49 protein-coding genes and 1 riboswitch (1 of these 50 cut by a window edge) are annotated in these 57,142 nt (G+C 73.2%); of the genes, 23 read left to right on the plus strand and 26 right to left on the minus strand.

What is annotated here, in order from left to right; translation table 11 throughout:
- The first annotated feature begins 582 nt into the window (after positions 1 to 582).
- The 6 genes from V1634_RS09420 (at position 583) to V1634_RS09445 (ending at position 6,084) form a co-directional block, all read left to right on the plus strand.
- On the plus strand, positions 583 to 1,671 hold the full coding sequence (locus tag V1634_RS09420; RefSeq protein WP_331207373.1) for an S-(hydroxymethyl)mycothiol dehydrogenase: 1,089 nt from the start codon (positions 583 to 585) through the stop codon (positions 1,669 to 1,671).
- A complete protein-coding gene (locus tag V1634_RS09425) occupies positions 1,671 to 2,300 on the plus strand; it encodes an MBL fold metallo-hydrolase (RefSeq protein WP_331207374.1) in 630 nt (209 codons plus the stop codon). The genes V1634_RS09420 and V1634_RS09425 overlap by 1 nt, the downstream gene beginning before the upstream one ends.
- A gap of 233 nt (positions 2,301 to 2,533) precedes the next feature.
- Positions 2,534 to 3,454 carry an ABC transporter ATP-binding protein gene (locus tag V1634_RS09430; protein ID WP_331207375.1) on the plus strand — a complete coding sequence of 307 codons (921 nt, stop codon included), beginning with the start codon at positions 2,534 to 2,536 and terminating at the stop codon, positions 3,452 to 3,454.
- A complete protein-coding gene (locus tag V1634_RS09435) occupies positions 3,451 to 4,257 on the plus strand; it encodes an ABC transporter permease (RefSeq protein WP_331207376.1) in 807 nt (268 codons plus the stop codon). Before V1634_RS09430 ends, V1634_RS09435 begins: the two co-directional genes overlap by 4 nt.
- Before the next feature lie 61 nt (positions 4,258 to 4,318).
- Positions 4,319 to 5,455, plus strand: coding sequence for a sensor histidine kinase (locus tag V1634_RS09440; protein WP_331207377.1), 1,137 nt, complete (start codon positions 4,319 to 4,321; stop codon positions 5,453 to 5,455).
- Positions 5,452 to 6,084: a response regulator transcription factor gene (locus V1634_RS09445; RefSeq protein WP_331207378.1), complete on the plus strand. Its 633-nt coding sequence runs from the start codon at positions 5,452 to 5,454 to the stop codon at positions 6,082 to 6,084. The genes V1634_RS09440 and V1634_RS09445 overlap by 4 nt, the downstream gene beginning before the upstream one ends.
- A 38-nt stretch (positions 6,085 to 6,122) precedes the next feature.
- Here V1634_RS09445 and V1634_RS09450 read toward each other — a convergent pair whose 3' ends face one another.
- The 3 genes from V1634_RS09450 to V1634_RS09460 all read right to left on the minus strand — a co-directional run bounded on the left by V1634_RS09450 (position 6,123) and on the right by V1634_RS09460 (position 8,385).
- Positions 6,123 to 7,409, minus strand: coding sequence for an ArsB/NhaD family transporter (locus V1634_RS09450; RefSeq protein WP_331207379.1), 1,287 nt, complete (start codon positions 7,407 to 7,409; stop codon positions 6,123 to 6,125).
- A 91-nt stretch (positions 7,410 to 7,500) separates the two neighbouring features.
- Positions 7,501 to 7,959: a CBS domain-containing protein gene (locus tag V1634_RS09455; RefSeq protein WP_331207380.1), complete on the minus strand. Its 459-nt coding sequence runs from the start codon at positions 7,957 to 7,959 to the stop codon at positions 7,501 to 7,503.
- Between the two features lie 153 nt (positions 7,960 to 8,112).
- Positions 8,113 to 8,385: a hypothetical protein gene (locus V1634_RS09460; RefSeq protein WP_331207381.1), complete on the minus strand. Its 273-nt coding sequence runs from the start codon at positions 8,383 to 8,385 to the stop codon at positions 8,113 to 8,115.
- A gap of 286 nt (positions 8,386 to 8,671) precedes the next feature.
- Here V1634_RS09460 and V1634_RS09465 point away from each other — a divergent pair, with 286 nt between their 5' ends.
- Together V1634_RS09465 and V1634_RS09470 are read left to right on the plus strand one after the other, a co-directional pair.
- Entirely contained in the window at positions 8,672 to 9,724 is a 1,053-nt protein-coding gene (locus tag V1634_RS09465; protein WP_331207382.1) for a sensor histidine kinase, read from the plus strand.
- 2 nt (positions 9,725 to 9,726) lie between these two features.
- Positions 9,727 to 10,383, plus strand: coding sequence for a response regulator transcription factor (locus V1634_RS09470; RefSeq protein ID WP_331207383.1), 657 nt, complete (start codon positions 9,727 to 9,729; stop codon positions 10,381 to 10,383).
- A 9-nt stretch (positions 10,384 to 10,392) separates the two neighbouring features.
- Here the strand turns inward: V1634_RS09470 and V1634_RS09475 are convergent, their stop codons facing one another.
- Positions 10,393 to 12,138, minus strand: coding sequence for a copper resistance CopC/CopD family protein (locus V1634_RS09475; RefSeq protein ID WP_331207384.1), 1,746 nt, complete (start codon positions 12,136 to 12,138; stop codon positions 10,393 to 10,395).
- A 213-nt stretch (positions 12,139 to 12,351) separates the two neighbouring features.
- On the opposite strand from V1634_RS09475, the gene V1634_RS09480 reads away from it, so the two are divergent.
- Positions 12,352 to 14,391, plus strand: coding sequence for a prolyl oligopeptidase family serine peptidase (locus V1634_RS09480; protein ID WP_331207385.1), 2,040 nt, complete (start codon positions 12,352 to 12,354; stop codon positions 14,389 to 14,391).
- 189 nt (positions 14,392 to 14,580) lie between these two features.
- Here V1634_RS09480 and V1634_RS09485 read toward each other — a convergent pair whose 3' ends face one another.
- A complete protein-coding gene (locus V1634_RS09485; RefSeq protein WP_331207386.1) occupies positions 14,581 to 15,081 on the minus strand; it encodes a MarR family winged helix-turn-helix transcriptional regulator in 501 nt (166 codons plus the stop codon).
- A gap of 143 nt (positions 15,082 to 15,224) precedes the next feature.
- Here V1634_RS09485 and V1634_RS09490 point away from each other — a divergent pair, with 143 nt between their 5' ends.
- Positions 15,225 to 16,310, plus strand: a complete 1,086-nt coding sequence (locus V1634_RS09490; RefSeq protein ID WP_331207387.1) for an epoxide hydrolase family protein — start codon at positions 15,225 to 15,227, stop codon at positions 16,308 to 16,310.
- 124 nt (positions 16,311 to 16,434) lie between these two features.
- Here V1634_RS09490 and V1634_RS09495 read toward each other — a convergent pair whose 3' ends face one another.
- The 5 genes from V1634_RS09495 to V1634_RS09515 form a co-directional block, all read right to left on the minus strand.
- The gene (locus tag V1634_RS09495; protein ID WP_331207388.1) at positions 16,435 to 17,409 is read right to left on the minus strand and encodes a TIGR04222 domain-containing membrane protein; all 975 of its coding nucleotides are present in this window, start codon (positions 17,407 to 17,409) and stop codon (positions 16,435 to 16,437) included.
- Between the two features lie 72 nt (positions 17,410 to 17,481).
- Entirely contained in the window at positions 17,482 to 19,587 is a 2,106-nt protein-coding gene (locus V1634_RS09500; RefSeq protein ID WP_331207389.1) for a hypothetical protein, read from the minus strand.
- Between the two features lie 95 nt (positions 19,588 to 19,682).
- Entirely contained in the window at positions 19,683 to 20,015 is a 333-nt protein-coding gene (locus tag V1634_RS09505) for a PadR family transcriptional regulator (RefSeq protein ID WP_331207390.1), read from the minus strand.
- 87 nt (positions 20,016 to 20,102) lie between these two features.
- Positions 20,103 to 20,741 carry a LysE family translocator gene (locus V1634_RS09510; protein WP_331207391.1) on the minus strand — a complete coding sequence of 213 codons (639 nt, stop codon included), beginning with the start codon at positions 20,739 to 20,741 and terminating at the stop codon, positions 20,103 to 20,105.
- A 2-nt stretch (positions 20,742 to 20,743) separates the two neighbouring features.
- Complete coding sequence (locus tag V1634_RS09515) at positions 20,744 to 21,490, minus strand: metallophosphoesterase (RefSeq protein ID WP_331207392.1); 747 nt, start codon at positions 21,488 to 21,490, stop codon at positions 20,744 to 20,746.
- 94 nt (positions 21,491 to 21,584) lie between these two features.
- On the opposite strand from V1634_RS09515, the gene V1634_RS09520 reads away from it, so the two are divergent.
- Both V1634_RS09520 and V1634_RS09525 read left to right on the plus strand, forming a co-directional pair.
- Positions 21,585 to 22,196, plus strand: a complete 612-nt coding sequence (locus V1634_RS09520; protein ID WP_331207393.1) for a CGNR zinc finger domain-containing protein — start codon at positions 21,585 to 21,587, stop codon at positions 22,194 to 22,196.
- Between the two features lie 215 nt (positions 22,197 to 22,411).
- Positions 22,412 to 22,759, plus strand: a complete 348-nt coding sequence (locus tag V1634_RS09525; RefSeq protein ID WP_331207394.1) for a hypothetical protein — start codon at positions 22,412 to 22,414, stop codon at positions 22,757 to 22,759.
- A gap of 3 nt (positions 22,760 to 22,762) precedes the next feature.
- On the opposite strand, the gene V1634_RS09530 is transcribed toward V1634_RS09525, so the two are convergent.
- Positions 22,763 to 23,791, minus strand: a complete 1,029-nt coding sequence (locus V1634_RS09530; protein ID WP_331207395.1) for a BTAD domain-containing putative transcriptional regulator — start codon at positions 23,789 to 23,791, stop codon at positions 22,763 to 22,765.
- A 246-nt stretch (positions 23,792 to 24,037) separates the two neighbouring features.
- Here V1634_RS09530 and V1634_RS09535 point away from each other — a divergent pair, with 246 nt between their 5' ends.
- From V1634_RS09535 to V1634_RS09545, 3 genes are all read left to right on the plus strand, one after another.
- Positions 24,038 to 24,757: a DUF998 domain-containing protein gene (locus tag V1634_RS09535; RefSeq protein WP_331207396.1), complete on the plus strand. Its 720-nt coding sequence runs from the start codon at positions 24,038 to 24,040 to the stop codon at positions 24,755 to 24,757.
- Between the two features lie 223 nt (positions 24,758 to 24,980).
- Complete coding sequence (locus tag V1634_RS09540; protein ID WP_331207397.1) at positions 24,981 to 25,745, plus strand: G5 domain-containing protein; 765 nt, start codon at positions 24,981 to 24,983, stop codon at positions 25,743 to 25,745.
- A gap of 203 nt (positions 25,746 to 25,948) precedes the next feature.
- Positions 25,949 to 26,455 (plus strand): GNAT family N-acetyltransferase, encoded by a 507-nt coding sequence (locus tag V1634_RS09545; protein WP_331207398.1) that lies wholly within the window; start codon positions 25,949 to 25,951, stop codon positions 26,453 to 26,455.
- Positions 26,456 to 26,497: 42 nt separating this feature from the next.
- On the opposite strand, the gene V1634_RS09550 is transcribed toward V1634_RS09545, so the two are convergent.
- Complete coding sequence (locus V1634_RS09550) at positions 26,498 to 27,304, minus strand: hypothetical protein (protein WP_331207399.1); 807 nt, start codon at positions 27,302 to 27,304, stop codon at positions 26,498 to 26,500.
- Positions 27,305 to 27,423: 119 nt separating this feature from the next.
- Entirely contained in the window at positions 27,424 to 28,419 is a 996-nt protein-coding gene (locus V1634_RS09555) for a L,D-transpeptidase (RefSeq protein ID WP_331207400.1), read from the minus strand.
- 114 nt (positions 28,420 to 28,533) lie between these two features.
- On the opposite strand from V1634_RS09555, the gene V1634_RS09560 reads away from it, so the two are divergent.
- Positions 28,534 to 28,962, plus strand: a complete 429-nt coding sequence (locus V1634_RS09560; protein WP_331207401.1) for a VOC family protein — start codon at positions 28,534 to 28,536, stop codon at positions 28,960 to 28,962.
- 12 nt (positions 28,963 to 28,974) lie between these two features.
- Here V1634_RS09560 and V1634_RS09565 read toward each other — a convergent pair whose 3' ends face one another.
- Positions 28,975 to 30,102 (minus strand): DNA polymerase III subunit beta family protein, encoded by a 1,128-nt coding sequence (locus V1634_RS09565; RefSeq protein WP_331207611.1) that lies wholly within the window; start codon positions 30,100 to 30,102, stop codon positions 28,975 to 28,977.
- A 165-nt stretch (positions 30,103 to 30,267) separates the two neighbouring features.
- Here V1634_RS09565 and V1634_RS09570 point away from each other — a divergent pair, with 165 nt between their 5' ends.
- The 3 genes from V1634_RS09570 to V1634_RS09580 all read left to right on the plus strand — a co-directional run bounded on the left by V1634_RS09570 (position 30,268) and on the right by V1634_RS09580 (position 35,730).
- Positions 30,268 to 31,086: a S1 family peptidase gene (locus V1634_RS09570; RefSeq protein ID WP_331207402.1), complete on the plus strand. Its 819-nt coding sequence runs from the start codon at positions 30,268 to 30,270 to the stop codon at positions 31,084 to 31,086.
- Between the two features lie 709 nt (positions 31,087 to 31,795).
- The gene (locus V1634_RS09575) at positions 31,796 to 32,209 is read left to right on the plus strand and encodes a peptidase inhibitor family I36 protein (RefSeq protein WP_331207403.1); all 414 of its coding nucleotides are present in this window, start codon (positions 31,796 to 31,798) and stop codon (positions 32,207 to 32,209) included.
- Between the two features lie 515 nt (positions 32,210 to 32,724).
- Positions 32,725 to 35,730: a LuxR C-terminal-related transcriptional regulator gene (locus tag V1634_RS09580; protein WP_331207404.1), complete on the plus strand. Its 3,006-nt coding sequence runs from the start codon at positions 32,725 to 32,727 to the stop codon at positions 35,728 to 35,730.
- Between the two features lie 13 nt (positions 35,731 to 35,743).
- Here V1634_RS09580 and V1634_RS09585 read toward each other — a convergent pair whose 3' ends face one another.
- The gene (locus V1634_RS09585; RefSeq protein WP_331207405.1) at positions 35,744 to 36,421 is read right to left on the minus strand and encodes a BON domain-containing protein; all 678 of its coding nucleotides are present in this window, start codon (positions 36,419 to 36,421) and stop codon (positions 35,744 to 35,746) included.
- 239 nt (positions 36,422 to 36,660) lie between these two features.
- Between V1634_RS09585 and V1634_RS09590 the strand changes: the two genes are divergently transcribed.
- Positions 36,661 to 38,817, plus strand: coding sequence for a hypothetical protein (locus V1634_RS09590; protein ID WP_331207406.1), 2,157 nt, complete (start codon positions 36,661 to 36,663; stop codon positions 38,815 to 38,817).
- Positions 38,818 to 39,106: 289 nt separating this feature from the next.
- Positions 39,107 to 41,848, plus strand: coding sequence for a cellulose binding domain-containing protein (locus tag V1634_RS09595; RefSeq protein ID WP_331207407.1), 2,742 nt, complete (start codon positions 39,107 to 39,109; stop codon positions 41,846 to 41,848).
- A 94-nt stretch (positions 41,849 to 41,942) separates the two neighbouring features.
- Here V1634_RS09595 and V1634_RS09600 read toward each other — a convergent pair whose 3' ends face one another.
- Both V1634_RS09600 and V1634_RS09605 read right to left on the minus strand, forming a co-directional pair.
- Entirely contained in the window at positions 41,943 to 42,380 is a 438-nt protein-coding gene (locus V1634_RS09600) for a hypothetical protein (RefSeq protein WP_331207408.1), read from the minus strand.
- Positions 42,381 to 42,510: 130 nt separating this feature from the next.
- Positions 42,511 to 42,654, minus strand: coding sequence for a hypothetical protein (locus V1634_RS09605; protein ID WP_331207409.1), 144 nt, complete (start codon positions 42,652 to 42,654; stop codon positions 42,511 to 42,513).
- Positions 42,655 to 43,090: 436 nt separating this feature from the next.
- Between V1634_RS09605 and V1634_RS09610 the strand changes: the two genes are divergently transcribed.
- A complete protein-coding gene (locus V1634_RS09610) occupies positions 43,091 to 43,462 on the plus strand; it encodes an STAS domain-containing protein (protein WP_331207410.1) in 372 nt (123 codons plus the stop codon).
- Positions 43,463 to 43,515: 53 nt separating this feature from the next.
- On the opposite strand, the gene surE is transcribed toward V1634_RS09610, so the two are convergent.
- From surE to V1634_RS09635, 5 genes are all read right to left on the minus strand, one after another.
- A complete protein-coding gene (surE, locus tag V1634_RS09615) occupies positions 43,516 to 44,343 on the minus strand; it encodes a 5'/3'-nucleotidase SurE (RefSeq protein WP_331207411.1) in 828 nt (275 codons plus the stop codon).
- Positions 44,344 to 44,365: 22 nt separating this feature from the next.
- Positions 44,366 to 45,343 carry a 1-phosphofructokinase family hexose kinase gene (locus V1634_RS09620; protein ID WP_331207412.1) on the minus strand — a complete coding sequence of 326 codons (978 nt, stop codon included), beginning with the start codon at positions 45,341 to 45,343 and terminating at the stop codon, positions 44,366 to 44,368.
- A gap of 28 nt (positions 45,344 to 45,371) precedes the next feature.
- Positions 45,372 to 45,875, minus strand: coding sequence for a hypothetical protein (locus V1634_RS09625; protein ID WP_331207413.1), 504 nt, complete (start codon positions 45,873 to 45,875; stop codon positions 45,372 to 45,374).
- Between the two features lie 117 nt (positions 45,876 to 45,992).
- On the minus strand, positions 45,993 to 47,819 hold the full coding sequence (locus tag V1634_RS09630; RefSeq protein ID WP_331207414.1) for a carbohydrate-binding module family 20 domain-containing protein: 1,827 nt from the start codon (positions 47,817 to 47,819) through the stop codon (positions 45,993 to 45,995).
- A 238-nt stretch (positions 47,820 to 48,057) separates the two neighbouring features.
- The gene (locus V1634_RS09635; RefSeq protein WP_331207415.1) at positions 48,058 to 48,390 is read right to left on the minus strand and encodes a YnfA family protein; all 333 of its coding nucleotides are present in this window, start codon (positions 48,388 to 48,390) and stop codon (positions 48,058 to 48,060) included.
- Between the two features lie 211 nt (positions 48,391 to 48,601).
- On the opposite strand from V1634_RS09635, the gene V1634_RS09640 reads away from it, so the two are divergent.
- A complete protein-coding gene (locus tag V1634_RS09640; RefSeq protein WP_331207416.1) occupies positions 48,602 to 49,846 on the plus strand; it encodes a cellulose-binding domain-containing protein in 1,245 nt (414 codons plus the stop codon).
- 74 nt (positions 49,847 to 49,920) lie between these two features.
- On the opposite strand, the gene V1634_RS09645 is transcribed toward V1634_RS09640, so the two are convergent.
- The 4 genes from V1634_RS09645 to V1634_RS09660 all read right to left on the minus strand — a co-directional run.
- Complete coding sequence (locus tag V1634_RS09645; RefSeq protein ID WP_331207417.1) at positions 49,921 to 50,925, minus strand: coiled-coil domain-containing protein; 1,005 nt, start codon at positions 50,923 to 50,925, stop codon at positions 49,921 to 49,923.
- Positions 50,926 to 51,030: 105 nt separating this feature from the next.
- Positions 51,031 to 51,158, minus strand: a riboswitch (cyclic di-AMP (ydaO/yuaA leader).
- A 247-nt stretch (positions 51,159 to 51,405) separates the two neighbouring features.
- A complete protein-coding gene (locus tag V1634_RS09650) occupies positions 51,406 to 52,320 on the minus strand; it encodes a cation diffusion facilitator family transporter (RefSeq protein WP_331207418.1) in 915 nt (304 codons plus the stop codon).
- 83 nt (positions 52,321 to 52,403) lie between these two features.
- Complete coding sequence (locus tag V1634_RS09655) at positions 52,404 to 54,944, minus strand: ABC transporter permease (RefSeq protein WP_331207419.1); 2,541 nt, start codon at positions 54,942 to 54,944, stop codon at positions 52,404 to 52,406.
- A 172-nt stretch (positions 54,945 to 55,116) separates the two neighbouring features.
- A protein-coding gene (locus V1634_RS09660; RefSeq protein WP_331207420.1) for a HelD family protein crosses the window boundary here: on the minus strand, positions 55,117 to 57,142 show its 3' portion. It continues 101 nt past the right edge of the window; the window shows 2,026 of its 2,127 coding nt (coding positions 102–2,127); the start codon falls outside the window, past its right edge; the stop codon is at positions 55,117 to 55,119.

Consider the following 57,142-nt stretch of genomic DNA (forward strand, 5'->3'; position numbering starts at 1 on the left):
GCGGCGTGTCGAAAGGAAAGAAACCCGAAGAAACTCGGGGAAAGACACCTCACCGGCACGGGCGGGCGGCCTGTCATGCTCGGACCGCTCCCGCTACCGGGGTGCCAGGGGGATGTAACCGCGGCCGGCGCCCCGTCATTCCCGGGGGGCCAGCCACCCACCCGCAGACCCGGGGGGACCGCTGCTGCGGACGTACGCCAGGTATAACCACCACCCCCGACCCGGTGTTCCGCGATCCGCCCCCACCGCCCACCCGATCATGACCAAAAACCGGACACCCGGTCGGAGACAGGACGTCCGGGCCGGGTGTTCTCCGCCCTGCCCCTCCCCACCAGCGGTCCATGCCGCGAATCGGCCCGGCCGCGACGAATGTTGCCGAATGTCCGCCGTCCCGATCGGTGCGAACGCCGCCCCGGGCTGCCAGACTTCCTGGTGCGCTCCGCCCGCTCCCGGCCCGGCGCCGCGCTGGACCGCCCGCCCGCGCCATCCGGTGCCGTTCCGGACGGCGGGCGAGCCTGGCCGGCAGGCTGGACGGCCGTGACATGCTACGGCGGACCGGGATCGAGATCTTGAGGAGGCAGCGTGAGCCAGGAAGTACGCGGCGTCATCGCCAGGGCCAAGGGTGCGCCGGTCGAGGTGGCCACCATCGTCGTACCGGATCCCGGCCCGGGTGAGGCCGTGGTGCGGGTGCAGGCCTGCGGCGTCTGCCACACCGACCTGCACTACCGCGAGGGCGGCATCAACGACGACTTCCCGTTCCTGCTCGGGCACGAGGCCGCCGGGATCGTGGAGCAGGTCGGCGCAGGGGTGACCGACGTCGAACCGGGCGACTTCGTGGTGCTCAACTGGCGGGCCGTCTGCGGCAACTGCCGGGCCTGCCGGCGCGGCAAGCCGTGGTACTGCTTCGCCACCCACAACGCGGCGCAGAAGATGACCCTGACCGACGGCACCGAACTCTCCCCGGCACTCGGCATCGGGGCGTTCGTGGAGAAGACCCTGGTGCACGCCGGGCAGTGCACCAAGGTCGACCCGGCGGCCCGGCCGGCCGCCGTCGGGCTGCTCGGCTGCGGCGTGATGGCCGGGCTCGGCGCGGCGGTGAACACCGGCGGCGTCACCCGGGGCGACTCGGTCGCGGTCATCGGCTGCGGTGGCGTCGGCGACGGCGCGGTCGCCGGTGCGGCGCTGGCCGGCGCGACCACGATCATCGCGGTCGACACCGACCCCCGGAAGCTGGAGTGGGCCAGGGGCTTCGGCGCGACGCACACCGTCGACGCCCGGCAGACCGACCCGGTGGAGGCGATCCGGGAACTGACCGGCGGCTTCGGCGCGGACGTGGTCATCGAGGCGGTCGGCCGACCGGAGACGTGGAAGCAGGCGTTCTACGCCCGCGACCTGGCCGGCACCGTCGTGCTGGTCGGGGTACCCACCCCGGAGATGAAGGTGCCCGAACTGCCGCTGCTCGACGTCTTCGGCCGGGGCGGCGCGCTCAAGTCGAGCTGGTACGGCGACTGCCTGCCGGACCGGGACTTCCCGATGCTGACCTCGCTCTACCTCCAGGGTCGGCTGGACCTGGACGCCTTCGTCACCGAGGAGATCGCCCTCGACCAGGTGGAGGACGCGTTCGGCAAGATGCACCACGGCGACGTACTGCGGTCCGTGGTGATCTTCTGATGGCGGCCCGCATCGACCACGCGGTCACCTCGGGAACCTTCTCGCTCGACGGCCAGACCTTCGATGTGGAGAACAACGTCTGGGTGGTCGGCGACGACACCGAGTGCGTGGTGATCGACGCGCCGCACGACGTGGACGCGATCCTGGCCGCCGTCGGTGGCCGGCGGGTGCGGGCGATCCTGGCCACGCACGCGCACGACGACCACGTACGCGTCGCGCCGGAGCTGGCCGAGGCGACCGGTGCCCAGGTGCTGCTGCACCCGGCCGACCGGGTGCTCTGGGACATGGTGCACCCGGAGGTGCCGCCGGGCGGGGAACTGGCCGACGGACAGTCGATCGAGGTCGCCGGCACCACCCTGGAGGTCCGGCACACGCCCGGGCACAGCCCGGGAGCCTGCTCGCTGTACGCGCCCTCGCTCGGGGCGGTCTTCACCGGCGACACCCTGTTCCAGGGCGGTCCGGGGGCGACCGGGCGGTCCTACAGCGACTTCGGCACGATCGTCGAGTCGATCAGGCAGCGGCTGTTGAGCCTGCCGCCGGAGACGGTGGTGCACACCGGGCACGGTGCGAGTACCACCATCGGCGACGAGGCGCCGCACCTCGACGAGTGGCTGGCCCGGGGCCACTGACCCTCTCTCGTCCCGGCCGGAGCCACCCGTTCCGGCCGGGACGCCCCGGGGCGGCGGCAGCGTCGAGGACCACCCCGCGCGGCGGGGCCGACGGTCGCCGGGCGAACCCGGACCGGGCGGGCCTCGGCGGCGAGCCGACGGTTGCCGGTCGCCGGCACCGCTGACAATTGTCATGGTCAGGTCGTGACGCGCGGGCCGGCCCGGCCGGCCCCGCCGCCCGCAGCATTGCGGGTATGCCGACAACCGTCCCTGCGGTCGAACTGACCGACCTCACCAAGTCCTACGGCGCGGTCACCGCCGTCGCCGGGCTCAGCCTGCGGATCCGCCCCGGCGAGGTGGTCGCCTTCCTCGGCCCGAACGGGGCCGGCAAGACCACCACCATCGACATGCTGCTCGGCCTGGCCCGGCCCGACCGGGGCACGGTACGGGTCTACGGCCAGTCCCCGGACGACGCGGTGGCGCTGGGCCGGATCGCCGCCGTGTTGCAGACCGGCGGGCTGCTGAAGGACATGACCGTCGCCGAGACGGTCCAGATGACCGCCAACCTCTACCCGCAGGCCCGGCCGGTCGCCGAGGTGCTGGACCGGGCCGGTATCGCCGACATCGCCGGCCGCCGGGTCGGCAAGTGCTCCGGTGGCCAGCAGCAGCGGCTGCGTTTCGCGATGGCGCTGCTGCCCGACCCGGACCTGATGGTGTTGGACGAACCGACCACCGGGATGGACGTGGAGGGCCGGCGCGACTTCTGGACGGCGATCCGCCGCGATGCCCGGGGCGGCCGGACCGTACTCTTCGCCACCCACTATCTGGAGGAGGCCGACGCGTACGCCGACCGGATCGTGCTGATCCGGCAGGGGCGGATCGTCGCCGACGGCACCACCGCCGAGGTGAAGAACCTGGCCGCCGGCCGGCTGGTCCGGGCCACCCTGCCCGGGGCCGACCAGGTACAGCTCGCCGGACTGCCCGGCGCCGACTCGGTCGAGGTGCGCGGCGACACCGTACTGGTGCAGGCCAGCGACTCGGACGAGGTGGCCCGGCACCTGTTGACCCGTACGGCGGCCCGGGACGTGGAGATCACCGCCCGCAACCTTGAGGACGCCTTCCTGGCCCTCACTACCGGCACCCAGACCGACGACCTACAGGGGAGCCTGCGATGAGCACCGAGACGATGACGACCGGCGCGTCGAGCGTCGAGCCGACGATCCGACGCCGGCCCGCGATGGGTGGCTTCAACCTGCCGAACCTGGTGCTGGAGATCCGCCGGGTACTGCGCAACCGCCGTACCCTCGTCTTCATCCTGATCATGCCGGCGGTGTTCTTCCTGCTCTTCGGCCTGCCGAACAAGGGACAGACGCTGGCCGGCGGTGCGCAGGCGACCGCGTACATCATGATCAGCCTCGCCGTGTACGGCGCGATGGTCGCCACCACCAGCGGCGGCGCGATGGTCGCGGTGGAGCGGGCCCAGGGCTGGAGCCGGCAACTGCGGCTGACCCCGCTGCGCCCGGCCGCGTACGTCGCCACCAAGGTGGTCACCGCGATGGTGCTCGGGCTGCTCGCCGTACTGGTGGAGTTCGCCGTCGGCGCGTTCTCCGGGGTCAGCCTGCCGATGCACGTCTGGCTGCTCGCCGGGCTGGCGGCCTGGCTCGGTTCGCTGGTCTTCGCCGCCCTCGGCCTCTTCGTCGGCTATCTCGCCCCGGCCGAGAACGTCATGCAGTTCATGGGCCCGATCCTGGCCATCCTGGCGATGTTCGGCGGGCTCTTCGTGCCGCTGGAGGTCCTGCCGCAGGTGATGCAGCAGATCGCCAGGTTCACCCCGGTGTACGGCGTCGGCGAACTCGCCCGCAGCCCGCTCACCGGTTCCGGTGACACCGCCGGGGCGGTGCTCAACATCGTGCTCTGGACCCTGGCGTTCGGGTTCGGCGCGAGCCGGCTCTTCCGCCGGGACACCGGCCGGGTATGAGACGACAACAGCGGCCGACTTCGGGCCGGCCCGCCCGGCGGGGACGGTTAGCGTGTCCGGTGTGACCGTCGTACGCCCGGGCACGCCCTTCGGCCTCGGCCGCCGCTCCCGGTTCGGCTGGCTGGTCGCCGTGGTCTGGCTGGTCTACCTGGGGCAGCCCTTCGGCACGGTCTGGGACCATCCGCCGGGGCTGGTGCGGGACCTGGGACTCGCCACGCTGGTGGTCTTCGGCGCCGGATACCTGGCGATCTTCGTCTGGCTGCGCCGGGCGGTCTGGCAACGCCGCCGGATCCCGCCCCGGCAGGCGGCGGCCGCGCTGGCCGGGCTCTTCCTGATCGGTACCGCCACCATCCCGTCGGCCGGCGGGGACTGGCTGGTCACCCTGGTCTACGTCTCGGCGGCGGCGGTACTGCTGCTGCCGGCCCGGGCCGCGTTCGGCCTGGTGGTCGTACTGGCGGCGGTCCCGGTGGTCAGCCCGCACTTCGTACCGGCCTGGGAGCCCGAGTCCGGGGTGGCGTTCGCGGTGCTGCTCGCCGCGTTCGCGGTCTTCGCCTTCAGCCGGCTGGTGGAACGGCAGGCGCAGTTGATCGCCGCGCAGCAGGAGATCCGCCGGCTGGCGGTCGCCGAGGAGCGGGCCCGGACCGCCCGGGACCTGCACGACATCCTCGGCCACTCGCTCACCGTCATCGCGGTGAAGGCCGAGCTGGCCGGGCGGCTGTTGGAGGTGGACCCGGGGCGGGCCGGCGGCGAGGTGGCGGATCTGGAGCGGTTGGCCCGGGAGGCGCTGGCCGACGTGCGGTCCACCGTCGGGGCGTACCGTGAGGTCACCCTCGCCACCGAGCTGGCCGGGGCCCGGACGGCGCTGCGCGCGGCGGGGGTGTCGGCGGAGCTGCCCGAGGCGGAGATCGAGCTGCCGCCGGCCCGCAGCGAGCTGTTCGGCTGGGCGGTCCGGGAGGGGGTGACGAACGTGGTACGGCACAGCGGGGCCCGGCACTGCGTCATCCGGGTCGGCCCGGACGAGGTCGAGGTGCGCGACGACGGTCGAGGGCCGCTGCCCCCGGAGGATCCGCAGGCCGGGCACGGGCTGCTCGGGCTCCGGGAGCGCGCCGAGCAGCTCGGCGCCCGGGTGGTGGTCGGACGCGGGCCGGACGGCCGGGGCTTCCGGCTCCGGGTCAGCTACCGCGCGGGTTCACGGTGAGCGCGCCGATCCGGCTGCTGCTCGCCGACGACCAGGCGCTGGTCCGGGGAGCCCTGGCGGCGCTGCTCTCCCTGGAGCCCGACCTGACCGTGGTGGCCGAGGTGGGCCGGGGCGACGAGGTGCTGGCGGCGGCCGTCCGCACCCGGCCGGAGGTGGCGCTGCTGGACGTGGAGATGCCCGGCCTGGACGGCATCGCGGTCACCGCCGCGCTCCGGGCCGAGCTGCCGGAGTGCCGGGTGCTGGTGGTGACCACCTTCGGTCGCCCCGGTTACCTGCGCCGGGCGATGGAGGCCGGCGCGGGCGGCTTCGTGGTCAAGGACACCCCGGCCCGGCAGCTCGCCGACGCGGTCCGCCGGGTGCACGCCGGGCTGCGGGTGGTCGACCCGACACTGGCGGCGGAGACGCTGGCCAGCGGGGTCAGCCCGTTGACCGAGCGGGAGACCGAGGTGCTGCGGGCCGCCCGCAGCGGCGGTACGGCGGCGGACCTGGCGCGCGGGCTGCACCTCTCCGAGGGGACGGTGCGCAACCACCTGTCGGCGGCGATCGGCAAGACCGGGGCCCGGACCCGGGCCGAGGCGGTCCGGATCGCCGAGGAGCACGGCTGGCTCCTCGGCGACCCGGACGATTGACCCGGCGCCGGGCGAATCGCTCCGGTGCCGGGCCGGCATCACATGAAGTACCGCAGCCAGACGTAGATCCAGGCGAGCACGGTACTCATGATCGTGACGATGATGCCGTAGCGGGTGAACTGCCAGAACGAGATCCGGTGACCGGTACGGGCGGCGATGCCGATCGCCACCACGTTGGCGCTGGCGGCGACCGCGGTGCCGTTGCCGCCGAAGTCCGCGCCGAAGGCGAACGCCCACCAGAGTGCCTGCCCGGTCTGCGGGTCCGGTGCCGTGGCGACCAGCCCCTCGACCACCGGTGCCATGGTCGCGACGTACGGGATGTTGTCGAAGAACGCCCCGAGCACCGCCGAGCCGAAGAGCAGCGCGGTGGCGGCGCCGAAGAAGTTGCCGTCCACCTGCTCGATCACCCACTCGCCGAAGGTGGTGATCACGCCGGTGTGCACCAGCCCGGCGACCATCACGAACAGCCCCACGAAGAAGACCAGGGTCGGCCACTCGACCTCGCCGAGGACGTCGGAGACGTCCATCCTGGACACCATCAGCATCACCCCGGCGCCGACCATCGCCACCACGGACGGGTCGACGTGCAGCACCGAGTGCAGCCCGAAGGCGACCACCACCAGGCCGAGCACCACCAGGCAGCGGACCAGCAGCCGTACGTCGGTGATCGCCCGTCGCTCCTGCAACGCCAGTACCGCCTCGACGTGCTCCGGGTTGTACCGGAACGACTTGCGGAACAGCACCCGGGTGAAGAGTACGAAGACCGCGAAGATCACCACGACGGCCGGCGCCATGTGCACCAGGAAGTCGGTGAAGGTCAGCCCGGCCCGACTGCCGATGATGATGTTGGGCGGGTCGCCGATCAGGGTCGCCGCGCCGCCGATGTTGGAGGCCAGGATCTCGGCGATCAGGTACGGCTGGGCCGGGATGTGCAGCCGGTTGCAGACCACCACCGTCACCGGGGCGACCAGCATGATCGTCGTGACGTTGTCCAGGAACGGCGAGGCGATGGCGGTGATCAGCATCAGCATCACCATCAGCCGGTACGGCCGGCCGGACGATCTCTTGGCGGCCCAGATCGCCAGGTAGTCGAAGAGACCGGTCTGTTTCAGCACCCCGACGATGATCATCATCCCGAGCAGCAGGAAGATGACTTTCCAGTCGATCCCCTCGTGCTCGGAGAAGTAGACCTCCGCCCCCGGCGCGAAGCCGAAGACCAGCATCGCGGCGGCGGCGATCAGCACCACCTTGACCTTGTCCACCTTCTCGGTGGCGATGAAGAAGAACGCCACCACGAAGATGACGAGCGCGGCGACGGCGCTCATCGGGCGTACTCCGCTTTGGGCGTGTCAGCCGGCGCAACCCTGCCGGAGTGGCCGGCCGCCGCACGACGCGCGGCGGCCGGCCGGGCCGGGGTCAGGTGTCGGAGTCGGCCACCGCGAACTCGGCGAGCACCCGGTCCAGGGTGATCGCCCCGACCAGTACCCCGGCGCCGTCGACCACCGCCACGAGCGGGCTGCGCTGTCGAGCCATCAGCGCGGCGACCTCCAGCAGCGTTCCGTCCAGGCCGACGGTGGTCACCCGGTCCGGTTCCCGGAACAGGCAGTCGCCCACGGTCAGGTTGTCCAGTTCCTCCCAGAAGAGGTCGGCGCGGGCCTCGTCGATGGTCCGGGCCAGTACCGGATCCTCCCGATAGGCCCTCGGCACCGCCATCCGGAGCACCTGGGTGCCGGGGAGCACCGTCTTTGGCCGGCCACGGTCGTCCACCACGATCATGCCCGGCAGCCGGCGAATCGCCATCAGCCGGACCGCCCGGGCCACCGAGTCTCGGACGGTCACCGTGGGTACCACCGCGGCGATCTGCTGCGCCTGCATTCCACCATCTCCCTGGGCGCGGGCCGGCATCGGCCGTCGCGCCGCAACGGTAGGGCCTGAGGGATTGTTCGACAACACAGCCTCCCGGTGACGACGGGTTTTCCCGCGGGCAGGGGGCCTGGCCGCCGTGGCGGCCGCGTGGGCGTACCGCGATCACGCGGATCCGCCGTGCAGCTCGGCGATACGGCGCTCCAGGCTGGCCAGCCGGTCTGCGATCGGTGCGCTGTGCAGCACCTCGGCGATCTGGTCGGCCTCGTCGTGTTCCAATGCGATCCGGTCCACCGGTACGTCCGGATCGTCCCGCCCGTACAGCAGCAGCGACCGCATGCCGGCCTGGTCCAGCAGTACGCCGAACCGCTGCCCGCCCCGGGTCAGGAAGTGGTGTACGACGCCGACGCCGGGAACTGTGGTCCGGGTGATGTCCACTGTGGCCTCGCTCGGGGTAGGGGCGGCGGGGCGGCGCCGTCCCGTACGCCGGCCGTGCTCGGGCTCGGTCGCAGGGGCTCGGATGCCGGTTCCGGTCTCGGTCTCGGGTTGGCCGCCGGTTCCGATGTCAAGAATTCGGGACGGCACCCCGGCCGACCATCGGGTGCGACACCCATCTGCGGTGGGGCGGAACATGCAGGTACCCGGGCCGCTGACCGGTCGCCGACCCCGGGGTTGGGTGTCGGATCAGGTGACAAAACAGCAACTCCCGGGCCAGGCTGGCAGCGTGACCGACACCGCTGACCGGGCAGCCGGCCCCGGACCGGACTACCCGGGACGATCCGGCGCTTCCGGCCGTCCCGGTCGCCGGGCACCCGCCCAGGCGCTGTTCCGCCGGCTGTTCCTGCTCAACGGCCTGGTCTTCACGGTCGGCACGCTGGTGCTCGCGCTCTCCCCGGCGACCGTCTCGTCGCCGGTGCTGCTGACCGAGATCCCGGTGCTGACCATCGGGCTGGCGCTGATCCTGGCGGCGAACGCCCTGCTGCTGCGGGCCAGCCTGGCCCCGCTCGACGCGCTCACCACGCTGATGCGCCGGGTCGACCTGCTGCGTACCGGTGACCGGCTGGTCGACGCCGGCAACGGCGACCTGACCAACCTGATCGAGACCTTCAACGCGATGCTCGACCGGCTGGAGGCGGAACGCAGCGCGAGCAGCGCGCACGCGCTCGCCGCCCAGGAGGGGGAGCGGCAGCGGATCGCCCGGGAGCTGCACGACGAGATCGGGCAGAGCCTCACGGTGGTGCTGCTCGGGCTGAAACGGGCGGTGGACCGCGCCCCGGCCGAGCTGCGCGAGGAGTTGCACGCGGTGCAGGAGACGCTGCGGGAGAGCCTCGACGACGTGGGGCGGGTGGCCCGGCGGCTCCGGCCGGACGTACTGGAGGATCTGGGGCTGCTCAGCGCGATGAACGCGCTGGCGACGGAGTTCTCCCAGGTCAGCGGGGTGCCGGTGGTACGCCGGTCGACGCCCGACCTGCCGGCGCTGAGCGCCGAGAAGGAGCTGGTGATCTACCGGATCGCCCAGGAGAGCCTGACCAACGTGGCCCGGCACGCCCGGGCCGGCCGGGTCGAGCTGTCGCTGCGGGCCGAGGCCGGCACGGTGGTGCTGCGGGTCGTCGACGACGGCCTCGGCGAGATCCACCGGGAGGGCGCCGGCATCCGGGGGATGCGGGAGCGGGCACTGTTGATCGGGGCCCGGCTGACCATCACCGGCACCCCCGGCACCGGCACCGAGATCCGGCTGGCCGTACCCGCCGACGACTCGGCGGAGAGGGAGGCGTGACCATGTCCGCGACCGTGACCCGGGTCCTGCTGGCGGACGACCACGCGCTGGTCCGCCGGGGACTGCGGCTGATCCTCGACGCCGAACCCGACCTGCGGGTGGTCGCCGAGGCGGCCGACGGGGCGGAGGCGGTGGAGGCGGTCCGGCACACCGAGATCGACCTGGTCATCCTGGACATCGCGATGCCGAGGATGACCGGTCTCCAGGCGGCCCGGGAGATCTCCCGGCGGGCGCCGGGGGTACGCATCCTGATGCTCTCGATGCACGACAACGAGCAGTACTTCTTCGAGGCGCTCCGGGCCGGAGCCTCCGGCTACGTGCTCAAGTCGGTCGCCGACCGGGACCTGCTGGAGGCGTGCCGGGCGGCGATGCGCGGCGAGCCGTTCCTCTATCCCGGCGCGATCACCGCGCTGATCCGGGACTACCTGCACCGGGCCCGGCAGGGCGAGAAGCTGCCGGAGAGCATCCTGACCCCCCGGGAAGAGGAGATCATAAAGCTGATCGCCGAGGGCAACTCCGCGAAGCAGATCGCCGAGGCGCTGGTGATAAGCGTCAAGACGGTCGACCGGCACCGCGCCAACATCCTGGCCAAACTCGGCATGCGGGACCGGATCGACCTCACCCGGTACGCCATCCGGGCCGGCCTGGTCGAGCCCTGACCCCGGGCCTCAGCGCACCCGAACCACGGTCCGCACCGTGGCCTGGTCGATCTCCGAGGTGCGTACGGTGAACCGCAGCTCCCAGTCACCGGGGATCGGAAAGCTCACCGCCCCGACCGCGTGGTGCGGCTCGACGCCCAGCATCGGGGTGTCGGTCGGCTCCACACCCTGGGCCGGCAGCGCGGCGGTCAGCGTCCACTCCACCGCCGGCAGCGGCTTGCCCTCCGGGGTGTAGACGTACGCGTGCACGGTGTTGTTCGGCCCGAGCTGCACCGGATAGATGTCGAACTGGAGGGTGTAGAGCGGCGAGCTGAGCGTCTGGGCGAAGGTGTCCGAGGCGGCGATCTCGGCCTCGATCCCGGCGTTGCGCCCGGGGGTGGTCTGCACCAGTACCGCGCTGACCCCGAGCACGACCAACCCGACCAGCACCTCCAGCCCGACCGTCCGGCGCAACCGCCGCCGTCCGGCCACCGCCGCCGCACCGCTGTCGCCGTTCCCGGCCGGGCGGGCGGGGGCGGTTGGCGGCGGCACGGCGCCGGCGGGTACCAGCAGTTCGGTCCGGGCGGTGGCGGGTGCGGGTGCGGTGGCCAGCGCGGCGGTCGCGCGGCGGCGGACCAGGCGGCGGGCGTACCCGGCGGCGCCGAGCAGCAGCGCCAGCAGCGCCACCTTGGCCAGTACCAGCCGTCCGTAACCGGTGCCGAAGAGCGCTCCGGGTGCGCCGATCTCGATCACCGCCTGCACCACCCCACCGGCGACCAGCCATGCCACCGCGATGCCGGCCCAGCGGGACCACACCGGCAGCACGACCGCCAGCACCCGGGGGTGGGCGCTGCGCAGCGGGAAGCAGACCAGCGTCACCAGCCCGCCGAGCCAGACCGACATGGCGGCCAGGTGTATGACGGCGGCGATGCCGCTGGCCAGCGGGGTCGGCGAGGCGGCGGCGTGCCCGGCCAGCGGCCAGGTCGCCAGCCCGGCCAGCCCGAGCGCGACCAGCAGCCCGACCCGGCCCCGGCCGGCCCGACCGGCCAGCACCGGCGGCAGCAGGGCAGCGACCAGCGCCAGGATGCCCAGCCTGGCGGCGAGCGCCAACCCGAAGTCCGAGCCGAGCACCTGCCACAGTTCGGCGGCGGAGACGTCCAGCAGTCCGGCGCCGCTGGTGTAGGGCGCCTGCGTCCAGAACCCGGCCAGGGTGCCGGCCGCGACCAGCGCCACACCGGCCCGGACCAGCCGTACGGCGCCACGGCGGGGCAGCCGGCGCGGCCAGAGCAGCCCGAGCAGCAGCGCCGGGCCGATCAGCAGGACCAGGCCGGCGTACCCGAGATATCTGGTCGTCGGCATCGCGACCTGGACGTCGGGGCGTACCGTCTCGTCGGCCGGCTCCGGCGGGGTGGCCGAGGCGGCGCCGACCGCGAAGGTGTAGCTCCCGGCGACCGGATGGCTGTCGGCGGAGATCACCCGGTAGCTGACCAGGTAGCTGCCGAGCGGCCGGTCGGCGACCCGGATCGGGATCCGCAGCGTGGCGTCCCGGACGCTGGCCTCCCCGTCGTTGATCCGCTTGCCGTCCGGGGCGAGCACCTGGGCCCGGCCGGGCACCAGGGCCACCGGTTCGCTGAAGGTGATCGTGACCTCGGTGGGGGAGAAGCCGAGTACGGCCTGCTGCTGCGGCACCGTGCCGACCACCGCGGCGTGCGCCGCCGCCGGCCTCGCCGGGCCGGCCAGCACCGCCACCGCACCGAACAGCAGCACCGCCAGCACGGCGCGCCCCAGGTGTAAGGAAGGGCCCCTTCTTATCGTTTTCTGTTGTAGCGGGGGCCCTTCCTTACACCTCAGTGCTGGCGCTTGGGCCGGTGGTACGGGTTCGAAGCGAGAACGTCCCACCTCAGTTAGATCGTTTTTCGGTGCCGGGAAGTTCAATCCGCCATCCGACTGAGTGGAAACTTTGTTCACCTCCTGTGGTAGGAACCCTGCGTGTCCTCGGATCTCGACGACGAATTCCGCTGGCTGGAGGCGGTCACCGGTCCCGAGGTGACCGCCTGGCTCCGTGCCCGCAACGCGGAGACCCACGACGCGCTGGCCGGCGACCCGGCGTTCGCCACGCTCGCCGCCGAACTGCGACAGGTGCTGGACGCCGCCGACCGGGTGCCGTTCGCGTACTGGGACGGAACCTACCTCTACAACCTCTGGAAGGACGAGGCCCACCCCCGGGGGCTGTGGCGGCGTACCACGCTGGAGGAGTACCGCCGGGCGGAGCCGAGCTGGGAACTGCTGCTCGACGTCGACGCGCTGGCCGCCGCAGAGGGCGAGCCGTGGACCTGGCAGGGTGCGATCGTGCAGCGGCCCGGATACCGGCGCTGCCTGGTCCGGCTGGCCCGGGGCGGCTCGGACGCGAGCGTGGTCCGCGAGTTCGACCTGACGACCCGGACCTTCGTAGCCGACGGCTTCTGCCTGCCCGAGGCGAAGAGCGACGTCGGCTGGATCGACGCCGACCACATCTACGTCGGCACCGACTTCGGCCCCGGCTCGCTGACCGCCTCCGGTTACCCCCGGATCGTCAAGCGCTGGCGCCGGGGTACGCCACTCGCCGAGGCCACCGTCGTCCATCAGGGTCGCGACGAGGACGTCTCGGTGTACGCGGTGCACGACCCCACTCCCGGCTTCGTCCGCGACTTCCTCGGCCGCCGGCTGGACTTCTTCCGCCGGGAGGAGTTCCTGCGCACCGCCGACGGCGAACTGGTCCGGATCGACGTGCCGGAGGACGCCGGAACCGACGTACACCGGGAGTGGCTGTTGATCACGCTCCGCTCGGACTGGAGGGTGGCCGACCGGACGTACGCCGCCGGCACGATCCTGGTCACCCGGCTGGACCGGTTTCTCGCCGGTGAGCGCGACCTGACCGTCGTCTTCGCGCCCGGCCCGCAGAGCGCCCCTGGCCGGCACGCCTGGACCCGGGGCCACCTGATCCTGAACACCCTGGTGGACGTGCGGAGTCGGACCGAGGTGCTCACCCCCGGCGAGGACGGCTGGCGGCGGCGTCCGCTGCTGGAGACCGCCGATCCGGCCGACGAGCGGCACGTCGTGATCGTCGACACCAACCCGGAGCAGAGCGACGAGTACCTGCTGGCCAGCACCGGTTTCCTGGCCCCGACCGCGCTGCACTACGGCACGGTCGGCGGCTCGACCGAGACGCTGAAGCGGGACCCGGCGTTCTTCGACCCGGCCGGGATGACGGTCCGGCAGTTGCACGCCCGGTCCGCCGACGGGACCCGGGTGCCGTACTTCCTGGTCGACCCGGCGGGTGACCCGACCGGGCCGACCCTGCTGACCGGGTACGGCGGTTTCGAGCTGGCCTGGACGCCGAGCTACAGCGGGATCATCGGCCGGGGTTGGCTGGCCAGGGGCGGCAGGTACGTGGTCGCGAACATCCGGGGCGGTGGCGAGTACGGGCCGCGCTGGCACCGGGCGGCGCTGCGGGAGAACCGGCTGCGGGCGTACGAGGACTTCGCCGCCGTGGCGACCGACCTGGTCGACCGGGGGATCACCGTGCCGGCCCGGCTCGGCATCGAGGGCGGCAGCAACGGCGGGCTGCTGATGGGCGTGATGCTGACCCGGTTCCCGGAGTTGTTCGGCGCGGTGGTGGCCCGGGTGCCGCTCTTCGACATGCGTCGCTACCACCTGCTGCTGGCCGGCGCCTCCTGGATGGCCGAGTACGGCGACCCGGACGACGAGGCCGACTGGGCGTTCCTGCGTGAGTACTCGCCCTACCAGAACGTCCGGCCGGGCCGGCCGTATCCGCCGGTCCTCTTCGTCACCTCGTCCCGGGACGACCGGGTGCATCCGGGGCACGCCCGCAAGATGGCGGCCCGGATGCGGAGCTACGGCTACGACGTCTCCTACTACGAGAACGTCGAGGGTGGACACGGCGCCGCCGCCGACAACGCGCAACTGGCGTTCAAGTGGGCGCTGATGCTCCGCTTCCTCTGGCGCCGGCTGACCGACCCGCCGCGCTGACCCGCCGCGCTGACCCGCCGCGCTGACCGGCCGCGCTGACCGGCCGCGCTGACCGGCCGCGCTGACCGGCCCGCCCGGCCTGTTCGGCCGTCCGGATGAGGCCCGGCGGGTTGGACGGGGTCGACCGGGACCGGGCGTCCGGCCGGTGCGGCGTGCGCCCCGGCTCGGTCGTAGGTGCGGCTCCAACGGTCAGTCGTCGGCGGCCGGGCTGCTCCGGTGGTGTTCGAGGAGCCGGGTCAGCAGCCGAGTCAACTGGTCGCGTTCGACCGGGGCGAGCGGGGCGAGCAGGTCGTCCTGGATCCGGGTCAGCCGCTGGTCCAGGCGGCGGAGCTGGCGCCGCCCGGCCGGGGTGAGGGTGATGACGTTGCGTCGCCGGTCGGTCGGGTCGGGGGAGCGTTCGACGAACTGCCGGTCGGTGAGGTCGTTGACCGCCGCCACCACGTCGCTGAGGTGGATGCCGCTGCGCCGGCCCAGGTCGGCCTGGCTGGTCGGGCCGACCTCGGCAAGGGTGAGCAGCAGCCGGTAGTGGTAGCCCCGGGAGTCGATCTCCGCGAACCCCTCGGTGACGAGTCGGTGGGCGTGCCGGGCGGTCTGGGTCAGCAGCCAGCTCGGCAGGCTGGCCAGCCGGGCGGGTGGTGTCAGGTCCGGCGGGCCGCCGACCTGTCGTCTCTCTCCGGTTGGGCTCTGCACGGTGACCACCCTAACAAATTCGTTCGGAGGACTAACGGTTTCGGTGCGTCGGCCCTACGATCGTTAGTGTGGCAAACGTTAGGGGCACTAATGATGTGTCGGAGCCCGCGACCGAGGTCGCGGCGTCAGGAAAGGACGACAGCATGATCAAGCCGTTCCGGATCGAGATCCCGGAGGCCGACCTGACCGACCTGGCCGAGCGGCTGCGCCGGACCAGATGGCCGGACCAGCTACCGGACGCCGGCTGGGACTACGGCATCCCGCTCGAACGGGTACGCGAACTCGCCGACCACTGGCGTACCGGCTACGACTGGCGGCGGCAGGAGGCCGCGCTGAACGAACTGCCGCAGTACACCACCGAGATCGACGGGCAGAACGTGCACTTCCTGCACCTGCGCGCCGCCGACCCGGACGCGCTGCCGCTGCTGCTCACGCACGGCTGGCCGGGATCGGTCGTCGAGTTCCTGGACGTGCTCGGCCCACTCGCGCAGGACTTCCACCTCGTCGTACCCTCCATTCCCGGCTACGGCTTCTCCGGGCCGACCCGGGAGCGCGGCTGGGACGTGCACCGCGTCGCCCGCGCCTGGGCCGAACTCATGCGCCGGCTCGGCTACCGGCGCTACGGCGCGCACGGCGGCGACTGGGGCTCGGCCATCTCCCGCGCTCTCGGCGAGTACGCCCCGGACAACGTCGTCGGGGTGCACCTCACGTACCTGCCGACGCCACCACCGCCCGGCTGGACCGGTGAGGCCGAACTGTCGGAGTCGGACCGGGAGCGGCTGGCCCGGATCCGGCAGTACGTCGCCCAGCGCCCCGGCTACATGGTGTTGCAGAGCACCCGTCCGCAGACCCCGGCGTACGCGTTGACCGACTCGCCGGTCGGACAGCTCGCCTGGATCGCCGAGAAGTTCACCGAGTGGGCCGACCCGGCCTCGACGATCCCGGTGGACCGGCTGCTCACCAACGTGATGCTCTACTGGCTCACCGGCACCGCCGGCTCGTCGGCCCGGCTGCACCGGGAGAGTCCGGTCGGGCCGCAGGGCTGCCCGGTGCCGGTCGGGGTGGCCGTCTTCGCGCACGACATCACCCGGTCGATCCGGAGCTTCGCGGAGCGGACCTATCCCGTCGTCCGGTGGACCGAGTTCGACCGGGGCGGCCACTTCGCCGCGCTGGAGGTGCCGGAACTCCTCGTCGACGACGTCCGGGCGTTCTTCTGGGGGCTCCGCTGACAAGTCCTCGCTGACACCTCACCGGGCACCTCACGGGGCGCCTCGCCGCAGTGCCGTGGCAGCCGGTCGCCGGGCCCCCACTCCCGACGACCGGCCCGCCCCGGCTGGTCGCTGGCACCCCAGGTCAGCTACCGCCGCCTCCGCCCCCGCAACCGCCGCCTCCGCCCCCGCAGCCGTGCCCGCCACCACTGTCGGAGCCGAACCCGCCACCACTGTCCGAGCCGAAACCGCCGCCGCTGCACACGAAGCCGCCGCTGCCGCCCGAGTCGCCGCTCGACCCGCCGGCCGTGGCGACACCGAGCCGCTGCTGTATCCCGGCCTCGGCGGCGAACTCCGGGTCCGCCGCCCAGAACGCCGCCGGGCCGAAGAGCGCGACCGACATCGCCGCGCCGGTCGGACCGTAGGTGCTCCAGGCCGGCCGCTGGGCCGGGGACAGGTGCGCGTGTTCGGTACGCAGCGCGCCCAGCGCCCAGTCGCCGGCCCGGGTACGCACCGGCGGGCGGCGTCCCAGCAGCACGGTGGCGACGCCCAGCCCGACCAGGACGAGCACCGACGGCAGCCAGGGCTCGCCGGTCGAGACCTCGGCGAGCAACCGGAGTACGCCGAGCAGCAGCACCGCGCCGAGGAGCCAGGTCTGCCCGCGAAGCGCCCGCAGGATCTCGGCGCCCGGCATCAGGCCGGCCCTCTCCAGTCCGGTACGCAGCCGGGACAGTTCCATCGCCACGCCCGAGTCCCAGGTCAGCTCCCGCGGCCTGCGGCGCTGCCCGGCGAAGCGGTGCACCGCCGCCTCCAGACCGCTCGCCCCGACCGGTCGGTCTCCGGCGACCACCAGGTAGCGGTCCGGGGCGGGACCGATCGCGATCGCACCGGCGTTGCGCAACCCGGCCAGGGCGGTGCAGACGGCGAGCCGCTCGCCGCCGTTGAGGTACCCGACCTGGCCGGCGGTCAGCGTCGAGGTGCGTACGCTCTCCGGCCCGGCGAGGAGTTGCCGGCGCCGTACGGTGGCGTGCCCGAAGACGACCACCGCGAGGAGGAGATAGCCTGCCAGGAAGGTCGACGCGCTGATTCCCCAGGTCACGTTGCTCGGATCAAGAGTCATGGCCCTGTCCCCGTCCACTCAGGCCGAACGTTCTTAGATTGTGCGGCCGGGACGGCGCGGTAGTGCCGTTGATCACTGTTTCTTGACCGAAGCTTGCGGGTGCGGGTGCGGGTGCGGGTGCGGGTGCGGGTGGGCGGAGGTCCGATCCACCCGGACGGCGAGCACCACAGCCAGCACGGCGGCGAGCAGTACCGCGCCGGGCAGGTAGGGCAGGCCGTCCACCGGCCGGCCGTAGTCCGCGGCCCGCAGCAACGGCTCGCCGAGCAGCGGAGCGAGGGCGAGTTGCGCGTACGCCGACGGCAGCCCGAGCAGCACGGCACCGACACCGAGGGCGCCCCACCGCCAGGCGGTTCCGGCGCGTCGGCGCAGGACCATGGTGGCGAGCGCGACAGTCAACAGGACCGGTCCGAGGGCAGCGGCGAAACCGACCCCGCCGACGGCGCCGCCACTGAGCCCACCGAGGAGGGCCATCAGCAGCGCCGGCAGGCCGACCAGGGACGCGGCGACCGGGACCGGCAGCGGATTCGCGCGTACGGCGAGCGCGGTCGTCCCGGCCAGCACCGCGAACGCGGCGGCGGTGAGTGCGGTGCCGACCGGATACCCGGCCGGAGTCAGCTCTCCCGGCCAACTCGCCCGGAACAGCAGCGCCGGAGCGCAGAACGCCGCCACCGCCGACACCCAGGCGAGCCGGCGCCGTACGACGTGTTCCGGGATCCGCGCCTGGTCATCCTGTCCGCTCCGGCCGGCGAGGGTGCCGCCGAGCCACCAGCCGAGGGACAGCACCGCCACGCCGACACCGACGACCCCGGGCAGCAGGCCGGGCCGGGCGAGGTCGGCGGCGTCGAGTACCGAGTCGACGGCGAGCAGCAGCGCGGCGGTGCAGAGCCCGGGCACCAGCACCGCTGCCCGGGGGGCGGCCAGCACCAGCAGCCCGAGCACGGCGAGCACGATCCCGGCCTGGCGCAGCTCCTGGGCGCGCAGATGCAGTTCCCAGCTCTGCACCTCGTCGACCGCCGCCACCTCGGTCAGCCCCGGCGTGAGGACCGTCGCCGCGTACCCCCACAGCCCCAACCCGGCCGCCGCGACCGCCACCCCGAAACCCGGCCGACCGGCGACCGGCGTCCGGGCGCCGGAGGGGGCGGGCGAGGTGGGCGAGGTGGGCGGATCGGCCGCGCGGGCGGCTCGACCCGGCCGGCGGGTCCCGGTCGCCGCCGTGCCGAAGCAGAGCGCGAACGCCGTGCAGGCGAGCAGCGGGCGCAGGGTGTTCGCGACGATCATGACGACCATCTCCGACGCCACGTAGGCCTGCTCGACCCGGCCGAACCGGACCCCGCTGCCGTGCGGGTCCAGCAGGCTGAGTGGGAACCACCACGGGGCCGTGCCGAAACTGAGGTCCTCCGCCACCGCCGCGTGTCGGCCGGCGACCATCGCGACCAGTTCGAGTACGAGCAACCCGCCCGCGCCGGCGAGCAGCGTCGCCGCGCGGCGGCGTCCACGGTGGACGAGCCAGCCGGCCGTACCGGCGAGCGGTGCGACGAGTACGCCCCAGAGCAGCAGTGCCGGGACCGGCTCGGACGCCAGGACGGTGACGCCCGGCTGCGGTGCCGGGCCGGAGTGCGCGACGGTGTGCAGGGCCACCGTGCCGGCGGCCATCACCAGCGGGGCCAGCACCGCCGGGCCGGCCACGCCGAGCCGGGTGTGCCGGGCCCGGCCGACCGGCAGCCGCCGGCCCAGCCATCCGCCGAGCCAGCCGGCGACACCGGCCCCGACGGCGAGACCGGCGACCGAGGTGAGGTTTCCGGCCCAGTCGATGCCGCCGGAGATGCTGGGACCGCCGGGGTCTCCCCGGGTCAGGGTCAACACGGTCGTGCCCACCATCTCGAGCACGCCGATCAGCACCTGGCAGAGCAGCACCGCGCCGAGCAGTGCCAGCGGCGTTTGCAGGGCCCTGCCGGCGCCGGGCAGCAGCTCCCGCCAGCCGCGCGGTACCCCGTGCCCGTCCTCGCCCGGCGGCGAACCGGCGAGGCTGATCGCGAAGCGGAGTTGCCGGGTGGCCCGGGTCAGCGGCCCGGAGGCCGGGTCGGCGCGGATCGCCGCCAGCTCGGCCCGCCACTCCGGCAGCATCCCCAACTCGGCGGGCCACCGCCGGGCGGCGATCCGGAGCAGGGCGTCGGCCACCGCCGGGAGGCCCCTGCCGCCGGTGCCGGGCTCGTTTGCGCCGTCCGGCGGGGGAGGAGGGACGGTCCCGGGCTCATCCTGGTCGGCCGGGTGGTTCATGCCGGTCTCGGCTGCTGGCCGGCTCGCCGGGTCGCGCCGCCGAGCTGGCGGTGCAGCAGGGCGAGTTCGGTGCGGGCCCGGGCCAGACCGTCCGGAGTGAGCCGGTAGTAGCGTCGCGCGGGCCGGCCCGCCTCGACCGGGTCGATCTCCTCCCAGGCCGAGTCGACCCAGCCGGCCCGTTGCAGCCGGACCAGGATCGGGTAGAGGGTGCCGCTGGGCAGCCCGGTCGTGCCGATCAGGTCCAGCCCGTAGCGGTCTGTCGTCGGATCCTCGACGAACGCGGCGAGCACCCTTGCCACCGCGGTGGTGACCCGCACCTCACTGCCCATGCTCGGAACTCTACATAGGGGGGTGCGGGATGTCACGGGTCGGGGGAGCCGGCAGAGTCACCGAGCGCGGTGACGGTCGACCGGCGCTCAGCTCACCGCCGTACGGACGCCGAGGGCCACCAGGATCGCCCCGGTCGCCCGGTCGAGTGCCCGGCGGACCCGTACGGTGCGCAGCAGTCGGGCGGCGGCGCCGGAGATCACGGTCCAGCCGGCCAGCCAGCAGCCGGCGAGGAGCGCGTGCGCGGTGCCGAGTATCAGCATCGGGACCAGCACCGGTCCCCGCACGTCGAGGAACTGCGGTGCCAGGGTCAGGTAGACGGCCGCCGCCTTCGGATTGAGTACGTTGCCGAGAAATCCCTGGAGGTACGGGTGGTGCCCGCGCCATGGCAGCCGCCGGGCCCGGTGCGCCGGGGGCTCGTCCCCGGTGCTCGGCCGGCGGCGGGTCGCCGAGCGGAGCAGCCACAGCCCGAGGCCGACCAGATAGCCGGCACCGAGCAGCTTGACCAGCAGGAACGCCTGCGAGGAGCGGAGTACCAGCGCGGCCAGCCCGACGGCGGCGAGGAGGGCGTGCACGTAGAGGCCGCTGAGGGTACCCAGGATCACCCACCAGCCCTGCCGACGCCCACCGGCGGTGACCCGCGAGACGACCAGGGCCAGGCTGGTCCCCGGGGTCGCGGTGATCGGCGCGACGGCCGCCAGGAAGCCGAGTACGGCGATGCCTCGCACGCTCAGATGACGACCCGGTAGTGCGTGGTCAGCAGGCCGGCGTCGTCGTAGACGTGGAATGCCACCCCGGGCGGCTGGGTCGGGTCGAGCAGCGCCCCGTCGCCCTCCCAGGGCAGCCGGAGCGTGGAGGCGACGCCGGGGGCGATCCGCAGCGGCCGGCCGGCGAAGGTGCTGGCGGCGGGGGTGTGGAAGTGCCCGGTCAGTACCGCGACGACCTGCGGGTGGGCGGTGAGGAGTTCGGCCAGCGGCTCGGCCGGGAGCAGCCGTATCGAATCGGCGATCGGATGGTGCAGGGCGATCGGCGGGTGGTGGAAGGCGACGAAGACCGGCGTCCCGGCCGGCGTCGAGCCGAGTTCGTCGGCGAGCCAGCCCATGGTCTCCGCGTCGAGGTGCCCGTCGTCGCGGCCGGGCACCGACGAGTCGGCGAGCAGGAAGACCGCGCCGGCCACGTCGTGCCGGCTGTTGATCGGGCCGGTCCCGCCGGCCGCGTCGCCGAGCAGACCCTTCCGGTACGCCTCCCGCACGTCGTGGTTGCCGGGGCAGACCAGCACCGGCAGCGGCGAGGCGAGGAGCTTTGCCGCGATCTCGTATTCGGCCACCTCGCCGTGGTCGGCGACGTCCCCGGTGACCAGGATCGCGTCGACCGGTCGTGGCAGGGCGTGCAGGTAGTCCATCACCCGGGCGGTCCGTTCCGCCGACCGGGGATGACTGTCCAGGTGCGTGTCGCTGAGGTGGGCGATGACGAGCACTCGATTTCCCCCTAATGGTTACTCGCACTGCAACCATTAGGGAGGCTACCCTGGGCCCGGCCGCCCGGACAAGCCGTCAGCAGAGGAGACGCGGATGTCCCAGCAACTCGCGCTGGCCCTCGCCGGCACGATCCGGCACGACGGCAACGGCGGTGTCGCGGACGACCTCGCCGACGTCGCCGGGCTGACCGGCTGGCTGCGGGAGCAGGCCGAGCCACTGCGCGAGTACGCCGGCAGTCTCGGCCCGGCCGGGGAGCTGGCCGACGAGCGGCTCCGGCTCGACGTGGTCGGGCTGCGCCGCGCCGCGCGTACCCTCCTCGCCCGGGCGGTGCACCCGGCGCCGCCGAGCCGGGCCGACTCCGCCGCGCTGCTCCCGGCGCAGGACGCCGTCGACCAGCTCAACCAGGCCGCCGGGCGGTGGCCGATCCGGCCGGTACTGAGCTGGCCCGACCAGGCGGACCCGACCCTCGTCTGGTCCGGGGAACCGGCCGACGCCCGAATACGCCTGGTCGCCGGGCTGGCCCGGGCCACGATCGAGTTCCTGGCCGGCCCGGCCCGGGACCGGCTGGCCGCCTGCCCGGCCCCCCGCTGCGTGCGCTACTTCGTCCGGGAGCACCCGCGTCAGGAGTGGTGCAAGGCGTCCTGCGGCAACCGCGCCCGCGTCTCCCGGCACTACCGGCGCCGCGCGGCGGACCGGGCGGACTGACGCCGGCCCGTCCCGGCCGGCGGCACTTCCGGCCGGCGTGGCGGGTTCTGCCGGTTCTGCCGGTCCGTGCTGCGGTACGGCCCGGGTCCGCCCAGCCCGGCCGGGGCGGTCCGGAGCCGGCACGCCGCACGTTCCGCTACCACGGGTACGCCCGGCACCGGCCCATAGCGTTGCGGGGGTACCGCACACCCCCCCCGGGCGATGGGAGCAGGAAGATGCGTCGGATCCTCGCCGTACTCACCGCGGCAGTCCTCGGGGTCGCACTGGTCGCGCCACCGGCGCCGGCCCTGGCGGCCCCCGGTGACCAGCGCTGGTCCTGCGGCAGCGTGCCGGCCGGCTGGGTCGTGCTGGCGTACGCCGGGATCTGCGACCCGAACACCCGGGCCAGCTACCTCTTCGTGCAGCAGGCGGAGGGAATGCCCGCCGGCTCCTCCCTGACGGTGTGTCAGTTCTCGCCCATCCCCGGCGGCTGGCGGATCGTCTACGGACCCGTGCACGTGAGCAGCTGCGTCGTCAACTGGGGCAGTTCCTCGCCCAACGCGTACATCATCTCCAACTCCTGACCGTCACGCCGGGCGGCCGTCGGCACCGGGTACCTGCTGGCGCAGCACCCGCAGATGTGCGGCCCGGAGTTCCGCGCCGGGCAGCACCCCGAGTTCGTCGGCGAGGCGTGCACGCAACCGGCCGAAGAGCCGCAGCGCGCTCGCCTGCTGCCCCGTACCGGCCAGCGCCAGCATCAACCGGGCGTGCAGCCCCTCGTGCAACTGCTCCACCTCGGCGACCTGGGCCAGCGGCGTCGTCACCCGACCGGCGGTACCGGTGGCGAAGGCGAGGTCGGCCAGGGTCAGTACGCAGTCCAGCCGGTGCCGGGACAGGGCCGTCGCGGCGGGATGCCGGAGCAGCCCGGACCCGGCACCGGCCAGCAGCGGCCCACGCCAGCAGGCCAGCCCGGCGGAGAAGAGCTCGACCGCCCGGTCCAGTTGCCCCCGGCGGTGCGCTCGGGCGGCCCGCTCGGCCAGGCTCCGGAAGCGTCCCGCGTCGACCCGGTCGGCCGGCAACGCGAGCCGGTACCCGTGACGGTCGCGGACGATGACCGGGGCGGTGGCCGGACCGGCGTACCCGGTGCGGACGAGCCGGCGCACCCTGGTCAGATAGGTCTGGACCAGGCCGCGACAGCTACGCGGCGGCCGGTCCCACAGCACGTCGACGATGTCGCAGACCGGCACCGGCTGGTCCGGTTGCACGGCGAGCAGCCCGAGCAGGAGCTGGTGCTTCGGCGGTCCCACGTCGACCGGCCGCTCCCCGTGCCGGACCCGCAGCGGACCCAGCACGTCGATCCGGAGCGACCGGTCCGGCCCACCCGGCCGGCCGGCGATGGTGGAGCCGAGCCGGGCCTGCTCGGCGGCGGAGAGGTCGAGGGCGGCGGCGAGCCGGGTGAGTACCCGGCGCTGCGGCTGCCGTACCCGGTCGTGCTCCAGATCGCGTACGGTCCGTACGCCCACTCCGGCGCGGGCCGCCAGGGCAACCTGGGTCATCCCGCCCCGCGCCCGGTACCCGCGGAGCAACGCGCCGAACGTGCCCGACTCTTCGCTCACAGCGCCCGACCCAACCGCAGCGGTAGACGTGGATGCCGATCCCTCGACTCCGCCGAGACTCTCAGCCGGGACTGGACGCCGACTGGATCGCCGCTGGACCGGCCGGCGGTGGCCCGGTCACCGGTGCGCTACTCCGATCGGTGTAGCCGGTAGTCCCGAGGCGTCGGTGCGGATGTCCACCCCGGGACGACGCGCCGACCGGCGGTCCGCCCATAGCGTCCGGGCAGGTCCACCGAGGAGGTCCAGATGTCCCGCACCGAAATCCCGACCCGGCCGCCCCGATCCGTCGGCGTGGCGCGTCCCCCGCGCCACAGTGTCGTCGCCGATGCCGTACTGGCCGGAGTGGCGCTGCCGTTCGTCGGCTTCGCCGTGGCCGACCTCGGCACCCCGGGGTGGAGTCCGGTGGAGCGCATGGTCAGCCACTACGTGCACGCCCCGGGGGTAGGCCCACTGGTTCCGGCCGGGCTGCTGGCGCTCGCCGTCGCGTCGGCCGGACTGCTCCGGCTGGCCGCCGCCCGGACGAGGGGAGGCGGAGCCGGGTTGTGGCTGCTCGGGATCTGGAGCGCCGCCGTACTGGTCGGAGGGATCTTTCCGACCGACCCGTACGGCCAGTGGGACCGGCCGCTCTCACCCGCCGGCATGGTGCACGGGATCGCCGGGCTGACCGCCTTCACCGTGCTGCCGGTCGCGGCGGTCCTGCTCACCCGGGTGTGGCGGCGGGATCCCCGGTGGCGGCCGGTGAGCCGGGCGGTGACCGCCTCGACGGTGCTGTGCGTGGTGGCGTTCCTGGGCTTCGCGGTGACCGGAGTCGACGTGATGACCGAGGGCGCGTCGCTGACCTTCGGCGGCTACGAGAGCGTGGCCGGGCTCGCCGAACGGGTGATGCTGTGGTCGTACGCCCTCTGGCTCGGCACGGTGACGGTCGGCCTGCGCCGGCTCGTCCGGCAGGACCGGTCGAACCGGTAGGAGGGGTCGGGCCTCACCCCGGGGCACCGGTCGGGTGCCGGGGACTCGTTTCCGTCCCGGTACGGCCGGCGATCCGCCGACCGGTGCTCCTACGTACGGCGGCGGACGGAGCCTCCCGGCCATTCGTGGGATCCATCGGTGTGTCCGGTGGAACCGGTCAGCATCACGAAGTGTCGCCGGTCGACCACTATGGATGATCTAGAGCTGCGCCAAGACTGCTCCCGTGACCAATCAACCGCATGAGCCCGGCGCGTACCCGCACACCCGGCAGCAGCCGGTGCACCAGCCGCCCTCCGGCCCGGCGTACCCGGTCGGGGCGGCCCGGTCCCGACCCGGCCTCCTCGGTCGACTCGGCCCCGGGCAGAAGGCCGCGCTCTTCGTCGGTGGCCCGGTGCTCTCGCTGCTGCTCTGCTGCGGTGGTCTCGCGGCGATCGGGAACAGCGTCGATCCGGAGGCCGGTTCGGCGAACACCTCCCCGGCGGCGGATGCGCCCGCTCCGGCCGTACCGTCAGGGTCGCCGAGTGTCCCGGCGACCGACGCGGCGGAGGTCGCGAGTCCCGCGCCGACCTCGGCGAGCCCGACGGCCGAGCGGCGGAGGGTGACCGAGACCCGCAGCATCCCGTTCGGTCAGCGAACCGTGCAGGACTCCTCGCTGGCCAAGGGGAAGCGCGAGGTGCGTACCGCCGGAGTGAAGGGCTCGAAGACCCTCACCTACGAGGTCACCTACGTCAACGGTGTGCAGACGGGCAAGAAGCTGGTTGAAGAGGTGGTGACCAGGAAACCGGTGACGCAGGTCGTCGCGGTCGGCACCAAGGAGACCCGCAGGTGCGATCCGAACTACGGCGGTTGCGTACCGATCGCCAGTGACGTGGACTGCGCGGGCGGCAGCGGCAACGGTCCGAAGTACGTCAGCGGCCCGGTACGGGTGATCGGCGACGACATCTACGACCTGGATCGGGACGGCGACGGCTACGGTTGCGACGACTGAGCGTCGTGGGTGTCAGGATGCGGCGGTGGACGGCGCCTCCGGCGGGAGGATCCGGTCGACATGTCCGTGACCACCCGGACGTGAGCCGGGGCGTGGGCGGACGGCCCCGGCCCAGCCCGGCCGCCGCCGACAGCGGCAACGGGTGGACGGGGCCGGCGGAATATCGCTGGCCGCCTGCGGGCCGCTCCGGCGAGGATGATGCGATGCGGATCCGACCGGCCCGCCGGCAGGACCTGCCCGGACTGCGGGACATCGAGCGGGCCGCCGGGCGGTCCTTCCGGGACGTCGGGATGCCCGAGGTCGCCGACGACGAACCACCCTCCGTCGAGGAACTGGCCCGGCATCAGCGTGCCGGCCTGGCCTGGGTCGCGGTCGACGCCGACGACGTACCGGTCGGCTACCTGGTGGCCGAGCCGGTGGACGGCAACCTGCACGTCGAACAGGTCTCGGTGCATCCCCGGGCCGCCCGCCGGGGCGTGGGCCGGCAACTGCTCGAACACCTCGCGGCGCATGCCCGGGCCGGCGGGGTACCGGCGTTGACCCTGACCACCTTCACCCACGTGCCCTGGAACGCCCCGTACTACTCGCGGTGTGGGTTCGTCGTCCTCGACGAGCCGGAGCTGACCCCCGGGCTGGTCGCGATCCGGGCCCACGAGGCGGCACACGGCCTGAACCGGTGGCCCCGGGTCTGCATGCGCCGGGACCTCTAGCCCGGCCCGCCGGGCCGGAGCGCCCGGGAAACCGCACCGGGCTCAGATCTTCTCGACCTGGGCCGGCGCGGGCGCGGTGACCTCGGCCGGAGTGCCGTAGCTCGCGAAGGTGACCTCGGCGTCGAAGAGCATCAGTTGGGTGGAGGAGCTGGCCTTCAGCCGTACCGGCCGGCCGCTTCCGTCCAGATGGAGCGAGACCTCCAGCACGATGACCTCGCCGACCTGCTTGGCCCAGGCCGCCATCTGCGGCCCCGCGGTGTCCAGCGAGAAGTTCCAGTCCACGGTGTAACCGGTGGTCCCCTCGGGTTCGCCCGGCGCCGGGGTGGCCTCCAGACCGGTCGCCTCGGGCAGGCCCTGGTCGAGCAGGAACAACGGGTCGAGCAGTCGGGACATCACCAGTACGAACCACTCGGGTGCGATCGGCTGGTCGAGGGTGGCCCGCCACCCGGCGGGGACCGAGAACCACTTCTTGCCCGCCGGCAGCTTCCACTGCGACGAGGTCAGGTACGCCGCCGTGTCGACCGCGACCAGTCGACCGTCGACCGTCCTGGGCTCGCCGGAGTCGGTCGAGGTCCGGTAGCTCCAGGTGACCGCCATCCCGCTGCCGGCCATCACCTGGGCCTCTCCGGTGATGGTCCCGCCGGCGATCGTGCCGCCGCTCTGCCTGGTCTTGAAGGTGGCGCGCAGGGTCCGAGCCTGTTTGACCGCGTCGGTCGCGCCCCGCATCGCCGTCGGCTCCGCGGGCGCCGCCCCGGACGCGCCGCCCCCGCCGAGGCTCTGGCAGCCGGTCAGCACGACGAGGACCAGGGCGGCAGCCAGCACGGCGCCGCCACGGTGCATCCGAGTCATCCCGCTCCCCGTTCCGGTGTCTCGGTAACCATCCGTAGAACGGCGGAGCCTAGCACGCCGGCCGCGACGTGACCGCCGATCGGCCGGCGGGACCACCCGGGCGGGCCCGTCCGGAGCCGTCAGCGGGCCAGCACGGGGACCGGTCCGGCCCCGGCGAGCCGATCGGGTGCGGAGAACCGGTCCAGCACCAGCAGTTCGGTGCCGGGGGACAGCTCGGCGAGCAGGAGTTCCTGTGCCTTCCGGGCTATCCGGATGCAGCCGTTGCTGTTGTCGCGGCCGAGTTGGCCGGGGTCGTACCAGGCGTGCAGTCCGATGTGCGCCCCGCGCAGCCCGGACGGTACCGAGTTCGGTTCGTCGGGTACGGCGCCGAGCGCGAAGACGGCGGTGTCGGCGTAGATCCGGCCGGGCAGGGTCGAGCGGCCGAGGATGAACGTCCGGCCCAGCGGAGTCGGCGTGGCCGAGGTGCCGACGCTGACCGGCCAGGAACGGACCAGCCGGTCGTCCCGGTACCAGTGCAGCCGGTGGGTCCGCCGGACCACCACGACCAGGTCGCGCAGTTCCTCGGTGCTCCACGGCCCGGGCGGCACCCAGGCGATGGTCCGGTTCGCCGACGGCAGCAGCAGGGCGGCCCAGCCGGCCCGGCGCGCCACGATCGGCACGGTCACCGGCACTCCGCTGATGGTGGGCGCCAGGAAGGCCCGGGGCCGGCCGCCCGGCGCGTCGTACACGGCGAGCCGGCGGATCGGCCGGAGGCCCTCGCCGAGTCGTACCGTCGACATCGGCGCCGGGTCGCGGGGAAAGCCGCGCGGTGCGGGTCCGTAGTCGATCGTCGGCAGGTTCGCCGGAGGTGGCGCGGCGGGCAGCGTCGGCTCGGCGCTCGGCGGCGTGGCCGGGGCGACCGGAGTCGGCGGAAACCGGTCGACCGCCGCCGGTGGTTGGTCGGCGGTCCGCCGTGGCCCGGGCGCCTCGTTGACCACCACCACCGCCAGCACGAGCACCCCGCCGAGTACGGCCAGCGCGGCACCGATCCGGCGGCGTGCCCGCCCCGAGGCTGCCGTCGGCGCCGAGGCTGTGGCCCGCCCCGAGAATATCCGGTTGAAGCGGACAAAAGGCATCTGACCACTTTATGTGATCGACTCGTCTCGGCGGGTCATTCGAGCTGGCCCGCGTGTCCCCGGCGGGCGGCAGGAGCGGCTGGTCCCGGACGGACCCGTGCCAGACTGAGGGCCATGACTGAGCCGTCCCCGGTCCGACAACTCCGGCTGGTGGTCACCGCCGACGACTACGACGAGGCGCTCCGTTTCTACCGCGACGTGCTGGGCCTGCCGGAGCGGGCGGCCTTCTCCTCACCGGACGGCCGGGTCACGATCCTGGAGGCCGGCCGGGCCACCCTGGAGATCACCGATCCGGGGCACGCCGAGTACATCGACGAGGTCGAGGTCGGCCGCCGGGTCGCCGGGCACATCCGGGTCGCCCTGGAGGTCGACGACAGCCCGGCGGTGACCGCGACCCTGGCCGACGCGGGTGCGACGGTGCTCGCCGAGCCGACCCGTACGCCGTGGAACTCGCTCAACTCCCGGCTGGCCGCCCCCGGACATCTGCAACTGACCCTCTTCACCGAACTGGGTGCCGGACACCCGGACCAGCAGCCGGACTGAGGCTCCGGGCGGTCAGATCCGTACCGGCATCAGGATGGAGAAGGCGCGATCGTCGTCGGGTCGGCGTACCGCCAGTGGGCGGATCGGCCCGTCGAGTTCGAGGACCAGTTGGCCCGGCCCTACCGCGTCCAGGGCGTCGAGCAGGAACTCCCGGTCGACTCCGATCCGCACCACCGGATCGGTCGGCGGGGCCGGGGCATCGGCGGGGGAGACGGTGAGCCGGTTGGCGGCGTCGACCGCCAGCACGCTGACCGCGCAGCGGGTGCCGTCGTCGGGGCGTACCACCGTGCGGGTCCCGCCGGCGGTCAACCGCTCGCGCAGGCCGGCCACGTCGACGGTCACCCGGCGGCGGTCCGACCCGCCGGTGGCGGCCCGGAGCAACCGGCGGTAGTCCGGAAAGTCGTGCTCCAGCGGGGTACCGGTGACCCGGCGGTCCCGCACCCGCAGGCTGACGGCGGCGGAGCCGAGGGTGAGGGTCGCCGGCCAGCCGCCGGTCAGCAGGGCCCGGGCCGCGTCGACGAACGAGACCGGCGCGGTGAGCCGGGAGATCCCGATCCGGGACGGCGTAGCCCCGGCCCCGGCGCGGTCGTCCGGGCCGGTGTCGGCGACGACCTCGGAGACGGCCATCCGGTACCGGTCGGTGGCGACCAGCCGGAGCACGTCCCGGTCGATCTCGAAGTGCACGCCGCCGAGCATCGGCAGCCCGGGGTCGGCCCCGACCGCGAACCGGACGGCGTCGACCGCCGCCGCGAGCTTCCCGCCGGGTACGGTCAGCCGGACCTCCGGCTCGGCGGCGGTGCAGAGTACCCGGAGCCGGGCCGCCTCCCGGCGGGCATCGGCGAGCCCTTCCTCCAGCCGGTGCAGGTGTGCGTCCAGCAGCCGGGACACCGCGGCCGGGTCCGAGCCGCGCAACTCCAGCACCCGGGTGATCTCGGCCAGCGGCATTCCGATCCGGCGCAGGCCGGCCAGCAGGCGGGCGGCGGGCAACTGCCGTTCGGCGTACCGGCGGTAACCGGTGCCGGGGTCCACCGACGCGGGCGCCAGCACGCCGGCACCGTCGTAGAAGCGCAGCGCGCTGATGCTCAGGCCGCTGGCCCGGGCCATCTCGCCGATGCCGAGAAGTCGGCCGCTCCCGTTCATGAGCAGGCATTCTGCCCCCTCGACCAGGTCGAGGGTCAACCCGCCGCAGGGATCCGGCCCGGCGCATCGCCCGGTGGTAGGGGAGAAGGGATATGTATCTACGGACATCTATTCGACGCTAGGGTGCTGCCTGACCGCGACTCCGACACCCCTGGAGGTCAGCCCATGTCCCGACCACACCCGGCGCGGGTGCTCATCCGCCGCACCTGCCTGGTGGCCGCGCTGGTCGCCGCCGGCCTGTCCCTGCCGGCCGTCGCCTCGGCGGCACCGTCGACCGCGTACGCGAACGTGCCGGCGGCGTCCGACGCGCCCGCACCGGAGCCCACCGACGGCGACGGCGGTGTCGGCACCCTGGTGGTGAACGGCCGGCCGGCGTCGGAGAACTATTCGTTCCTGGTCTACACCTCGGGCTGCTCGGCCTCACTGATCAAGGCCAACTGGGTGGTCACCGCCAAGCACTGCCCGACGCCGGGTTCGGTGCGGGTGGGCAGCGTCAACCGCACCAGCGGCGGCACGGTGGTCAGCGTGGTGCGCGCGGTGAACCACCCCTCCATCGACGTGAAGCTCTTCCAGCTCGGCACTTCGGTGAGCTACGCCCCGGCCGTCATCCCGAGCACCTCCGGCGCGGTCGGCACGGCGACCCGGATCATCGGCTGGGGGCAGACCTGCCCGACCCGGGGTTGCGGCTCGGCACCGACCATCGCCAACGAGTTGGACACCTCGATCGTGGCCGACAGCCGCTGCTCCGGCATCAACGGGGCGTACGAGATCTGCACCAACAACACCAACGGCAACGCCGGGGCCTGCTACGGCGACTCCGGTGGCCCGCAGGTGCGCAGCGTCGACGGCCGGTGGAACCTGATCGGCGCGACCAGCCGGGCGGGTAACAACAACTCGACCTGTGCCACCGGGCCGTCCATCTACGGCGACCTGCCCTCCATCCGGTCCTGGATCAACACCCAGGTCGGCGGCCTGCCCTCCTGACACGCCCGCTTCCGAAGACCCCCTTACCCGGGCCCGGCGACCGGTTCGCCGGGCCCGCGTGGTGCCGCCCGGGCGTTACCGGCGGCGGCGCCGGACCGGGGTACGAGAAAGACGTAACGGGTCGGAAACTGTATGGCCATAGTCGTGCGTCCGGTCCTGGTCGGTTATCGAACAGTTGCGGTAAACGGTGCCGAATCGGTGTGGGGTTGGTTGTGAGAGCCATGGTCGCGTGTTATGGTATCGACACTGTCTGATGGCTTGGCCAGGGCGATTCCTGCTTTCTCCACCGAGGACCGCGTACGGGGGCGTCGCGTGAGTGTGAGAATTCCGTTGTTCGATGCCGCACAATGGCGTGCCGGGCAAAAACCCGATCGATGACTCGCTGACACCACGCGGGCCACGGCCACCGCCGGTACGCCCGCGCCGCCGCCCGCCGGTCGTGGACCGGCTCCGGGCGATTCGGCGACCGCTTCCGTGCCCGAGCGCCACCAGCGCCGGTCGAGCCGTCGCCACCTGCGGATACGTCAGCGGTGGTTGCGGGTCCACGACAGTTTCCGGGTGTTGCGGCGTTACACCCGGCCATCGTGCCGCCCGCCTGCCGTCGACGTCGGCCCGTGCCTCGACGCACCCGCACCCGGTTTACCGGACGGGACTCCTCCCTGCCTTTCGCCATCGTTTCTGGAATCGGTCAGAAAAAGGGGGAAACATCATGCGAAAATTGCTCACCAATAAGCGGAACGGCTTCCGGGTGTTGTTGTCGCTGGCCACCGCTGCCATTGTCGCCGGTGCGTACGCCGGGCCGGCGGCGGCCGCTGCGGCCACGGCCGACACCGACACGGCGGCGACGAGTAGTGGGACCTGTGAGTTCCTCAACGCGCTCTGCCTGTTCGAGGGAACCTCGTACACCGGAGCCCGGTTCACCGTCTCCGCGCTGGACCCGGCCGTCGGGGCCTGCGTCGACCTGGTGGACCACGGCTGGGGAGAGCGGGCCCACTCCTGGATCAACACGAACAGCCGGGCGGCGCTGCTCTACGTCAACGACGACTGCACCGGCCGGCCGATGCTGCTCAGCGGTAGCAACCCCGCCTTCACCTTCCCGGCGAAGAGCGTCTTCGTCTACTGAACCCTCCCACCGGTACGTGAACCTTCCCACCGGACGGCGCACCGGGCAGCCGGGGAGAGGCTGACCACCGGACGACGACCGCGAGCGCAGCCAGAACCAGTACAGGCAGCCGGGAGGGGTGGAGACAGCCGGAAACGGCTGCGGCAGCCAGGATCGGCTGGCGACCGGCACGACCAGCACGAAGGGCACGACCAGCACGACTGCCGGCAAGTCGGCCGGCCGGGGGCGGCGGCACCCCGGCCGACCGGCTCGGCGCCGGCTGTCCTGTCTCGGCTGTCCTGTCTCGGCTGTCCTGTGCCTCTCGGGTCCGCGTCCCGGCTGCCTCAGGTCCGCGTCCCGGCCTCGGCCAACCCGTTCGCTTCGATCGGGGCGCGGTGTCGCCGCCGCTCCGGACGTCCCGGGTCGCCATCATCCGGCGATGCCGGGTGAACCAGGCTCGTCCGCAAGGGGTGAACCGCGACGGGCCGGGTAACCGCCTCGGACCGTCGCAGCGGCGGGCCGGAAGAGGTGGGGCATTGTCGGAACGGATCGAGGCTCGGGTCGAGGAACGCATCGAGGAACTGGTCGGAACTGTCGTGCCGGGCACCGGCCCGGCACCCGCCGGTCAGGACGGCGGCGCCGGGCGGCCGGTTCCGCCGCTGCTCACCGCCAAACTGGCCGCCGCGCCCCGCTCCGGCGCGGTGCTGCTGCCCCGGCCCCGGCTCTTCGAACTGCTCGACCGCGGCACGGCGGGGCCGTTGACCGTGGTCTCGGCCTCGGCCGGCTGGGGCAAGACGGTACTGCTGAGTTCCTGGTGCCGGGCCCGCAACGCGACGGACGCCCGGGCCGGGAAGAGCCCGGACCGGGGCCCGGTGGGCTGGCTCTCGCTGGAGCCGGGTGACGGCGGGGCACGGCTCTGGTCCTACCTGTACGCCGCGCTGCGTCCGGCCGTCGACGGGCCGGAACCGGACGTCGGGGCGGAACCGGACCCGGCGTACGGACTGGAATCCCTCGCCGACCAGTTGGCCCGGCGTCCCGGGCCGGCGACCCTGATCCTGGACGACCTGCACCACGTGGACGACCCCGAGGTCTCCAGCGGGTTGGAGTTCCTGCTCCGGCACGCGGCGGGACGGCTGCGGCTGGTGATCGGCTGCCGTACCGACCCCGGGCTCGGCCTGCACCGCTGGCGGCTCAGCGGGGAGTTGACCGAGATCCGCGCCACCGACCTGGCGTTCCGCGCGGGCGAGGTCGCCGACCTCTTCTCCGCGTACGGGGAGCCGCTGCCGCCGGAGCAGACCCGCAGACTGGTGAGCCGCACCGAGGGCTGGCCCGCCGGCCTGCGGTTCGCCGCCCTCGCCCTGCCGGGCCACCCCGACCCGGCCCGGTTCGTCGACGAGTTCACCGGGGAGCATCCGGACGTCGCCGCCTATCTGACCGAGGAGCTGATCGCCGGGCTCTCCGGTGACGCCCGGGAGGCGCTCTGCCGGGCATCGCTGGTCGCGGGCTTCTCCGTGGAACTGCTGGACACGCTGACCGGCCGGACCGACGCGGCCCGGGTACTGTCCGAACTGGACCGTCTCGGCGGGTTCGTGGTTCCGCTCGGCGGCCGGCCGGCGGGGTACCGGTGCCACCCGATGCTCGGCGAACTGCTCCGGTCCGAGCTGGCCCGCCGCCCCGCCGAGCAGGTGGCCGAGCTGCACCGTCGGGCCGCCACCTGGTTCGCCGCGAACGACCTGCCGGCCGAGGCGCTCCGGCACGCGCTGGCCGCCCACGACTGGCCGTACGCGATCGGCGTGCTGCTGCGGCACTGGCCGGACCTCGTCCCGTACGGCCAGTACGCGCCGACCCGGCCGGCGCCGCCGGGACCCGCCCCCGAGGTGGTCCGTACCGATCCCGAACTCGGTCTGGCCTGTGCCGCCGACCGGCTGGACGGGGGTGAGCCGGCCGCCGCGACCGACTACCTCGGATTGGCCGCCGAGCACACCGACCTGCTCGACGCCGCCCGCCGGCACCGGTTCCGGCGGATCGCGGCGGCCCTGCGGCTCGCCGCCGCCCACCTGCACGGGGACGAACCGGCGGTACGTGCCGGTGTCGCCGACCTGCTCCGCCCGGATCCGCTCGACTCGCACGCCGCCAACGGGGCCGAGGTGGCGGTCGACACCTACCTGGACGCCGACCGGGTCGATCTCGCCCAGCTCACCCTGGCCGACCCCGACCGCAACTTCTACCCCGACCGCAACCTCGACCTCCACCTCGACCTCGACCTCCACCTCCACCGCGACCTCCACCCCGACTTCCATCTCACCCCCGGCCTTGACCTCGATTCGGCCGCTCCGGGCGATTCCGAACGGGACGATCTCGAACTGCGGGCCAGGGCGGTGGCCAGGATGGTCCCGGGAATGCTCCGGTTCGGCACGGGCGAGCTGACCGTCGCCGAGCCGGAGATCGCCGACGGGCTGGCCGAGGCGACCCGGGCCGGACTGACCCGCGCCCGCCGACTCTGCCTGGGCCGGCTGGCGCTGGCCCGGGCGGTCCGAGGGGAGCTGACCGGCGCCGACGAGGCCGCCCGGGCGGCACTCGGCACGGCGCCCTTCGACGGGCTGGTCCGGCCGGCCGACGGCGTACACGCCTATCTCGCGCAGGCGCTCGTCGCGCTGTACCGGGACCGCCCGGACGACGCGGACGCGAACCTGGCGCTCGGCGTCCGGGCCGCCGAGCACGTCGACGAACCGCTGGTACACGGGCTGGTCGGCATGATCGAGGCGCGGCTGCTGCGTGACCGGGGTGACCTGCCCGGCGCGCACCAGGTGCTGGCGGGCAGCCGCCGCCGCCTCGGCGACCGGGCGGAGGCGCAGCCGCTGGCGCACTGGCTGCTCGCCGCGGAGGCGGATCTCTGGATCGACCACGGCGACGTCGAGTTGGCCCGGGAGATGCTGACCCCGGCGGTGGAACGCGGAGTGGCTCCGGTCGAGCCGGTGGCGGTGGCGCTGTCCCGGGCCCACCTGCGAGGGCGGGACCCGCAGGCCGCCCTGCGTGCGCTGCCGGACTGGGCGGCGCCGGCCGGTGCCGGTGGGCCGCTTCCGCTGCGGCTGGCGGCCGGACTGCTCGACGCCGGTGCGGCCCGGCTGACCGGTGACCACCGCCGCGCCACCCGGGTGCTCGAACAGGTGCTCCGGCTGGCCGAGCCGGAGGGCTTCCGACAGGTCTTCACCCGGGCCGATCCACCGGTACGGGACCTGCTCGCCGCCCACCTCGACTCGGGTACGGCGTACTGGCCGATGGTGCGGGACCTGCTCGACTCCGTCGACGCGGCGGCCGGGGCGGTGGCGTCGACGCCGACGCCGCTGGGTGAGCCGCTGACCGAGCGGGAACTGACGGTGCTCCGCTACCTACAGAGCATCCTGTCCAACGTGGAGATCGCGGCCGAGCTGTCGCTCTCGGTGAACACCGTCAAGACGCACGTCCGGAACATCTACCGCAAGCTCGACGCCACCCGGCGCCGGGACGCCGTACGCCGGGCCCGCGAACTCAACCTGATCTGACAGCCCCGGTGCCTCACAGCCGTACCGTGAGGTGGTTGTCGACGTGCGTCACGCCCGGCGCCGACCAGGCGACCCGTTCGGCCTCCTCGCGTTCGAGCCAGGACCGGACGGCGCCGGTCAGCACCACCGAGTCGCCCTCGATCCGGATGTCGATCCCCGCAGCGTCGGTCTCCACGCTGCGTAGCAGGGCACTCCTGATCCGCCCGAAGATCTCGTCCGGCTCCGGTTGCTCGTGCGGCCGCACCGAGATCCCGTTGGTGAGGCCGCGAACTCCGGCGAGCCGGCGTACCGCCTGTTCGGCGGCGCGTCGCTGGTATTCCCACTCGACCTCGCCGCGCAGTACGACCCAGCCGCTGGAGACGGTCACGTCGATCTCCGAGGTGGGGACGAAGGCGTCCCAGTCCAGGGCCCGGGTGACCGCGGCGGCGATCTCGGGGTCGTCGCGCTCGGCCGAGGAGGGCAGGCGTACCTCGAGGTCGTTGGCGACCGCCCGGACCCGGTGCACGCGGTGCGCGGCCCGTTCCGCCGCCCACTTCTTGGCGTAGTTGTCGACCCAGCCGCGCAGGGTCACCACGCCCTCCTGCACCGCGACGCCGATCTCGTTCGGCTGCACCCGGGGCTCCCAGGCCAGCTCCGCCAGGATGTCGCGCTGGATATCCTCGTCGCTGCGGCTCGGCACGCGGCTGGCCATTCTCGCTCCTCCGACGGTCGAGTGCGGCGGTCGGGTCGACCGGTAGGCTGCGCCTTCCGGTCACGTCCGCGACCGACTCTGGCTCACCGTCGGGTGAGCGTCCCTCACCCGGTGGGGATGAGCCGGGTCGCCGGGCGTGACAGCCCCGGTCGGGATCAGGGATCATCAATGCCGATGTGCTCCGGGAAGTGCCGGTGTGCTGCGGGGGACAGGGCCCCGGGCCGGAAGGAATGGGCAGGATGACGATCGAGCGGCAGACGGCGCCGGCCGGACCCGACGACCGGGCCGGGAAGATACCCGACGCCCGGGCGGCCGGGGACGGCTCCGCCGGGCGGGCGGCCGGGGAGCCGCCGGACGACCGGGCGGGACCGCCGGAGGCCGGCGCCGCGCCCGGCGGCCCGGCTCGGGTGCCCCGGCCTCCCTTCCTGGTACGGCTGGTCAGCCACGAGTGGACGCTGGCCGTGCTCGGCGGGCTGCTGCTGGCCGTGGTGCTGACCTGGCCGACCCTGCGCCACCTCACCAGCACGATTCCGCAGGACATCGGCGACCCGACCCTCCAGGCGTGGCAGATCGCCTGGGGCGGCCACGTGCTGCTGCACGACCCGACCCAGTTGTGGCACTCCAACACCTTCTACCCGGAGCCCTACACCTACGCCTACTCGGACACCCTGCTCGGCTACGCCCCCGCCGGCATGATCGGCGAGGGTCCGGTGGCCGGCGTGGTCCGCTACAACATCCTCTACGTGCTGGTGCACGCGCTCGCCTTCGTCGGGGCGTACGCGCTGGTCCGGCAGCTCGGCGCGGGCCGGATCGGCGCGGCGGCGGCCGGGGTCGCCTTCGGGTACGCCCCCTGGAAGCTGGCTCAGGCCGGGCACCTGCACGTGCTCTCCATCGGCGGCATCGCGCTGGCGTGCGCGATGCTGGCGCGCGGGCACGGCTGGTCGCTGCGGTACGGCTACCGGCCGGAGCGGCGCCGTCCCGGCTGGGCCTTCGCCGGCTGGCTGGTGGCGGCCTGGCAGATGACCCTGGGCTTCGGCATCGGGCTGCCGTTCGGCTACGTGCTGGCGCTGGTCTGCCTGGCCGCTGCGGCCGGTTATGCCTGGTCGTGGTGGCGGCGCCGGTCCCGTCCGCCGTTCGGCCGACGGCTGCTCCTGGCCGACCTGGCCGGCGGTGCGGTGTTCAGCGGGGTCAGCATCTTCATGGCGCTGCCCTACCTGGAGGTGGTGGCCCGGCATCCGGCCGGCCGGCGGACGCTGGCACACGTGGAGATGTTCTCGCCGCCGTGGCGGGGCTTCCTGACCGCGCCGCCGGAGAACTGGCTCTGGGGCGAGCGGCACGCCGTCGCCCGGGAGAGTCTCAGCTTCGCCGGGGAGATGACCCTGCTGCCCGGGGTCGTGCTGATCGGGCTGGCCTTCGCCGGGCTCTTCTTCTCGGCCTGGCGGCTGCGGCACCGGGTGATGCTCGCGGTCGGCGTGCTGGTCAGCGTCGGGCTGGCCAGCGGCACCACCCTCGGCGGCGACGGCGATCCCGGGTACGCGACCCTGGTGCTGCACGCGCCCGGCTTCGACGCGATCCGGACCTCCGGCCGGCTGGTGCTCTGGACGACCCTGCTGCTCGGCATCCTGGCCGCCGGTACGCTCACCGCGCTGACCCAGCTCGGCACGGAACCGTCCGCCGACCGGTCGCCGGATGGCGACCCCGTCGACGCGACGCGGCCGGGCGCCGACACCGCCTCGTCGGTCCCGGCCACCGCCTCGTCGGGCGCCGACGCCAGCCCGTCGGCCGGCGGCGCCGAGTCCGGGCAACCCGGTCCGGACCGGGACGCGGACCAGGTTCCGCCGGAGCCGGGGGAGCGGGCCGGAGCGCCGCTGCCGGTGCTGCGCAGGGCCGCCTACCAGCCGCCGCCCGGCACCGAGGAGCCGGACCGACGGGTACCCGGCCGGCGCGCCGCCGGATTCCGCAGGGCGCTGGTCCGGCTGGTCGCGCTGGTCCCGCTCGCGCTGATCGTCCTGGAGGGGGTCAACACCACCCCGCACGCACCGGTGATCCCGCAGCCGGCCGCGTTGCGCGGGGTCGAGGGTCCGCTGCTGGTACTGCCGAGCAGCGGCACCCTGGAGTTCAGCGTGATGCTCTGGTCCACCGACGGCTTCCCGAAGATCGTGAACGGGCTCGCCGCCTTCACCCCGGAGTCGCAGGCGCAGACCCTCGGCATCACGGCCGGCTTCCCCGACCGGTTCAGCGTCGACCACCTGCGGCAACTCGGGGTGCGTACCGTCGTCGTGCTGCCGGAGTACCTGGCCGGGACGCCGTGGCAGGAGGTGCTGAACCGGCCGGTCGACGGATTGGGTGTCACCCGCGAGGAGGTCTCCGGCTCGGTGGTGTTCCGGCTCGGCTGAACCGGTCCAGCCGGGGCGGTTAGTTTGGCCCCCCAACTATTGACAGCGTGGACAGCCCTGTGTGAACGTCTGCACGACGCCGTTCCGGGAGCCAGGACGACGCCACGGGAGCAGGGGCAGCTCCCGGCTCGATCCTTCCGTCCGTGCGCGCGGTCGGCGCGACCGCACCGGTGGCGGTGCGTTCCCGGCAACCACCCGGACCGCCCGCCGCGCCGACGCTTCGTCCGGCCCGGGGGTGACCCTCGGGCACGCCGAACCAGCGCAAGCTCTTTGACACAGGGAGCCGTACATGCGTAGAAGTCTCGCCCACGCGCTCGCGGCCGTACTGGCCGCCGGCGCGGTGGCCGTGGTGGCCCAGGTCGCCGTCAGCCCCGCCTCGGCACCGGCCTCGGCCGCGGCGGCGGAGCCGTACTCGTGGAGGAACGTCCGGATCGACGGCGGCGGCTTCGTCCCCGGCATCGTCTTCAACCCCACCGAGCGGAACCTGATCTATGCCCGCACCGACATCGGCGGCGCCTACCGCTGGGAGCAGTCCAGCCAGAGCTGGACCCCGCTGCTGGACTGGGTCGGCTGGGACCGCTGGGGCTGGAACGGCGTGCTCAGCATCGCCACCGACCCGGTGCAGACCAACCGGGTCTACGCGGCCGTCGGGATGTACACCAACGACTGGGACCCGAACAACGGGGCGATCCTGCGCTCCACCGACAAGGGCAACACCTGGCAGGCGTACCAGTTGCCGTTCAAGGTGGGCGGCAACATGCCGGGCCGGGGCCAGGGCGAGCGACTCGCCGTCGACCCGAACCGGAACAGCGTCGTCTACTACGGCGCCGAGGGCGGCAACGGGCTCTGGCGCAGCACCGACTACGGCGTCACCTGGGCGAAGGTGGGCAACTTTCCGAACCCCGGCAACTACGCCCAGGACCCGAACGACCCGAACAACTACCTGAACGGCAACCAGGGTGTGACCTGGGTCAGCTTCGACAAATCCACCGGTAGCGCCGGCACCACCACCCAGACCATCTACGTCGGGGTCGCGGACAAGGAGAACCCGGTCTACCGGAGCACCAACGGCGGTACGAGCTGGGAGCGGATCGCCGGGCAGCCCACCGGCTACCTGGCGCACAAGGGCGTCGTCGACCCGGCCGGCGGCTTCCTCTACATCGCCACCAGCGACACCGGCGGCCCGTACGACGGGGCAAAGGGCGACGTCTGGAAGTTCAACCGGGCCACCGGGGCATGGACGCAGATCAGCCCGGTGCCGTCGAGCAGCGCGGACGCGTACTACGGCTACAGCGGGTTGACCATCGACCGGCAGAACCCGAACACCATCATGGTGGCGACGCAGATCTCCTGGTGGCCGGACGCGATCTTCTTCCGGAGTACGGACGGCGGCGCGACCTGGACCCGGATCTGGGACTTCGGGGCGTACCCGAACCGGACCAAGCGCTACACCATGGACATCAGCTCGGTGCCGTGGCTGACCTTCGGCGCCAACCCGACCCCGCCGGAGGAGACTCCGAAGCTGGGTTGGATGAACGAGTCCGTCGAGATCGACCCGTTCGACGGCAACCGGCTGATGTACGGCACCGGTGCGACGATCTACGGCACCACCAACCTGCGCAACTGGGACAGCGGCGGTACGGTCACCATCCGGCCGATGGTCCGGGGCCTGGAGGAGACCGCCGTCCTCGACCTGGTCAGCCCGCCGTCGGGTGCCCCGCTGGTCAGCGGGCTCGGCGACATCGGCGGCTTCCGGCACACCAGCCTGGACGCCGTACCGGCGACGATGTTCACCCAACCGGTCTTCACCAGCACCACCAGCCTGGACTTCGCCGAGTTGAACCCGGGCGTCATGGTCCGGGCCGGAAACTTCACCGACGCCGACCGGCCGAACGACAGCCACGTCGCCTTCTCCACCGACGGCGGAGCGAACTGGTTCCAGGCGCAGGAGCCGGGCGGGATCAACAGCGGCGGCACGGTCGCGGCCGCCGCCGACGGCAGCCGGTTCGTCTGGGCGCCCGGCGACGCCGGGCAACAGGTGGTCTACTCCGTCGGGTACGGCAACTCGTGGAGCCAGTCCAGCGGCATCCCGGCGAACGCGACCGTCGAGGCCGACCGGGTCAACCCGAACAAGTTCTACGGCTACTCGGCCGGCCGGTTCTACCTCAGCACGAACGGCGGGCAGAGCTTCACCGCCACCGCCGCGACCGGGCTGCCGAGCACCGGGGCGAAGTTCAAGGCGGTGGCCGGGGCCGAGGGGCACGTCTGGCTGGCCGGCGAGACCGGGATCTTCCGGTCCACCGACTCCGGAGCCAGTTTCACGAAGCTGCCGAACGTGGGCAGCGCGGTCAACGTCGGCTTCGGCCGGGCGGCGCCGGGGCAGACGTACCCGGCGGTCTTCGCGGTCGCCACCGTCGACGGCGTGCGCGGGGTGTACCGGTCGGACGACGCCGGTGGCGCCTGGGTGCGGATCAACGACGACCAGCACCAGTACGGCAACATGGGCGAGGCGCTGACCGGTGACCCGAGGGTCTACGGCCGGGTCTACCTCGGCACCAACGGTCGGGGCATCCTGGTCGCGGACCGGCTCGGCGGCCCCACCAACCCGCCGACGGCGACTCCGACCACCCGCCCGCCGACGGCCACCCCGACGACCCGTCCACCGACGGCCACCCCGACCACCCGCCCGCCGACGGCGACTCCGACCGGTACGCCGCCGCCGAGCGGCGCGTGTACGGCCGCCTACCGGGTGACCGGCTCGTGGCAGGGCGGCTTCCAGGCCGAGGTGACCGTGCAGAACACCGGGACGTCGGCGATGACCGGCTGGACGGTGGGCTGGAGCTTCGCGAACGGGCAGACGATCAGCCAGGTCTGGGGCGGTTCGCACACCCAGAGCGGTTCGTCGGTTTCGGTGCGGAACGTCTCGTACAACGGCAACCTGGCACCGAACGCCGCCACGACGTTCGGCTTCCTCGGCACCTGGACCGGCGCGAACGCCGTACCGGCGTCGCTGAGCTGCGCGCGGAGCTGAACAGGATCGTGAACGTCCGACGGGCCCGGCGCGTTCCCGCGTCGGGCCCCGGAGTCCGGGTACCCGCCCGACCGGCCGGGCGGGTACCCGGAGATCAGGCGGTGTCGACCCGGACCGGTGAGTGGGCCCGGTCGACCGGCTTGGCCCGGTCGACGTCGACGAACTCCACGCCGTCGTGGGCGGGCAGCTCCCGCTCGGCCCGGGCCAGCGCGGCCCGGGAAGCGGTGGAGGCGGCCCAGGCCACGGCGGCGCCGACCAGGCCCGCCCCGATCAACCATCCCCAGGGCAGTCCCGGGCGGCGGCCGGCGAGGGCGTCGTAGGCCCGGCCGGCCCGCACCCGGGCCTCGTCGGTCACGGCGCCCATCCGGTCTCCGGCGTGGCTGGTGAGGTGGGAGCCGGTCCGCCGTGCCGAGCGGGCGGTGTACTTCATCGAGTCACCGGCCGAGTTGACCGCGCTGGTCAGGTGTTCCCACGCCTGGTCGGCGATCCGCTCGGGCTTGCTCTGATGTTTCAGCAGGTTGGTTCCGAGCATCGTGCTACCTCCTCGGTTGCCGAACGCAGCGGCCACTTCGGACAGAGGCATCTGTTCGGCGCGGTTTGCGGGTTGCTACTGGAGGAGGTGCCCAGGTGTCTTTCCTGGCAAACCCGGGATCGTCAGCTTCTCAACGGAGCAGGACGACCGGCGCACGCCGGGCGAAATCGTCGTCGTCACCGTCGTCGTCATCGCCTCCGCCGCCGAATCCGCAGGCGAGTACCAGAGCCAGCAGCGCACCGATTCCAGCGAGTCCGATCAGCTTTCTCAGCATCAGGTGTCCCTTCCCGAGCCCGGATCGCCCGCCCGACGACGGCCGATGCGCTCATGCTAGGTGCTCGGTGGTACCGCCGCCCCGTTCGTCGACACCGCCCCCGCCGGCTCCAGTAGCCCCGGTGGTGCCCTGCTGTCGCATAGGCGACAGGGATTCGGGTACGGAGACGGCTGCGGCCGGGCGAGGTACGACACAGGGCACCGGTGGCCCGCCCCGACCTGCGGGACGGCTACGCTGAGGGCGTGACGGTGGAGGTGCGGAAGCGGACGGTGCAGGAAAATTTAGCGTAGTTTGCCCCGTTACCAGCGTGGTTTGTCGGCTCGTTGAATAGATTGCCCGTCCGGAAGGGTGGCGATCGGGGCCGTGAGAGGAATACTCTCGGTCGCGGCCCGCGTACTGATTAGGCGCCCGGACATGGGCGAGTGGAGGTGCTCGCGTGAGCCTGTCGATCGTCAAGTCGGTCCTGCCTGGCGGAGTTGTGGAGATCGCCCCTCGGGGAGAAATCGACGTCGATACGGCGTACGAGGTTCGTGAGGCGATCGCCGGGGTTCTGACCAAGGGGCGACCGTCCAGGATCGAGCTCAACATGCGACTGGTCAGCTTCATCGACTCCGTCGGCATCAGCGCCATGGTCGCCGGCTTCCAGACCGCGGAGGTCAGCGGCGTCAAGCTCGTGGTCACCGAACCGAGCCGGTTCGTCCACCGGCAGCTCTGGGTCACCGGGCTCCTCGGCCTGTTCGGCGCGCCGGAGCCGTACTTCGCGGGCGCCGCGGCCGCCGCCGAGGAGGCGAAGGTCCCCGGCGTCTGATCGTCCCCCGACCGCGCCTGATCGTCGCGGCCCGGGAACACCCTCATCCGCCCCTACCGTGGATCCTCCAGTCCGGACAGGTCCACATCGGACGCCTCGGTGACCGCCCGGATCGCCGTCACCGAGGCGTAACCCTCGGCAAGCCAGGCCACGTCGGTGCCCGGCTCGACCTGCTGGCCGGACTCCTCCAGGGCGGTACGCACGAAACCCCTGCCGGCTTCGGCCACCGTCATCTGTACCTGCCCGAACCCGGCCAGGGTGCCCCGACGGATCCCGCGCAGCCGCTCGTACGGCAGGTCCGGGGAGTTCACGTTCAGCACGCTGTGCACGGGTCCCGCGGTCAACCGGGGCAGCAGATCCAGCGCCACCCGGGCCGCGGTCGCCCAGTGTCGCCGCTCGTCCCGGTGCGGGCGGGGCACCGCCACCGCCGCACCGCCACTTCCGGTGCTCGCCTCGTGCACGGAGAGTACGTCGAGCGAGACCGCCATCCCGTGGCAGCCGTTGGCGGCGGCGGTGAACGCCGCGCCGACGGTGCCGGAGTGCAGCACCGCACGACCGGCGTTGGCGCCCCGGTTGATCCCGGAGAGCACCACCGTGGGCGCCGGACCGAACGCCTCGTGCAGGGCGATCAGCGTGATCAGCGCCGGTGAGCCGGCCACCCCGTACGCCGCAACGCCGGGCAGCTCCTCGATCGGGTGCTCCTCGACGACCACCCGGCCGTCCCGCTCCACGGCACTCATCGCGGCACTCGCGCCGCTGGCCTCCTCGCTCGGGGCGGCCACCACCACGTCCAGTCCCCGCTCCACCGCCGTACGTGCCAACCAGCGCAGCCCGGGAGCCGCGATGCCGTCGTCGTTGGTGACCAGTACCCGAATCGTCATGCCGTGACCTGTACCCGGATCGTCACGACTTCGTCGTCCGGTGCGCCAACTCCTCCGGGGTCAGCCGATCCTGCTGGTCCACCCGCATCGGCGCCAGGGTCACCCGGTCGACCAGGCCGGCGATCGCGTCCGGCCGGCCGGTGCCGAGGCCGTGTCGGGTGACGTTGAGGGCACCCGCCGCCGCTCCGGTCCGGATCGCGAGTCGGAGGTCGTCGCCCCGGGCCAGTACCGCGGCCACCCCGGCGGTCATCGAGTCGCCGGCACCGCGCGGGTCCGCCACCTCCAGTCGAGGCATGTCGAGCTGGGCCACCTCGCCGTCGATCAGCACCAGGGCCGGCTCCTCGGCCCGGCTGACCACCACCGACTCGGCCCCCTGCGCGTGCAGCGCCTGGATCACCCGGATCAGCTCCGCCTCGCTGTCGTCGCTGGCCAGGCCGTCCCGGAGCAGCTCCTCGTGGCTGACCTTGAGTACCGAGACGCCGCTCTCCAGTACCGCCGCCAGGTGTGCGCCGGAGAGATCGGCGACCACCCGGCTGCCGTTGTGGCCGAGGTCGGCGGCGAGCCGGCGGTAGATCTCCGGCGCGACCAGCGAGGGGTGGCCGGGACCGCTGAGGATGCTGACCTCGGCGCTCAGGCCCTCGCTGAGGGCGAGGTTGTACAGCTCGTCCAGCTCGTGCCGGGCGAGCGGGTGGCCCGGCACCGAGGCGATCTCCTGGCGGTTGCCGTCCCGCCGGTCGTGCACGTAGCCGCCGCTGCTGGACTCCCGGTGGATCACCCGGAGGTCGACCCCCTCGCCGGCGAGCAGTGGTTCCAGGACCTGCCCGATCTCGCCGCCGAGCCCCGCGCAGAGCACCACGTGCACGCCCAGACACTTGATCATCCGAGCCTGCCACACTCCCTGCCCGCCGGGATGCAGATGGATCTCGGTCTCGTCGGCGGGCTGGTCGATGGTGACCGTCAACTGGGGATCCGGGGCAAAGACCATGACATGTCCGCTCATGCCCGTTAGATACCCTCTTAGCCGCTATTTATGCAGCTCGCCGACCAGCCCGCGACAGGGTGCCGAGCGACGCCGGCCGGCGGATCCGGCCCCACGGCTTGTAGGTGGAGAGCACCGTGGCGATCACCAGCAGGGTGCTGGAGACGATCGGCGCTGCCAGCAGTCCCTGCCGGGCGTCCGGCGGGGTCGCCGCGCCGAGTTCGGCGGCCTGGAGGTTCGGCAGCAGGGCGAAGAGCACCGCGCCGAGCATCACGGTGGTGATCACCAGCTTTACCAGTACCCACCGGTGCCTGACCAGGCCCCAGGGGGTGAGCAGCGCGCCGGCGACTCCGACCAGCCAGGCGAGCACGCTCAGCGGTACGAAGACGGTCTGGCCGACCAGGGCCATCGCCGGATAGACGACGTCGGCGTCGGCGCCACCCGCTCCGGCCGCGCCGAGGGTCAGCAGCACCAGGTCGACCCCCAGCCAGCCGACCGCGGTGACCACGTGCAGGGTGAGCAGGGCTTTTCGCCAGGGCGGAGAGAGCTTCATGGCACTGATGCTGCCGGCGGAACGCCGTCCGGACGTCGTGCCGGTGTGGACCGGCCGGATACGCAGCTCGACGTACGGCCGGCACCCCGCCGAACCGACACGTCGGTCCGGCGAGGGTCAACGCCAGGTGTCGGTCCAGGTCGCGGTGCAGGGGGCGGCGGACGGGGTACCCCGGGACCGGTTCGGGTCGCTCTCCCAGACCACCTGGCCGCCGTTGCGCTTGACGTACTTGTACTGCACCGCCGTGCCGGCGGGCAGGTTGACCGTGCCCCGCCAGACCGGATAGCCGGCCGAGGAGAGCGGCACGGCGTTCGCCGGGTCCCAGTTGCCCAGCGCCGGGACGTTGCCGGTGACGAAGACGTTCTCGCCCCAGACCGTGGTCGCGGTGACCGCGAAGGTGGCGGCGACGGCCGGGCAGGAGCCGGCCGTCGGGGTCGGGCCGGGACCGCCGCCCGAGGTCCGCGCGTTCACGTGCAGCGCCAGGACGCCGGACGCCGGTACGGTCGCGGTGACCCGGCCGGCGCTGTCGACCTGGTACGTCGTACCGGTGCAGGAGCCGCCGGTGAAGTCCCCGGCCATCACGTCGCAGTAGCTGCCGGCCGGCAGGCTGGTCTGGAAGGTACGCGTCAACGGGCCGCTGTCGCGGTTGAAGGCGACGTAGCCGGCGCTGCCCCGGCCGAAGGCGATCTGGTTGCCGCCGTTGCTCCACCAGTTGGTGACCCCGGCCCCGGCGGCGGCGTTGCGCAACCCGACCATGTTCGCGGTGCTCCGCCAGCGGTGCTCACAGGCCCAGCCGCCGTTCGCGCAGTCCACCGGGCTGGTGGTGCCGTTGCCGTTCCTCGGCGGTCCCGCCTCCGGATCGGTGAAGGTGAAGCTCGACATCACCTGCGGAACGCCGTACGGCCAGGCGATCATGAACGCCTCGGCCAGCGCGTACGCCGAGCCGTTCCGGTAGGTCAGCCGGGCCCGGCCGTTGCGCTGGGTGTCGTGGTTGTCGACGAACGCCACCGCGTCGGCGGAGCCGAGCCGCATCGACGAGGCGAGGTTGGCGAGGTTGGCCAGGTTGCCGTCCCGGAACGCGTTGCCGACCACGTCCCCGTAGCGGAACTCGGTGACGTCGCCGATCCCGGCGTACTCCTCCGGGGTGGGCTCGCCGGAACCGCCCTCGATCACCTCGCTGAAGACGTACGGGTCGCCGGCCACCGGGTCGACGATCGCGGCCAGGTCGGCGGCGGGCAGGTGCTTGGCCGCGTCCACCCGGAAACCGTCGACGCCGAGCGAGACCAGGTCGTTCAGGTACCCGGTCAGCCTGCCCCGGACATAGGAGGACTCGGTACGCAGGTCGGAGAGGTCGACCAGCTCGCAGTTCTGGATCTCCCACCGGTCGGCCCAGTTGGCGATGTCGTCGTTGCCGTTGCGCCCGCAGTGGTGGAAGTCGCCGCTGCCGTACGGCACCGCCGGATAGTCGTAGTGGCCGTAGGTCGAGCCGCCGCTGCCCGCCCCGGTCGAGGCACCGCCGGCCATGTGGTTGACGATCGCGTCCACATAGATCTTCACTCCGGCGTCGTGGCAGGTCCGTACCATCGCGGCGAAGGCGGCCCGGTCGCCGCGCCGGGTGGTCAACCGGTAGCTGACCGGCTGGTAGTCCTGCCACCACGGGTAACCCCGACCGGGCAGGACGACGTGCTCCTGCGGTGGCGACACCTGCACTCCGCCGAAGCCCTTCGGGCCGAGCACGGTGGTGCACTCGTTGGCGATCGAGGCCCACGGCCACTGGAACAGGTGCACGATCACGTCCTTGGCGCCCGGGCTGGCCGGGCTGGCGGTGGCCCGCTCGGCCCGCCGGTCGGCGAGGCCCGCCGCCAGCGCGGCGGCGAGCACCCCGGTCAGGACGAGGGCGGCGCCTCTTCGGACGGCGGCGGTCGGAAGTCGTCGGGTACGCATCGGAACCTCCCGTGCGCGAGGAGAGCGGGGACGCGGGCCTGCAAGTTCTTGCAAATGTTGCCGGGAAGCTATCACCGGATTCCGAAGCCGTAAAGCACGGTCGAGGATGGATATCTGAGGGGATTTGCCAGATTTAATTCAGATTTGGTTTGCAGAGATCGCCGCCCTTCGACGGAGGTTCGGAACCGTCGTCGCAGGTCCGGTGGGAGTGGCTCCTCGTCCGTTCCTTGCACAACTTTCATCCGCGCGGGGCGTACATGATGACGGCGACGCCGACCAGGCAGATGGCGGCGCCGGCCAGGTCGTAGCGGTCCGGACGGAACCGGTCGACCAGTACGGCCCAGCCGAGCGAGCCGGCCACGAAGACACCGCCGTACGCGGCGAGTACCCGGCCGAAGTGCGGATCGGGCTGGAACGCCGCGACGAAGCCGTACCCGGCCAGCGCCAGCATGCCGGCGGCGACGAAGAGCAGGCCCCGGTTCTCGCGTACGCCCTGCCAGACCAGCCAGGCGCCGCCGATCTCGGCGACGGCGGCGAGCAGGAACAGCAGCAGCGAGCGGGCGATCGTCATCCCGTCATTCTCGCTGGCCGGCGGCCGGCTCGGTTGCTTGCATCGATGGCTGTCTCTAAGCTTGGTCGGCGCCATCACGCGACCGGTACGGGCTGGCCGGTGTCGTGCTTGGACAGGTGATCTCGGGAGTCGGTCACTCGTTGTCGTAACAGCACTGCCGGCACGCGCCCAGGGGCGGCGACGGGCCGGCAGTCGTCCGAGAGGAACTCCCATGCGGATCTCCGCACCGTACCGTCGCGTCTCCCTGGCCCTGGCCACGGTGACCGCGATCGCCGCGAGCAGCGTCGCCGTACTCGGCACCGGATTGACGCCGACCGCGCAGGCCGCCGCCGGCTGCCTGGTCGACTACACGGCCAACCAGTGGACCGGAGGCTTCACCGCCGCCATCCGGGTGACCGCCGGGGACACCCCGGTCAACGGGTGGACCGTGACCTGGACCTACGGTGGTGACCAGCGGATCACCAGCAGTTGGAACGCCGAGGTCAGCCAGTCCGGCGCGACCGTCACCGCCCGGAACGTGGCCTGGAACGGGTCGCTGCCGGCCGGCGGCTCCGCCGAATTCGGCGTCCAGGGCAGCTATTCCGCCAGCTCGGCGGCACCGACCGGATTCACCCTGAACGGCGAAGCGTGCAACGGCGCCGAACCGACCACTCCACCCAGCACGGCGCCGCCGACGACCAGGCCGCCGACAACTCCGCCAACCAGCGTCCCGCCGACGGTGACGCCGCCGCCGACCGTACCGCCGACCACCCCGCCGCCGAGCGGCGGCTGCGGCGGCGCGGTGCTCTGCGACGGTTTCGAGAACCAGACCGGCACCGCGCCCTCCGGCGACTGGGCCGTCAGCTACCCGGACTGCTCGGGCAGCGGCACCGCCAGTATCGACACCTCGGTCGCACACCAGGGCACCCGGTCGGTACGCATCAACGGTGCCGTCGGCTACTGCAACCACGTCTTCGTCAGCTCCACCCGGAACCTGGGTAGCGTCGGGGCGGTGCGCTACGCCCGGCTCTGGGTCCGGCACACCACCGCGCTGCCGACCTCGCACGTGACCTTCCTGGCCATGCGGGACGCGGCCGACGGCAACCGTGACCTGCGGATGGGCGGGCAGAACCGGGCGCTGCAATGGAACCGCGCCTCCGACGACGCCACCCTGCCGGAGCAGAGCCCGAACGGCGTCGCGCTCAGCGCGCCGCTGCCGGTCAACCAGTGGACCTGCCTGGAGTTCATGGTGGACGGCGCGCAGGGTCGGCTCTCCACCTGGGTCAACGGGACCGCGGTGACCGGGCTGACCGCCGACGGTACGCCGACGCACGACGTCGACGGGCAGTGGTACAACCGGGCGAACTGGCGGCCCAACCTGACCGACCTGCGGCTGGGCTGGGAGAGCTACGGCGAGGGCGCGGACACGCTCTGGTTCGACGACGTGGCGCTCGGCTCGACCCGGATCGGCTGCTGAAAGCGAGAACCGCCGGCACTGCCCAGGGGTGGCGGGCGGTGCCGGCGGTTCACGATGGTGCGCGGCGCGGTGGATCAGTTCATCGACAGGTGCACGTGGTTGGTGTGGTCGCTGGACGGGTCACCGTTGCCCCCGTTGTACGTCTTCCAACCGCTGCTCGGCAGCCAGATCTGCTTGAACCAGATCACGTACAGCACACCCAGTCGATCGGCGTTGCGCACGAAGTACGCCGCCAGGTTGTTGCCGTACGTCCGGTCGCCGCCGGTCGCCACTCCGCCGAACCCGTTCTTCTGGGCGGCGAAGTCGCACGCCTGACCCTTCGGGTGCTCGCCGCTGCCGCCGCTGCGGAAGCAGGAGACGAACCGGGTGAAGCCGGCCGCCTGGGCCTGCTTCAGCGCGTGCAGGGTGCGCGCGGTGATGCAGCCGCTGGTGGTCGGGTCGTCGAGACTGCACGACTCGTCGGGGAAGGAGCCGTCGGCGTTACGGGGTGCCGGTCGTGCCGACCCGCCCCCGCTGCCGCTGACTCCCGATCCGGCGCCGCCGCTGTTGTTCGCCGCCGCGAGCGCCCGTTCGGCCTGCTTCTTGCGGGTCTCCATCACCTCGACCTGCTTGCGCTGCTCGCCGATCTCCTTGTCGAGCGCCGCCTTGGCCTGGGTCTCCTTGTCCAGGCTCTCCCGCAACCCGCGCAGCTCCCGGCTCTCGTTCGCCGAGATCGTGTCGAGTGCGGCGGCCCGGTCCACCAGGCTGGTCGGAGATCCGCTGTTGAGCAGCGCGGAGACCTGCCCGAGCCGACCGGTCCGGTATGCCATGCCGGCCATCTCGGAGACCCGTTCGCTCCGGGTCGTCACCTCGGTACGCAGCGTGGCGAGCTGCCGGGTCAGTTCCTTCTGCCGCTTGACGGAGTTGTCCAGCTTGGTCTTGGCGGCCAGATAGCCCTTGCTGGCGGCCTGGAGCTGCTCGCGCAGGCTGTCCGTGCCTCCGTCGATGTCGTCGCCGCCGGGTGCCGCGGCCAGCGCCCCGGGGGTCGCGTACTCCGGTGCCGCTTGCGCGGGTGCGCCGCCGAGTGCCGCGAGGACCATGCCCAGGGCGACGGCCGCGGTGGTCGCGGCCTTCCGGTGCGGTCTCGTGGCACTCCGCGCGGACGCCGGAGCCTGTCGGGTGGGTGCCAGGAACGGCATATGACAATGTCCTTCCGTCAGCCGCCGACCGGGTTAGCTGACGGGTTCGGGACGGAAGATCCCTACCGCTGGCGCGGATACACCCCTGGTACGTGGTTCCCCGGCTCGCGCGTGCGATTAGGCGACGGTCCCCGCAGGCGCCGGAGGGCGCCGCCCGGCGGAGACCGGAGCCGAGCTTACCGGCAGTCGCCGTCCGGGGATACGTGGCGTTGCCGGAGTTAGATTCGCGATTTTCCTAGTTGGGCGGATGTATCCGGACAAAAATGTTCAGCGCTACCCGGAAACTTAAGATGCCGCTAACTATCGGTGAGTCTCGACGGCCGGCGGACGCCGGAGGCGAAGGTCTCGGGCTGACCATGCGTGACGCGACGTCGCTACCGGTCACCAGTCGGTGGGGCCGCAGCCCCCCGGTGCGGTGTTCGGCTCGACCTGGAGCGTGGCGTGCGAGATGTGGAAGTCCTCGCGCAGCGCCGACCGGGCCGCGGCGAGTACGGTACCGACCTCCGCGTCGCGCTCCAGCCTCAGGTGCGCCGAGGCCACCTCCATCCCGGAGGTGAGGGTCCAGACGTGCAGGTCGTGTACGTCGCAGACGCCCGGCACCCCGGCCAGCCGGGTGCGTACGGCCGCCACGTCGAGGTGCTCGGGCGCGGCCTGCACCAGGATCCGTACGGCGCTGCGGCCGAGCCGCCAGGTGCGGGGCAGGATGAACAGCCCGACCGCCAGCGCCACGATCGGATCGGCCCAGCGCCAGCCGGTGACGATGATCACCACGGCGGCGACGATCACCCCCACCGAGTTGAGCAGGTCCCCGAGCACCTCCAGATAGGCGCCGCGCAGGTTGATGCTCTCCCGCGCCCCGGCCCGGAGCAGGCCGAAGGCGGCGGCGTTGGCCAGCAGGCCGAGGGTGGCCACCACCAGCATCGGGCCGGCCGCCACCCGGGGCGGGTCGTCGAACCGGCGTACCGCCTCGACCAGCACGTAGAGCGCCACCCCGAACAGCAGTACCGCGTTGGCCAGCGCCGCCAGCACCTCGAGGCGGTAGAGGCCGAAGGTCCGCTGCGGGTCACCGACCGCCCGCCGGGCCGCCGTGATCGCGGCCAGCGCCATCCCGATCCCGAGCACGTCGGTGAACATGTGCCCGGCGTCGGAGAGCAGCGCCAGCGAGCCGGTGACCAGCGCGCCGACCGTCTCGACCACCATCAGGACGGCGAGCAGCCCGAAGGCCGCCCAGAGCCGTCCCCGGTGCCGCTCCGCCGCCCAGGTCAACCGCCCCCCGTGGTCGTGCCCGGCCCCCAACGCCCCTCCTTCCGCCCCGGTCGCCCCCGCTGTCGATACTGCCGGCCGGTGACGTCGTCGCAGCCGGAAAACGACCGGACCGGCTATCCCTCGTCGCCGAGGGTGGCCGCGATCGGCGCCCGGGCGGCCCGCCGGGCCGGCGGGAGGCTGGCCAGCACCGCCGCCGAGGCGGCCAGCGCGGCGCAGAGGGCGAGCTGCCCGACGGGTACGGCCGGCAGCCCGTGCCCGTACCCGCTGATCAACCCCAGCGCGGCCGTCCAGCCGAGGCCGAGCCCGAGGGCGGTTCCGGACAGTGCCCCGACCGCGCCGGCCAGGGCCGCCTCGGTCAGCAGCATGGTGGCCAACTGCCGGCGGGACAGGCCCAGCGCCCGGATCGTCGCCGACTCGCGGCGGCGTTCGACGACCGAGAGCGCGAGCGTGTTGCCGATGCCCAGCACGGCGATCAACACCGACATGCCGAGCAGGGCGGCGAAGATCCCCAACAGCTCGTCGAGGGTACGGGCGAGCGCGTCGGCCTGGTCGGCGAGGCCGCGTACCCGGACCGCCGGCTGGTCGGCCAGGGCCGCGTCCAGCGCCTGCCGGCCCGTCGCCGTCGACACCCCCGGGGCGAGGTCGACCAGGAGCCGGTCCGGCTCCCCGGGGCCGTACGCGGCGGTGAACGACGCCCAGGAGACCAGGGCGGCACCGTCGACCGGGGAGTCGTCGTAGACCGCCACCACTGTCAGCGGCCCGGGTGGGCCGAGGCCGAGGGCGATCCGGTCGCCGACCCCGACGCCCCGGTCGGCGGCGAGCTGCCGGCTCACCGCCACCGTCCCCGGTGCCAGCCCGGCCAGGCTGCCGGCGGTCACCTCGGGACGGATCGGCCCGTGCAGCCGTTCCGGCGGTACCGCCCAGATCCGGATTCGCCCGTCCAGCGGCGAGCTGGCCAGGCGCACCTCGGCGACGGTGCCGAACGCCGGATCGGGGCGCAGCCGCTGTGCCAGTCCCGGCGGCAGCGGGCCGCGTACCGCCGCCGGCGAGCCGTCGGTGCGGACCCGGTCCAGCACGAAGTCGACCGGGAAGTTCTCGGACAGCTCGCGTCCGGCCTGCTCCTGGGCGGTCGCCAGCAGCACGCTGAACATCGCCATCAGGGCCACCCCGATGGTCAGCGCGGTGCTGGTCGCCGCCGCCCGCCGGGGATTGCGCCGGGCGTTCGCCACCGCCAGCCGTACCACCGGACCGAAGAGCCGGGCCGGCAGCCAGCCGACCAGCCGGACCGCCCGGGGCACCAGCAGCGGGGCCGCCACCACCGCGCCGAGGAAGGCGACCATGCCGCCGCCGAGCACCAGCGGCAGCCCGGGAAAGGCGAGCGGCAGCCCGACGAGTACGGCCAGCCCGCCGACCCCGGCCAGCCCGAGCGCGACCGCGACCCGGGTACGGCGGCGCCGGCCCCCGCCCGCCTCGACCGCGTCCCGGGACCGGAGCGCGGCCAGCGGCGCCACCCGGCTCGCCTCCACCGCCGGCACCAGCGCGGCCAGCACCGTGACCAGGGTGCCGAAGCCGAGCGCGACCAGCACGGTCGGCCAGCGCACCACCGGGGCGTGCAGCGGGATGTCGGAGGCGACCAGCTCCCGTCCCCGGATCAGCCCGTACCCGACGAGCAGGCTCGCCAGCAGCCCGCCGACCGAGGCGAGCAGGCCGAGGATGCCCGCCTCCAGGAGTACGGCGCCGCGCACCTGTGCCCGGGAGGCGCCGACGCAGCGCAGCAGGCTCACCTCCCGGACCCGCTGCGCGCCGAGCATGGCGAAGGTGTTGTAGATGACGAACGCCGAGACGGTGAGCGAGACCAGGCCGAAGCCGAGCAGTACGGCGAGGAAGCCGTCGACGTACTTCGCCGCCTGCCGGGCGAGCCGGTCCCGCAGATCCGCCCCGGTCAGTGTCCGGGCGCCGGGGCCGACCGCCTCGGCGACCCGGTCCCGTAGCCGGGCCGGGTCGGTGCCGTCGCCGGCCCGGACCACGACCTGGGCGTAGTCGACGGTACCGGTCAGCGTGCCGAGGTCGGCCGAGGTCAGCGCGGCGACGGCGGAGCCGCCGAAGAGCCGGTTCACCCCGAGGTCCAGCACGCCGACCAGACGCAGCCGGTGTGCCGTTCCCGCCCGGTCCAGCACCGTCACCGGCCCGCCGAGGGCGAAACCGGCGCCGGCCACGGTGGCCCGGTCCAGGGCGACCTCGCCGGCGGTGCCCGGCAACCGGCCGGCGGCCACGTCGTACGGGGCCAGCGCGGCGTCACCCGGCACCGAGAGGGCGTACCCGATGTGGTCCTGGCTCGTGATCAGCTTGCCGTTCCGGTCGAGTACGCCCAGCCAGGCGACCACCCGCCCGTCCACCGCCGCCACCCCGTCGACGGCCCCGACCCGGCGTACCGTCTCCGGGGTGAGCAGCCCGTGCTCCGGCTCGACCAGCACGTCCACGTTCCGAGCCGACCGGGCCAGGTCGGTGTAGAACGCCGCCCGGGCGGTGTCGCCGTAGACCAGGGTGCCGGCGAGGAAGCCGACCGCCACCACCACCGCGAACCCGGTCAGCACCACCCGTACGGCGTGCGCGCGCAGCCCGGCCAGGGCGAGCCGGAGCAGCGGACGGTTCATCCGCCGGGACGCGCGACGGAGTGCACCGGTGCGACGAGGCGCATCGGGCCAGTGTCACCGCCGGCCGCCCGCCGAGACGACCGACCTGTCGCCTAACGGACATGCCGCGCCGCTGCGGACGCGTTAGGCGGGGGCCCTTCTACGACAGAAAACGATAAGCGGGGGCCCTTCCTTACCGCTCGACCTCGACGGTGCTGAGACGCTGGGTGGCGCGGGAGAGTGCGACGTAGAGGGTGCGTACCCCGGCGGCCGAGTCGGCCCGGATCTCGGCCGGGCCGACCAGCACGACGCCGTCGTACTCCAGGCCCTTGGCCTGCATGGTGTCGACCACCGCCAGGCGCGGGTCGGCGGCCTGCTCCAGCCAGCCGGCGACCTCGGCCCGGCGGGTGACCGCGCTGATCACCCCGACCGTCCCCTCGACCTCGGCGAGCAGCTTCGCCGCCGCCTCCCGGACCGCGTCCGGCAGCTCGGCGGCCGGCACCACCAGCTCGACCGGTGCCACCCCGGTGGCCCGGACCGCGACCGGCAGCGGCAGGTCGGGGGAGACCTCGCGGATCACCCGGGCCGCCGCCGCGAAGATCTCCGCCGAGTTGCGGTAGTTGGTGGTGAGGGTGAACTCGTGCCGGGGGCGCCGGCCCAGCGCCTTGTCCTGGGCCCGGGTCAGCTCGGCCGGGTCACCGGTCCAGGCGCTCTGGGCCGGGTCGCCGACCACGGTCCAGGAGGCGAGCCGGCCCCGCCGGCCCAGCATCCGCCACTGCATCGGGGAGACGTCCTGGGACTCGTCGACCACCACGTGGGCGTACTCGCGGTAGTCCGCTCCCCGTTCGGCGGCGGCGTCCCGGCCGGCCCGGGCCGAGCGCTGCCGGTCCGCGTACGTGGTCACCTCGCGGACCCCGCCGGCCAACTGGTACGGGTCACGGTTGCGCCGGGCCGGGCGGGGCGGCCGGCCCAGCAGGTTGTCGAGTTCGTCGAGGAGTGCGACGTCGGCGACGGTCGGTCCCGCACTGCCCAGCGTCCGGTACGCCTCGGCGAGCAGCCGGATCTCGGCCCGGGACAGGATCCCGGCGGCGTACCGGCGCAGCCGTTCCGGGTCGGCCAGCCAGGGCAGTACGTGCCGGGGGTGCAGCCGGGGCCACCAGGCGCGCAGGAAGTCCCGGAACTCGGGGCGCTCGGCGATCTCGTCCTCGAAGCTGCGCTGGTCCGGCAGCCGGCCGACCCGCAACTCCTGGGCCTGTGCCCAGAGCGCGGCGAAGACGCCGTCGAAGCCGGCCCGGCGCACCTCGTTGCGGCGGGCGCCCGGCGGCAGCGCCCGGGTCCGGATCCGTTCCAGGTCGCTGCCGTTCAGCCGGAGCAGTTCGCCCCGGTAGAGCAGTCGCAGCTCGGTGGGGGCGTCCGGCACCTGGTCCCGGACCACCCGCTCCAGCACCCGACGCATTCGCAGCGAGCCCTTGACCGCGGCGACCTCCGCCGGGTCGGTGCGGGTCGCCGCCACCCCCTCGAAGAGCGAGCCGAGCGAGTGCAGGGTGGCGGCGTTCTCGCCGAGCGAGGGGAGTACCGAGGCGATGTAGTCGACGAAGACGGCGGACGGGCCGACCACCAGCACCCCGCCGCCGGCGAACCGGTTGCGGTCGGAGTAGAGCAGGTAGGCGGCCCGGTGCAGGGCAACCGCCGTCTTGCCGGTGCCGGGACCGCCGGAGACCACGGTCACCCCGCCGGCCGGGGAGCGGATCGCCTCGTCCTGCTCCCGCTGGATGGTGGCGACGATGTCCCGCATCTCCCGGCCGGTGGTCCGGGAGAGGTCGGCGAGCATGGCGCCGTCGCCGACCACCCGCATCCCGTCCGGCGCCGCCGCCGGGTCGAGCAGGTCGTCGGAGATCCGGGTCACCCGCTCGCCGCTGGAGGTGATCACCCGACGGCGTACGACTCCGCGCGGGTCGGCGGCGGTGGCCTGGTAGAACGCGGCGGCGGCCGGTGCCCGCCAGTCGATCACCAGCGGTTCGGCGTGCTCACCGCGTACGCCGAGGCGGCCGACGTGCAGCACCTGCCCGGTGTTCAGGTCCAGCCGGCCGAAGACCAGCCCCTCGTGTTCGGCGTCCAGGGTGTGCCGGCGCCGGGCGGCGTGGAAGACCATCGCGTCCCGTTCCACCAGCGCGCCGAAGTTGCCGACCCGGGCCAGTTGGTAGCCCTCCCGCTCGGCC

Origin of the sequence: Plantactinospora veratri (assembly GCF_036421995.1) — a bacterium.
In the GTDB taxonomy this organism is placed as follows: domain Bacteria; phylum Actinomycetota; class Actinomycetes; order Mycobacteriales; family Micromonosporaceae; genus Plantactinospora; species Plantactinospora veratri.

What these genes read in the sequence shown, in the direction of transcription:
- surE (WP_331207411.1), bottom strand. Translation starts at nt 44,343, where the DNA reads ATGACGATTCGGGTACTGGTCACCAACGACGACGGCATCGCGGCTCCC.
- V1634_RS09545 (WP_331207398.1), top strand. Translation starts at nt 25,949, where the DNA reads ATGCGGATCCGACCGGCCCGCCGGCAGGACCTGCCCGGACTGCGGGAC.
- V1634_RS09630 (WP_331207414.1), bottom strand. Translation starts at nt 47,819, where the DNA reads ATGCGTACCCGACGACTTCCGACCGCCGCCGTCCGAAGAGGCGCCGCC.
- V1634_RS09605 (WP_331207409.1), bottom strand. Translation starts at nt 42,654, where the DNA reads ATGCTGAGAAAGCTGATCGGACTCGCTGGAATCGGTGCGCTGCTGGCT.
- V1634_RS09550 (WP_331207399.1), bottom strand. Translation starts at nt 27,304, where the DNA reads ATGACTCGGATGCACCGTGGCGGCGCCGTGCTGGCTGCCGCCCTGGTC.
- V1634_RS09595 (WP_331207407.1), top strand. Translation starts at nt 39,107, where the DNA reads ATGCGTAGAAGTCTCGCCCACGCGCTCGCGGCCGTACTGGCCGCCGGC.
- V1634_RS09505 (WP_331207390.1), bottom strand. Translation starts at nt 20,015, where the DNA reads ATGGGCAGTGAGGTGCGGGTCACCACCGCGGTGGCAAGGGTGCTCGCC.
- V1634_RS09450 (WP_331207379.1), bottom strand. Translation starts at nt 7,409, where the DNA reads ATGAGCGCCGTCGCCGCGCTCGTCATCTTCGTGGTGGCGTTCTTCTTC.
- V1634_RS09470 (WP_331207383.1), top strand. Translation starts at nt 9,727, where the DNA reads ATGTCCGCGACCGTGACCCGGGTCCTGCTGGCGGACGACCACGCGCTG.
- V1634_RS09620 (WP_331207412.1), bottom strand. Translation starts at nt 45,343, where the DNA reads ATGAGCGGACATGTCATGGTCTTTGCCCCGGATCCCCAGTTGACGGTC.
- V1634_RS09640 (WP_331207416.1), top strand. Translation starts at nt 48,602, where the DNA reads ATGCGGATCTCCGCACCGTACCGTCGCGTCTCCCTGGCCCTGGCCACG.
- V1634_RS09635 (WP_331207415.1), bottom strand. Translation starts at nt 48,390, where the DNA reads ATGACGATCGCCCGCTCGCTGCTGCTGTTCCTGCTCGCCGCCGTCGCC.
- V1634_RS09495 (WP_331207388.1), bottom strand. Translation starts at nt 17,409, where the DNA reads ATGACTCTTGATCCGAGCAACGTGACCTGGGGAATCAGCGCGTCGACC.
- V1634_RS09560 (WP_331207401.1), top strand. Translation starts at nt 28,534, where the DNA reads ATGACTGAGCCGTCCCCGGTCCGACAACTCCGGCTGGTGGTCACCGCC.
- V1634_RS09575 (WP_331207403.1), top strand. Translation starts at nt 31,796, where the DNA reads ATGCGAAAATTGCTCACCAATAAGCGGAACGGCTTCCGGGTGTTGTTG.
- V1634_RS09435 (WP_331207376.1), top strand. Translation starts at nt 3,451, where the DNA reads ATGAGCACCGAGACGATGACGACCGGCGCGTCGAGCGTCGAGCCGACG.
- V1634_RS09455 (WP_331207380.1), bottom strand. Translation starts at nt 7,959, where the DNA reads ATGCAGGCGCAGCAGATCGCCGCGGTGGTACCCACGGTGACCGTCCGA.
- V1634_RS09555 (WP_331207400.1), bottom strand. Translation starts at nt 28,419, where the DNA reads ATGCCTTTTGTCCGCTTCAACCGGATATTCTCGGGGCGGGCCACAGCC.
- V1634_RS09425 (WP_331207374.1), top strand. Translation starts at nt 1,671, where the DNA reads ATGGCGGCCCGCATCGACCACGCGGTCACCTCGGGAACCTTCTCGCTC.
- V1634_RS09535 (WP_331207396.1), top strand. Translation starts at nt 24,038, where the DNA reads ATGTCCCGCACCGAAATCCCGACCCGGCCGCCCCGATCCGTCGGCGTG.
- V1634_RS09565 (WP_331207611.1), bottom strand. Translation starts at nt 30,102, where the DNA reads ATGAACGGGAGCGGCCGACTTCTCGGCATCGGCGAGATGGCCCGGGCC.
- V1634_RS09525 (WP_331207394.1), top strand. Translation starts at nt 22,412, where the DNA reads ATGCGTCGGATCCTCGCCGTACTCACCGCGGCAGTCCTCGGGGTCGCA.
- V1634_RS09490 (WP_331207387.1), top strand. Translation starts at nt 15,225, where the DNA reads ATGATCAAGCCGTTCCGGATCGAGATCCCGGAGGCCGACCTGACCGAC.
- V1634_RS09600 (WP_331207408.1), bottom strand. Translation starts at nt 42,380, where the DNA reads ATGCTCGGAACCAACCTGCTGAAACATCAGAGCAAGCCCGAGCGGATC.
- V1634_RS09625 (WP_331207413.1), bottom strand. Translation starts at nt 45,875, where the DNA reads ATGAAGCTCTCTCCGCCCTGGCGAAAAGCCCTGCTCACCCTGCACGTG.
- V1634_RS09655 (WP_331207419.1), bottom strand. Translation starts at nt 54,944, where the DNA reads ATGAACCGTCCGCTGCTCCGGCTCGCCCTGGCCGGGCTGCGCGCGCAC.
- V1634_RS09645 (WP_331207417.1), bottom strand. Translation starts at nt 50,925, where the DNA reads ATGGTCCTCGCGGCACTCGGCGGCGCACCCGCGCAAGCGGCACCGGAG.
- V1634_RS09570 (WP_331207402.1), top strand. Translation starts at nt 30,268, where the DNA reads ATGTCCCGACCACACCCGGCGCGGGTGCTCATCCGCCGCACCTGCCTG.
- V1634_RS09430 (WP_331207375.1), top strand. Translation starts at nt 2,534, where the DNA reads ATGCCGACAACCGTCCCTGCGGTCGAACTGACCGACCTCACCAAGTCC.
- V1634_RS09590 (WP_331207406.1), top strand. Translation starts at nt 36,661, where the DNA reads ATGACGATCGAGCGGCAGACGGCGCCGGCCGGACCCGACGACCGGGCC.
- V1634_RS09585 (WP_331207405.1), bottom strand. Translation starts at nt 36,421, where the DNA reads ATGGCCAGCCGCGTGCCGAGCCGCAGCGACGAGGATATCCAGCGCGAC.
- V1634_RS09520 (WP_331207393.1), top strand. Translation starts at nt 21,585, where the DNA reads ATGTCCCAGCAACTCGCGCTGGCCCTCGCCGGCACGATCCGGCACGAC.